Source organism: uncultured Agrobacterium sp. (genome assembly GCF_913777885.1).
Lineage (GTDB): Bacteria > Pseudomonadota > Alphaproteobacteria > Rhizobiales > Rhizobiaceae > Agrobacterium.
In genome coordinates this window covers 395,163-451,923 of record NZ_CAJYTV010000011.1, presented here as the reverse complement: position 1 = coordinate 451,923, position 56,761 = coordinate 395,163, and the positions used below count along the sequence as shown (strand labels likewise).

56 protein-coding genes, 1 tRNA gene and 1 riboswitch (2 of these 58 only partly in view) are annotated in these 56,761 nt (G+C 56.8%); of the genes, 26 read left to right on the top strand and 31 right to left on the bottom strand.

All coding sequences use genetic code 11. The features are described 5' to 3' along the window. The 3 genes in view from fghA to QZ869_RS10720 are tightly spaced (at most 26 nt apart) and all read right to left on the bottom strand, a layout consistent with a single transcriptional unit that may run on beyond the window. Positions 1-582 carry the 5' portion of an S-formylglutathione hydrolase gene (gene fghA / locus QZ869_RS10730; protein WP_296104480.1) on the bottom strand. 252 nt of this gene lie to the left of the window's left edge, so 582 of the gene's 834 nt are visible here — the first part of the coding sequence; the start codon lies at positions 580-582; the stop codon falls past the left edge of the window. Between the two features lie 26 nt (positions 583-608). Further along, positions 609-1,283: a DUF1345 domain-containing protein gene (locus QZ869_RS10725; RefSeq protein ID WP_296074052.1), complete on the bottom strand. Its 675-nt coding sequence runs from the start codon at positions 1,281-1,283 to the stop codon at positions 609-611. 6 nt (positions 1,284-1,289) lie between these two features. Next, the gene (locus QZ869_RS10720; RefSeq protein ID WP_296016322.1) at positions 1,290-1,736 is read right to left on the bottom strand and encodes a YaiI/YqxD family protein; all 447 of its coding nucleotides are present in this window, start codon (positions 1,734-1,736) and stop codon (positions 1,290-1,292) included. A 148-nt stretch (positions 1,737-1,884) separates the two neighbouring features. Between QZ869_RS10720 and QZ869_RS10715 the strand changes: the two genes are divergently transcribed. The 4 genes from QZ869_RS10715 to QZ869_RS10700 all read left to right on the top strand — a co-directional run bounded on the left by QZ869_RS10715 (position 1,885) and on the right by QZ869_RS10700 (position 4,546). Continuing rightward, the gene (locus QZ869_RS10715) at positions 1,885-3,369 is read left to right on the top strand and encodes a helix-turn-helix transcriptional regulator (RefSeq protein ID WP_296100242.1); all 1,485 of its coding nucleotides are present in this window, start codon (positions 1,885-1,887) and stop codon (positions 3,367-3,369) included. Positions 3,370-3,517: 148 nt separating this feature from the next. Next, positions 3,518-3,697, top strand: a complete 180-nt coding sequence (locus QZ869_RS10710) for a CsbD family protein (RefSeq protein ID WP_296016326.1) — start codon at positions 3,518-3,520, stop codon at positions 3,695-3,697. Positions 3,698-3,722: 25 nt separating this feature from the next. Then, positions 3,723-4,046 (top strand): BON domain-containing protein, encoded by a 324-nt coding sequence (locus QZ869_RS10705; RefSeq protein WP_296104477.1) that lies wholly within the window; start codon positions 3,723-3,725, stop codon positions 4,044-4,046. Then, a complete protein-coding gene (locus tag QZ869_RS10700) occupies positions 4,043-4,546 on the top strand; it encodes a DUF992 domain-containing protein (RefSeq protein ID WP_296104475.1) in 504 nt (167 codons plus the stop codon). Before QZ869_RS10705 ends, QZ869_RS10700 begins: the two co-directional genes overlap by 4 nt. Positions 4,547-4,642: 96 nt before the next feature. Here QZ869_RS10700 and QZ869_RS10695 read toward each other — a convergent pair whose 3' ends face one another. From QZ869_RS10695 to poxB, 3 genes are all read right to left on the bottom strand, one after another. Beyond that, complete coding sequence (locus QZ869_RS10695; protein WP_296104473.1) at positions 4,643-6,226, bottom strand: FUSC family protein; 1,584 nt, start codon at positions 6,224-6,226, stop codon at positions 4,643-4,645. Between the two features lie 262 nt (positions 6,227-6,488). Further along, positions 6,489-6,968, bottom strand: a complete 480-nt coding sequence (locus tag QZ869_RS10690) for an FUSC family protein (protein WP_296104470.1) — start codon at positions 6,966-6,968, stop codon at positions 6,489-6,491. Between the two features lie 12 nt (positions 6,969-6,980). Continuing rightward, positions 6,981-8,705, bottom strand: coding sequence for a ubiquinone-dependent pyruvate dehydrogenase (gene poxB, locus QZ869_RS10685; RefSeq protein ID WP_296104467.1), 1,725 nt, complete (start codon positions 8,703-8,705; stop codon positions 6,981-6,983). Positions 8,706-8,797: 92 nt separating this feature from the next. On the opposite strand from poxB, the gene QZ869_RS10680 reads away from it, so the two are divergent. Then, a complete protein-coding gene (locus tag QZ869_RS10680) occupies positions 8,798-9,157 on the top strand; it encodes a LysR family transcriptional regulator (protein ID WP_296104465.1) in 360 nt (119 codons plus the stop codon). 155 nt (positions 9,158-9,312) lie between these two features. Next, positions 9,313-10,416, top strand: a complete 1,104-nt coding sequence (locus QZ869_RS10675) for a hypothetical protein (RefSeq protein ID WP_296104463.1) — start codon at positions 9,313-9,315, stop codon at positions 10,414-10,416. Positions 10,417-10,559: 143 nt separating this feature from the next. Here QZ869_RS10675 and QZ869_RS10670 read toward each other — a convergent pair whose 3' ends face one another. After that, positions 10,560-10,799: a hypothetical protein gene (locus tag QZ869_RS10670; RefSeq protein WP_296016336.1), complete on the bottom strand. Its 240-nt coding sequence runs from the start codon at positions 10,797-10,799 to the stop codon at positions 10,560-10,562. Positions 10,800-11,104: 305 nt separating this feature from the next. Next, positions 11,105-11,194, bottom strand: a tRNA-Ser gene (locus tag QZ869_RS10665). 267 nt (positions 11,195-11,461) lie between these two features. Here QZ869_RS10665 and QZ869_RS10660 point away from each other — a divergent pair. The 8 genes from QZ869_RS10660 (at position 11,462) to QZ869_RS10625 (ending at position 20,637) form a co-directional block, all read left to right on the top strand. After that, the gene (locus QZ869_RS10660; RefSeq protein WP_296104461.1) at positions 11,462-12,517 is read left to right on the top strand and encodes a septal ring lytic transglycosylase RlpA family protein; all 1,056 of its coding nucleotides are present in this window, start codon (positions 11,462-11,464) and stop codon (positions 12,515-12,517) included. A gap of 111 nt (positions 12,518-12,628) precedes the next feature. Continuing rightward, complete coding sequence (locus QZ869_RS10655) at positions 12,629-13,801, top strand: D-alanyl-D-alanine carboxypeptidase family protein (protein ID WP_296104458.1); 1,173 nt, start codon at positions 12,629-12,631, stop codon at positions 13,799-13,801. Positions 13,802-13,874: 73 nt separating this feature from the next. Beyond that, entirely contained in the window at positions 13,875-14,543 is a 669-nt protein-coding gene (gene tmk / locus QZ869_RS10650; protein WP_296104456.1) for a dTMP kinase, read from the top strand. Continuing rightward, positions 14,540-15,565, top strand: coding sequence for a DNA polymerase III subunit delta' (locus QZ869_RS10645; protein WP_296104452.1), 1,026 nt, complete (start codon positions 14,540-14,542; stop codon positions 15,563-15,565). Before tmk ends, QZ869_RS10645 begins: the two co-directional genes overlap by 4 nt. Before the next feature lie 95 nt (positions 15,566-15,660). Next, entirely contained in the window at positions 15,661-17,211 is a 1,551-nt protein-coding gene (gene metG, locus QZ869_RS10640) for a methionine--tRNA ligase (protein WP_296073689.1), read from the top strand. An 8-nt stretch (positions 17,212-17,219) separates the two neighbouring features. After that, positions 17,220-18,002, top strand: a complete 783-nt coding sequence (locus tag QZ869_RS10635; RefSeq protein ID WP_296085975.1) for a TatD family hydrolase — start codon at positions 17,220-17,222, stop codon at positions 18,000-18,002. A 4-nt stretch (positions 18,003-18,006) separates the two neighbouring features. Next, positions 18,007-18,837: an MBL fold metallo-hydrolase gene (locus QZ869_RS10630; RefSeq protein ID WP_296104450.1), complete on the top strand. Its 831-nt coding sequence runs from the start codon at positions 18,007-18,009 to the stop codon at positions 18,835-18,837. Positions 18,838-18,855: 18 nt separating this feature from the next. Next, positions 18,856-20,637: a chloride channel protein gene (locus tag QZ869_RS10625; protein WP_296016349.1), complete on the top strand. Its 1,782-nt coding sequence runs from the start codon at positions 18,856-18,858 to the stop codon at positions 20,635-20,637. A gap of 389 nt (positions 20,638-21,026) precedes the next feature. Here the strand turns inward: QZ869_RS10625 and QZ869_RS10620 are convergent, their stop codons facing one another. After that, positions 21,027-22,043, bottom strand: coding sequence for an NADP-dependent oxidoreductase (locus tag QZ869_RS10620; RefSeq protein WP_296104448.1), 1,017 nt, complete (start codon positions 22,041-22,043; stop codon positions 21,027-21,029). A gap of 169 nt (positions 22,044-22,212) precedes the next feature. Between QZ869_RS10620 and QZ869_RS10615 the strand changes: the two genes are divergently transcribed. After that, on the top strand, positions 22,213-23,418 hold the full coding sequence (locus QZ869_RS10615) for an MFS transporter (protein ID WP_296104445.1): 1,206 nt from the start codon (positions 22,213-22,215) through the stop codon (positions 23,416-23,418). 19 nt (positions 23,419-23,437) lie between these two features. On the opposite strand, the gene QZ869_RS10610 is transcribed toward QZ869_RS10615, so the two are convergent. From QZ869_RS10610 to crcB, 5 genes are all read right to left on the bottom strand, one after another. Continuing rightward, complete coding sequence (locus QZ869_RS10610) at positions 23,438-23,902, bottom strand: hypothetical protein (RefSeq protein WP_296104443.1); 465 nt, start codon at positions 23,900-23,902, stop codon at positions 23,438-23,440. A gap of 116 nt (positions 23,903-24,018) precedes the next feature. Next, a complete protein-coding gene (locus QZ869_RS10605) occupies positions 24,019-24,804 on the bottom strand; it encodes an ATP12 family chaperone protein (RefSeq protein ID WP_296075795.1) in 786 nt (261 codons plus the stop codon). Positions 24,805-24,816: 12 nt separating this feature from the next. Further along, on the bottom strand, positions 24,817-25,473 hold the full coding sequence (locus QZ869_RS10600) for an HAD-IA family hydrolase (RefSeq protein ID WP_296036563.1): 657 nt from the start codon (positions 25,471-25,473) through the stop codon (positions 24,817-24,819). Then, positions 25,470-26,462, bottom strand: coding sequence for an RluA family pseudouridine synthase (locus QZ869_RS10595; RefSeq protein ID WP_296075801.1), 993 nt, complete (start codon positions 26,460-26,462; stop codon positions 25,470-25,472). Before QZ869_RS10595 ends, QZ869_RS10600 begins: the two co-directional genes overlap by 4 nt. Before the next feature lie 62 nt (positions 26,463-26,524). Beyond that, complete coding sequence (crcB, locus tag QZ869_RS10590) at positions 26,525-26,902, bottom strand: fluoride efflux transporter CrcB (protein ID WP_296075804.1); 378 nt, start codon at positions 26,900-26,902, stop codon at positions 26,525-26,527. 183 nt (positions 26,903-27,085) lie between these two features. On the opposite strand from crcB, the gene QZ869_RS10585 reads away from it, so the two are divergent. Then, on the top strand, positions 27,086-27,358 hold the full coding sequence (locus QZ869_RS10585; RefSeq protein WP_296075806.1) for a hypothetical protein: 273 nt from the start codon (positions 27,086-27,088) through the stop codon (positions 27,356-27,358). Between the two features lie 86 nt (positions 27,359-27,444). After that, positions 27,445-27,873 (top strand): plastocyanin/azurin family copper-binding protein, encoded by a 429-nt coding sequence (locus QZ869_RS10580; protein WP_296104440.1) that lies wholly within the window; start codon positions 27,445-27,447, stop codon positions 27,871-27,873. A gap of 63 nt (positions 27,874-27,936) precedes the next feature. On the opposite strand, the gene QZ869_RS10575 is transcribed toward QZ869_RS10580, so the two are convergent. Beyond that, on the bottom strand, positions 27,937-28,941 hold the full coding sequence (locus QZ869_RS10575; RefSeq protein ID WP_296104438.1) for a copper chaperone PCu(A)C: 1,005 nt from the start codon (positions 28,939-28,941) through the stop codon (positions 27,937-27,939). A 78-nt stretch (positions 28,942-29,019) separates the two neighbouring features. After that, a complete protein-coding gene (locus QZ869_RS10570) occupies positions 29,020-29,433 on the bottom strand; it encodes a hypothetical protein (protein ID WP_296104436.1) in 414 nt (137 codons plus the stop codon). Positions 29,434-29,546: 113 nt separating this feature from the next. Here QZ869_RS10570 and QZ869_RS10565 point away from each other — a divergent pair, with 113 nt between their 5' ends. The 5 genes from QZ869_RS10565 to QZ869_RS21780 all read left to right on the top strand — a co-directional run bounded on the left by QZ869_RS10565 (position 29,547) and on the right by QZ869_RS21780 (position 35,068). Then, positions 29,547-29,732, top strand: coding sequence for a DUF3008 family protein (locus tag QZ869_RS10565; protein WP_296016482.1), 186 nt, complete (start codon positions 29,547-29,549; stop codon positions 29,730-29,732). A 126-nt stretch (positions 29,733-29,858) separates the two neighbouring features. Further along, positions 29,859-29,946, top strand: a riboswitch (glycine riboswitch). Positions 29,947-30,100: 154 nt separating this feature from the next. Next, entirely contained in the window at positions 30,101-31,240 is a 1,140-nt protein-coding gene (gene gcvT, locus QZ869_RS10560; RefSeq protein WP_296104433.1) for a glycine cleavage system aminomethyltransferase GcvT, read from the top strand. Positions 31,241-31,255: 15 nt separating this feature from the next. Then, entirely contained in the window at positions 31,256-31,618 is a 363-nt protein-coding gene (gene gcvH, locus QZ869_RS10555; RefSeq protein ID WP_296016373.1) for a glycine cleavage system protein GcvH, read from the top strand. Continuing rightward, positions 31,618-34,482 carry an aminomethyl-transferring glycine dehydrogenase gene (gene gcvP, locus QZ869_RS10550; protein ID WP_296104430.1) on the top strand — a complete coding sequence of 955 codons (2,865 nt, stop codon included), beginning with the start codon at positions 31,618-31,620 and terminating at the stop codon, positions 34,480-34,482. Before gcvH ends, gcvP begins: the two co-directional genes overlap by 1 nt. Positions 34,483-34,771: 289 nt before the next feature. Further along, positions 34,772-35,068, top strand: a complete 297-nt coding sequence (locus tag QZ869_RS21780; RefSeq protein WP_367115326.1) for a diguanylate cyclase — start codon at positions 34,772-34,774, stop codon at positions 35,066-35,068. Between the two features lie 293 nt (positions 35,069-35,361). Here QZ869_RS21780 and QZ869_RS10545 read toward each other — a convergent pair whose 3' ends face one another. Further along, on the bottom strand, positions 35,362-35,862 hold the full coding sequence (locus QZ869_RS10545) for a hypothetical protein (RefSeq protein ID WP_296104429.1): 501 nt from the start codon (positions 35,860-35,862) through the stop codon (positions 35,362-35,364). Between the two features lie 136 nt (positions 35,863-35,998). On the opposite strand from QZ869_RS10545, the gene QZ869_RS10540 reads away from it, so the two are divergent. Next, positions 35,999-37,258 carry an MFS transporter gene (locus QZ869_RS10540; protein WP_296104426.1) on the top strand — a complete coding sequence of 420 codons (1,260 nt, stop codon included), beginning with the start codon at positions 35,999-36,001 and terminating at the stop codon, positions 37,256-37,258. Between the two features lie 66 nt (positions 37,259-37,324). Here the strand turns inward: QZ869_RS10540 and QZ869_RS10535 are convergent, their stop codons facing one another. From QZ869_RS10535 to cysG, 5 genes are all read right to left on the bottom strand, one after another. After that, positions 37,325-38,137 (bottom strand): ferredoxin--NADP reductase, encoded by an 813-nt coding sequence (locus QZ869_RS10535; RefSeq protein WP_296104424.1) that lies wholly within the window; start codon positions 38,135-38,137, stop codon positions 37,325-37,327. A gap of 145 nt (positions 38,138-38,282) precedes the next feature. After that, positions 38,283-38,789 carry a DUF934 domain-containing protein gene (locus QZ869_RS10530; protein ID WP_296104421.1) on the bottom strand — a complete coding sequence of 169 codons (507 nt, stop codon included), beginning with the start codon at positions 38,787-38,789 and terminating at the stop codon, positions 38,283-38,285. A 10-nt stretch (positions 38,790-38,799) separates the two neighbouring features. Beyond that, a complete protein-coding gene (locus QZ869_RS10525) occupies positions 38,800-40,470 on the bottom strand; it encodes a nitrite/sulfite reductase (protein WP_296036590.1) in 1,671 nt (556 codons plus the stop codon). 8 nt (positions 40,471-40,478) lie between these two features. Continuing rightward, entirely contained in the window at positions 40,479-40,793 is a 315-nt protein-coding gene (locus QZ869_RS10520) for a DUF2849 domain-containing protein (RefSeq protein ID WP_296104418.1), read from the bottom strand. Beyond that, positions 40,786-42,246: a siroheme synthase CysG gene (cysG, locus tag QZ869_RS10515; RefSeq protein ID WP_296104416.1), complete on the bottom strand. Its 1,461-nt coding sequence runs from the start codon at positions 42,244-42,246 to the stop codon at positions 40,786-40,788. The genes QZ869_RS10520 and cysG overlap by 8 nt, the downstream gene beginning before the upstream one ends. A gap of 228 nt (positions 42,247-42,474) precedes the next feature. Between cysG and QZ869_RS10510 the strand changes: the two genes are divergently transcribed. After that, positions 42,475-43,062 (top strand): nucleoside deaminase, encoded by a 588-nt coding sequence (locus QZ869_RS10510; RefSeq protein WP_296016394.1) that lies wholly within the window; start codon positions 42,475-42,477, stop codon positions 43,060-43,062. A 19-nt stretch (positions 43,063-43,081) separates the two neighbouring features. Further along, on the top strand, positions 43,082-43,918 hold the full coding sequence (gene mazG / locus QZ869_RS10505; RefSeq protein WP_296016396.1) for a nucleoside triphosphate pyrophosphohydrolase: 837 nt from the start codon (positions 43,082-43,084) through the stop codon (positions 43,916-43,918). Between the two features lie 35 nt (positions 43,919-43,953). Here mazG and QZ869_RS10500 read toward each other — a convergent pair whose 3' ends face one another. The 9 genes from QZ869_RS10500 to dusB all read right to left on the bottom strand — a co-directional run bounded on the left by QZ869_RS10500 (position 43,954) and on the right by dusB (position 56,027). Further along, positions 43,954-44,829 (bottom strand): GGDEF domain-containing protein, encoded by an 876-nt coding sequence (locus tag QZ869_RS10500; RefSeq protein ID WP_296104413.1) that lies wholly within the window; start codon positions 44,827-44,829, stop codon positions 43,954-43,956. A gap of 442 nt (positions 44,830-45,271) precedes the next feature. Beyond that, positions 45,272-46,600: a GTPase HflX gene (gene hflX, locus QZ869_RS10495; protein ID WP_296016399.1), complete on the bottom strand. Its 1,329-nt coding sequence runs from the start codon at positions 46,598-46,600 to the stop codon at positions 45,272-45,274. 197 nt (positions 46,601-46,797) lie between these two features. Then, on the bottom strand, positions 46,798-47,040 hold the full coding sequence (gene hfq, locus QZ869_RS10490; RefSeq protein ID WP_027673217.1) for an RNA chaperone Hfq: 243 nt from the start codon (positions 47,038-47,040) through the stop codon (positions 46,798-46,800). A gap of 188 nt (positions 47,041-47,228) precedes the next feature. Further along, the gene (gene trkA, locus QZ869_RS10485; RefSeq protein ID WP_296016408.1) at positions 47,229-48,605 is read right to left on the bottom strand and encodes a Trk system potassium transporter TrkA; all 1,377 of its coding nucleotides are present in this window, start codon (positions 48,603-48,605) and stop codon (positions 47,229-47,231) included. A gap of 46 nt (positions 48,606-48,651) precedes the next feature. Further along, positions 48,652-50,016: a sigma-54 dependent transcriptional regulator gene (locus QZ869_RS10480; RefSeq protein WP_296016409.1), complete on the bottom strand. Its 1,365-nt coding sequence runs from the start codon at positions 50,014-50,016 to the stop codon at positions 48,652-48,654. Then, positions 50,006-52,270: a PAS domain-containing sensor histidine kinase gene (locus QZ869_RS10475; RefSeq protein WP_296104410.1), complete on the bottom strand. Its 2,265-nt coding sequence runs from the start codon at positions 52,268-52,270 to the stop codon at positions 50,006-50,008. Before QZ869_RS10475 ends, QZ869_RS10480 begins: the two co-directional genes overlap by 11 nt. A 147-nt stretch (positions 52,271-52,417) precedes the next feature. After that, complete coding sequence (gene ntrC, locus QZ869_RS10470) at positions 52,418-53,869, bottom strand: nitrogen regulation protein NR(I) (RefSeq protein WP_296016414.1); 1,452 nt, start codon at positions 53,867-53,869, stop codon at positions 52,418-52,420. Next, a complete protein-coding gene (locus QZ869_RS10465; RefSeq protein WP_296016415.1) occupies positions 53,866-55,014 on the bottom strand; it encodes a nitrogen regulation protein NR(II) in 1,149 nt (382 codons plus the stop codon). Before QZ869_RS10465 ends, ntrC begins: the two co-directional genes overlap by 4 nt. Then, positions 55,011-56,027 (bottom strand): tRNA dihydrouridine synthase DusB, encoded by a 1,017-nt coding sequence (gene dusB / locus QZ869_RS10460; protein ID WP_296104407.1) that lies wholly within the window; start codon positions 56,025-56,027, stop codon positions 55,011-55,013. Before dusB ends, QZ869_RS10465 begins: the two co-directional genes overlap by 4 nt. Positions 56,028-56,282: 255 nt before the next feature. Between dusB and QZ869_RS10455 the strand changes: the two genes are divergently transcribed. Next, positions 56,283-56,761, top strand: partial view of a bifunctional 2-C-methyl-D-erythritol 4-phosphate cytidylyltransferase/2-C-methyl-D-erythritol 2,4-cyclodiphosphate synthase gene (locus QZ869_RS10455; RefSeq protein ID WP_296104406.1) — the start only. 709 nt of this gene lie beyond the right edge of the window; the window shows 479 of its 1,188 coding nt (coding positions 1-479); it begins with the start codon at positions 56,283-56,285; the stop codon falls past the right edge of the window.

The window sequence follows — 56,761 nt, the reverse complement described above, 5'->3', positions numbered from 1 at the left end:
CGTATCTTCTCCAAGATATTTTTCAAGCGCGGGGCGTGACCAGTCGGCAGATGAGGGCGAGACGATTGGTGCGAAGGCGGAGCAACTCTTGAAGCGCTCCGGATTTTTCAGCGCGATTGTCATGGCGCCATGACCACCCATGGAGTGGCCGAAAATGCCTTGCCTGCTCATATCGGCACGAAAATGCTGAGCGATCAGGTTGGGAAGTTCTTCCGTGATGTAGCTATACATCTGGTAGTGTTCAGCCCACGGCGCCTCTGTCGCATCGAGGTAGAATCCGGCGCCCTTGCCCATCTGCCAGTTGGTCAGCTCATCGGCCACATCATTGCCTCGCGGGCTGGTATCAGGACATACGATGATGAGGCCGAGTTCGGAAGCAAGCCGGCGGTACTCGCCTTTTTCCATCACATTGGCATGGCTGCACGTCAGGCCAGAGAGATACCAGAGAACGGGGCAGGGCTCGTTGATCGCTTGTGGCGGCACGAAGACGGCGAAGGTCATTTCGCATTTGCATGTCTCGGATTGATGAGCGTAGACGCCTTGCATGCCTCCGAAAGCGGTGTTCTGGGAAATAACCTTCATATGCTCCATCCTTGATAAGTCGAGTATCAACCTGCCAGAGAAACCGCGGCATTGACCGCGGCTGCCACAAGCACCGTATTAAAGAAAAACGAGACGATCGAATGCACAAGCGTGACCTTGCGCATAGCCGTTGTGGTGACGGAAACGTCGGAGGTTTGAGCCGTCATGCCGATGACAACGGAGAAATAGAGAAATTCGTAAATGCCCGGCGCTTCCGTCTGTGGGAAGTCCATCCCGCCTTTGGGGGCCTTCTTGCCACCCTCTGCAGAGGGACGCCAAAACAGATGCGCATAATGGACTGCTGCCATGGCATGGATCGTCAACCAGCCAAGAATGACGGAGGAAAAAGACAGTGCCAGTGATAGTGCGGTCTCACCGGAATGATTGAGCGCCATGAACAGCGACACGATAGCAACGACGACCGCAAACAGGGTGATGCAAATGATAGCGATTGCAGGTAGGTCATCGCTATCGGCATGCGCCTTGAGATGGGCCGCCGTCAGATAGGGAAGCCGGATCGCGAGCAACGACAGGTAGGTGAGGAAAAACGCTACGCCAGAAGATTCGACCGCAAGCTTTGGGATGGTCGCTAGCGTCGCCGCAAGCACGATGCCTCCCAGCACCGCCGCAATCAAAAAAGGTCGATGCCGCGTGTAGAAGGTTATTTTTACCTGTTCTTTCGTCTTCCGCCCTATCGCCATTCTCGATTACTTTTTCGTTCGACGGCACAGCCGATCAAGGGTCTCAAGAAACTGCGAGCGATCGCGTGCGGAGAAGGCGGCGTTGTAGCCCTTGCTTTCGCCCGTTTCGCGCAGATGCGCGCCGAGATCTCGCATTGCCGTTGCCATGCCGATGTTGGTCTGATCAAACACACGACCGGTCGGACCGGTTACCATCGCACCTGCGGCCACACAGCGGCCAGCCAGTGGAACGTCTGCCGTGATGACGATATCGCCCTCACCGGCGCGCTCCGCGATCCAGTCGTCGGCAGCGTCGAAACCGTTAGAGACGATGACATTCTTCACCTTGGGATCCCGAGAAGGCCGCAAGCCGGAATTGGCGACGAAAGTGACATCCAGATCGTGCCGTTCTGCAACCTTCAAAATTTCCGGCTTAACCGGGCAGGCATCGGCGTCGACATAAATCTGCGGCATTAAACGTATTCGTCCTTTGTCGGTCTCCAGAACGCCCATTTGAGCTTTTTTACAGTCTCGCGCAACATGTTTGCACTTGCCTTCGTTTCAAGACGCCTGTCGTCTTCGACAAGTTTCAAGCGATTCCCACCAGAGAGATACGGCAGCTATGACGGATATCGAGCAGTCACCCAAGATCAACCGGCTTGTCTTGCAACAGGTCATTGCGGGCTTGAGCGACGGCCTGATCCTTGTGGAACCGGATGGCAGTATCTCCTGGGCCAATAGATCCGCGCTTGAAATGCATAGGGTGCAGACGCTCGAGGATCTAGGGCAAACAGTGGCTGCGTATCGCCAAAACTTCACATTGCGCTATCGCAACAATCATCTGCTGGATGAGGGCCAATACCCGCTGGAGAGGCTCCTGTCCGGCGAGGAAGTCGACGACGTTACCGTTGAGATATCGCCGGCTTCCGATCTCGACCAGACCTGGGTCCACACCGTGCGCGGTTTGGTAATCGAGGATGCTGGCGCAAAGCCCGATGTGACAATGCTGATTGTTCGCGACGAGACCCCGCTTTACGAGGCGGAGGAGCGCTTCGAACGAGCTTTCAACGCCAATCCCGCACCTGGCCTCATTTGCCGTCTGGAGGACAAGCGCTTCATTCGCGTCAACCAGGGCTTCATGGAAATGACCGGTTTCACCCGCGATGAGATCATCGGTCGAAGTGTCGACGAACTCGGGCTTTTCTCAAACTGCGAGACGGGACAGGATGCGCTCGATCGCCTCGACGACGGGCGCATCATTCGCCACCGGGAGGCTTTGATACCTATTCCCGACGGCGATCGCCTGGTCATCGTTGCCGGTGAAGTGATTGCAGTCGGTGAGGAACCCTGCATGCTCTTTACCTTCGCCGATCTCGATGGACGCAGGAAAGCGCAGAATGCATTGCGCCAGAGCGAAGAAAGGTTTTTCAAGTCCTTCCGGCTCTCACCGGCACCGACCGCCATTTCCAGGCTTGAGGATTTCGTCTTTACCGAAGTCAATGACGCATTCCTGGAACTATGTGGTCGCAAAGAACAGGAAGTTGTCGGCAAGACAGCAGGCGAAATCAAGTTGTGGGACGATGTGAACGCTCGAAAGGACGTTGAGCGACGCCTGAAAAGCAATGTACCGATCCGTGAGGAATCGCTCAGGATGAACCTCAAGGACGGTGGCAGCGCCGAGTGCGTGGTTTCCGCCGAGCGTGTGGAGATCAACGACCAGCAATGTATCATCTGGGCGCTGCAAGACGTGACGGAGCGACGCCGTTCGGAGGACGAGTTGATAGAGGCCATTGAAACCGTCATGGCAGATACTTCCTGGTTCAGCCGCACAGTGGTGGAGCGGCTTGCCGGACTGCGCCAGACCTCCAAGGGGACAGCCCCGACGGCTTCGCTCAGCGACCTGACAGAGCGCGAGGAAGATATTCTGACCCTCATCTGCGAGGGATGCAGCGACAAGGACATGAGCGACAGGTTAAACCTTTCTAAGCACACGATCCGCAACCACATCGCCTCGCTTTACGGAAAGATCGGCGTCAATCGTCGGGCGGCAGCCGTCATCTGGGCGCGCGAGCGTGGGTTCAGCGGACGCAAATTGCGTAAAGGCTGAAATTTTTGCTGATTTCATTGAAGAAAGGCCAGTTTGTACCAGTTCGATTAGTAGTTTTCTCTCTGCAATAGGCGCTTTCCAGGCTCTATCTTTTCATCATGCCGCCAATGACGGCGACATAAACGATGAGAAGGAAGGAGTTCTAGAAATGGATAACAACCGCATCGAAGGCGCAGTTCGCCAAGCAAAGGGCTCGATCAAGGAAGCTGTTGGCAAGATCACCGGCAATGTCGGAATGCAGGCTGAAGGCCGCGCCGAAAAGGTCGCTGGAGAGGTCCAAAGCAAGTACGGCCAGTCCAAGGACGCCGTCAAGAAATCGTTCAAGTAAAGCCGTCGGACAGGAGTTGATCGAGATGATGATTTCATCCGACGAGGCGTTGGCGCCGGCCGCAAACCCCCAGGAGTGCAGCCTTTGCGCAGCACTGCAGGCCATCATCGCCTATGCGGACGGCCAGGAAGGCAGCCGCATCTCGGTGTCCATGGAAAATGGCCGGCTGATGCTGACGGGTGAGGTGGAAACGGTCGCCTCGCTCGAATGCGCGGTCTTCATCGCGGAGTGCTTTGCCTCGCGACCAATCATCGCCGATCTAGCTATCCGACCCCAAATTCATTCGATTGCGCCGCGCCACACGGCCAGACGCAACCTATATCTCAATGACAACAGGAGTTCACTATGAAGAAGTTCATCCTCGCTACCGCTATCGCTGCCCTTGCCGTTGCGCCTATGGCATCCGCAGAGACAAAGCGCCCCCACAAGCAGATGGAGACAGCTCAGAAACAGCGTGTCGGCACTCTCTCTTGTGAAATCGACGGTGGCATCGGCCTCGTCATCGGCTCCAGCAAGGCAGTTTCCTGCGAGTTTCGTCAGCGCTCGGGCCAGGTAGAACGCTACACCGGCAAGATCGGTAAGATCGGCCTCGATGTCGGCGTTACAGGCAAGCAGTATCTGAGCTGGATCGTTTTCAACACTGCGCAGTCTCGAGTTGGTGACGGCGCGTTGAGCGGAACCTATGTCGGCGCATCGGCGTCTGCCGCGGTTGGCGTCGGTCTTGGTGCCAATGCACTGGTCGGCGGTAACGCCAAGAATTTCGCGCTGCAGCCGCTGAGCGCCCAGGCCGGCACAGGTGTAAACCTCGCTGCAGGTATCGCCAGCCTTCAGTTGAAGTCTGCCGGTTAATCCTTCGCGTCGATGAGCTAAGAACAGCATAAAGCGCACAATATCCGTACGGGGTGGTGGGATATGCACCACCCCGTTTCTGTTGCAGTCGGCTCATCATCGCCCGCAGTGCTCCGCAAGCCGTCTGTGCCAAGCTGTAGCTGCCTCGCCAGCCAAGTTGCGCATCTCCCGTAAAGCCGAAAGATCGGCTTCGTTGAGGCGATGGCGACGGTAACGCAGCCCGCCAAGGTCATGCAGCGCAACTTCGACGTCAATGCTCGCCAAACCTGCCGCACGTTGCGCCGAACGGACCTCCAGGACCGGCCTTCCGGCTGTTACGCGTTCCAGATAAATAAGATTCGCCTCCCGGCCTTTGGCAATCAGTCGATGAAGCGGTGGGCCGAAATCGGGCCACAGAACGAGGACAGCAAGCAGCGCTGCGACACTGCCAAGGAGGTTGTCGATTACTCTCGTAACGGCAGTGCTGGCTCCAGGATGAATGATATCGGTCACGATGATGAAGAGCATTGTCAGGAAGACGACAAAGACCGAATAATTCACAGCTCTCAGAGAGATCGTCACGCTCGCGAGCAGGATCGCCAGCAGGCACAAAATCACAGGGCTCTGCGTGAAGGCGAGAACGGCCAGAGCGAGAATGCCGCCTAGCAGGGAGCCGAGTATGCGTTCAAACGATCTTGCCCATGTCACCCGCGCGCCGCCCTGTAGGCACACAATCAGCGCCATCGTTGCCCAGTAGGGATAGCCCAGTTTGAAAATGACGGCGGTGTAGTACACGCCGATGACGCCCGCAGCCTGGACTAGACCCAGTCGTAGAGCACCCTTCACGCGGCCTTCCCAGCTCGGGAAGACCTGATCCGTCGGTGTTGCCAAAGCCTCGTCGGATTGCTCGGTTTTTTCAAGCATATTCAATGCGTTCTGTAGAGCCAATATGCAGCCGAGCATGACCTCATCTGTCAGATTTTTACTCGTCCTTTCCAGCCTCCCAATGCCCCGGCGCAAAAGAGCGGTATTTCGCTTATCGGGATGCAACGTCAGACGGACGCCAAGCAGGGCGGTGGCGAATGCGCGCGCGGTCGCCGCTCGCTCGGCTGCGGGAGCCAGCTTGTGGATATAGGAATGATCCAGAGCCACCAGAGCGCCGAAGATGATCTCCATCGCGTTGAGTGCGTTGTGATATTGAGGCGCGTCCGCAGTGTGGCGTGCCAACACCGCTCTCAGCCGCTCCATCGACATACGTACCGAACGCCTGTGTTCGGCGTGATCGTTGTGCCATTGGATATCCCGATGATCTCTATCGCCGGTCCGAAGCAGATCTGTCGCCATGTCCGATAGGCGCGCAATGACAGCGCCCGTGTTTCGGTTGAGCGCCGCCGACGGATCGATCCGCCAAAACAGATTGATGAGCAGAAACGCCCAGCTTCCGCCAGCCAGGAAGTTTAACGCCTGCGCTGCCGCGGTAGACGGAGGGTGCGGAAAGCCGACAGCAACGACGGCGACGACAGCAAGTAGGGTTCCGAGCAGTCGATCCAGAGAAAAAGCCGCCCCTGCCATGACGGAGAAGAAGACGAGCGCAGGGCCGATGGCAAGTGCTGCTTCCAATCCTGCCGAAGCACCCCATGAACCGATAAAGGCGATGGCGGTGCCGATCAGAACGAAAAGGCCAAGTGTTCGGCGGCGCATCGCGTGCGGGCCTGACCCATCGCAAAGGCACGTCCAAAACGCCGAAAAAACTGCCCAGCCGAATGAGGGCTGGCCTGTCATCAGCGCAAGACACAATGGCGCTCCGACAGCGAGTGCTGCACGCGCTCCTTCATCGCCGCGGAATTGCTCGGGAAGGAGCCCGACAGCTCGCAGCTCCAATCGACGGCCTGCTCGTCGAAGGGAATAGACAGCGCTTCTGTTTTTCACCCGGATCTTGGCACGACGCCTTTGCAGGTCATGTTTAGCCATAGCGCACCCGAACAATCCGTTCTGAGAACGCGTGCAGCGCTGCACCGACAACGCTGCCAAACAGAACCTCCGTACCTCGATACATCCCAACTTCCCACAAAGGCGGTTGTGCTGTGCTCGTCAGGAATACGATGGGGCATGTCCACATGCAGACCTTCAGCGACGGATAGCGCCGGACAATCGTTGCCGCCAGGCCTACCGCAACGGCCATTTCGGCGACCGGTCCTGCGGCACAGTATTGTAATGCCGTGCCTACGATGACGGCAATAATGACGCCCAGCAGGGTACCGACAAACCGGCCAATGGTGGTCTTACGCGTATCGCCAAGTTTTTCCTGCCCCACAATGATACCGGACATCGCCGCCCACACGGGATGTGGAAGCCCGGAGGCTTGCGCAAGCACAAAAGACAGCGTCGCAGCCCCTGAGCACCGCAAAACGAAAGCCAGATCGCGGAAGCGAGGCTCTTTCACCGTTTTCTTCCTTTACCGCAGCAGGTTCGTGCGCGCGAGCTCGACCACCTCATCGCCTCGGCCAGTGATGATGGCTTTCAGCATATAGAGGCTAAAGCCCTTGGCTTGTTCCGCCTTGATCTTCGGTGGCATGACGAGTTCCTGTTTTGCGGTGACGACATCGACCAGCGCCGGTCGTGGATGATCGAAGGCTGAACGCAGCGCCTCGTCGACATCGGCGGAGTTTTCCACGCGTATCCCTTTGATGCCCATCGCGTTCGCCATGGCGGCAAAATTTGGATTCTCGAGATCTGTGCCGGTATCGAGATAACCGCCGGCTTTCATTTCCATCGCTACGAAGCCGAGCGAGCCGTTGTTGAAAACGACGATCTTGACCGGCAGATTCAGTTGCGAAGGCGTAATGAAATCGCCCATCATCATGGTGAAGCCGCCGTCGCCAGAAAGAGACACGACTTGCCGGTGCGGTTCTGCCGCCTGGGCGCCGATCGCTTGAAGCATGGCATTCGCCATCGAACCGTGGTTGAAGGAGCCAAGCAGGCGCCGCTTGCCATTCATACCAAGATAACGTGCCGCCCAGACGGTTGGAGTACCGACATCCGCTGTAAAGATTGCATCTTCCGCAGCAAGTTTGCTGATCTGCTGTGCCAGATACTGCGGATGGATCGGCCTGCCAGCGGCGGAAGGTTTCGCCAGATCGTCCAGTCCTTCGCGCGCTTTGACATAGTTGGCGCGGGCGGCGTCGAGAAAATCCGTGTCAGAGCGTGGTTTCAGGAGAGGGAGCAGGGCAGCAATCGTTTCCCCAACATCGCCAACCAGCCCTTGTGTCAGCGATGCCCGCTTTCCCAGCGCGCCCGGATCACGGTCGATCTGGATAAACCGTGCCTTAGCAGGATAGAATGCACGATAGGGGAAATCAGTGCCAAGCATCACCAGCGTGTCGGCATTCTCCATCGCATGGTAGCCTGATGAAAAGCCGATAAGCCCCGTCATGCCCACATCGAAGGGATTATCCCACTCAACATGTTCCTTGCCGCGAAGTGCATGCACCACCGGCGCCTTCAACGCATCCGCCAGCGCTACGACCGAATCGTGCTGGCCAGCGCAGCCGCTGCCCGCCAGGATCGTGATAGCTTTGCTCTCGTTCAAGAGCGCCGCAAGGCGGTTGATTTCGCTTTCGTGAGGAAGGATGCGGGGAAGGGAGGCAATAGCTTGATGGGGTGCGGAAGACATCGGCGCGTCAGCAAGGGCGACATCGCCTGGAATGACAAGCACAGAAACACCATTCTGACCGATCGCCGTGTTCAACGCGCGATTGAGGACGCCGGGCATCTGTGCAGGGTTGGACACCAGCTCGACAAAGTCCGAGCATTCGCGAAACAGCTCCTGCGGATGGGTTTCCTGGAAATAGCCAAGACCGATTTCGGAAGAAGGGATATGGGCTGCAATCGCCAAAACCGGGACGTGATTGCGCTTGCAATCGAACAGCCCGTTGATCAAATGCAGATTGCCCGGGCCGCAGCTGCCAGCGCAGACGCCAAGTCGACCTGTTACAGCGGCTTCAGCACCCGCGGCGAAAGCGGCTGTTTCCTCATGGCGGACATGCATCCACTCTATTTTTCCAAGCCGTCTCAAGCTGTCGTTCACCCCGTTCAGGCTATCGCCTGTGACGCCCCAAATGCGCTCCACACCTATATTGGCAAGACTTTCTGCCAGCAGATCAGCGACGGTCTTTGTCATGGGATGTCTCCTTGGTTACGTCGTTGTTCTGCCTTGAAAGCTAAAGACATTCCGTCTTAGTTTCCAATATATGAAAAGAGGCTTTTTCATATATGATGGTGGATGACATCGATATTCGTAGGCTTCGCTACTTTCTCACGATTGCAGAGGAGAAGCACTTCACGCGCGCGGCAGACAAGATCGGTATTCGGCAGCCGCCCCTCAGCATCCAGATTCGCCAGCTTGAGGAAACAGTCGGTGCGCGGCTCTTCACCCGACATGCAAAAGGCGTTGAACTGCCGGCTGCCGGAATTGTTTTTCAGGAGACGGTACGAGACATCGTTGCACGCTTCGAGGACGCTGTCACTCAGGTCAGACGGTCTACCGACCAATTGCCGGAAAATCGCCTCGTGCGCCTATCGCGATCGCAACCCGGAACGAGGATCATGCCAAACTTGTCACATCCTTCGTGATGAGTGCCATTCAAACCGCGCGCCGATAAATCAACAGCTTCACCTTAGGTGTGGGGACAGGCTAACGCTTTCACGAGGCTTGCAAGGTTGTTTAGCAAAGGCGGTTCAACTATTGATGCCGGGCTTGTGATTAAAAAAAACACGCGAAGGCCATCATGACTCTTCCCGACATAAAGCTTCCCGGACGCCCGTTGAGACTGAAGCGCGGCGTTCTGTCCGTTCCTTTCGCTTACTACTTCTCGCCGCCGATCCTGCTTGCAATCGCGATCTTCATGTTTGTCGCGGAAGGGCCAGGGATTATACGGGATTACAAAATCAGCCAGAACGCGGTCGAAATCGAAAACGGCGATCTCAATGGCAGTTGCAAAACCCGCAAAGGTATCTTCACCACCTGCACGGCCAAGCTCGCTTATGACTATGAAGGCAAGCATTATATCAGCGACGTGGAGGTGATGTTCATCGACATTCACTCAGGTGATTATGAGGCTGGCCTTGTCATTTCCGGCTCCGACCCAGCCCTTGCGACGATCTCGCTCGGTCTCGATATGTTGTGGAACAGGATCATCACGCTCGCGGTCCTCACCGTACTTCTCGGCTTCGGCGGTCTCGCGCTACTGATGGCACTCGTTCGATATTTCCGCGCAAGAGCCAAGCTCGTTGAAGCTCAGCCGCTCATACTGTTGCCGGTTGCCCTGACCAACGCCACCAAAAAGCGCGGCGGCGTTCTCCTCACTTATTCCGACACGATCCGGGAGGATAAAACGAAGCGTCAGTCCTTCTCGCTTATGCGCAAGGATGAGGTCCCGCTGATTATCGCTCAGTCTGAAAAACACGATATCGCGCTTGCCACCTGGCAAAAAGACAGCCCTCTGCCCGTACTTCTGGACGACCGCCTGGAGCGGATCGAGATGACAGAAGCAGAAAGGGCGCAGGCGTTGTCTGCCTTCACGTCCGACGAAGTGTCGCCGGGTGCCCCACAGACCGACCGAGCACAGGCAAACAAAACCGTTGGCGCCTCTGCGCTGCAGGGCATTAAGGCATTCGGAATCATCATCCTGCTGATGATTGTTGGAATTGGAGGGTACTGGTTGTGGTATGTCACCGCCGCTCCATCACAGTTCACATCCCCTGCCATGGACATCAATAACCTAATGCCAGGTCCGATCAACAAATGGGGCTGTGCTCAGTTGCAGAAAAGGTTCGGAGAGCAAAATGCGCCATTCGGTTGCGCGTCGAGTGATTACACAAGCTGGAAGTAGTCGGCGCGTCTGCTAGCAATGCCGAACCCGGTTTTAGTTGCAGACTTCAAGCAAATGCAGGTTGCCATCGCGGCGACCTGCATTTGTGTAGCGGAGCTGTCACCCAAAACCTGGCTGTCTTAGGCTGCGAATGTATATGCAGTCTATCGGACGATCACGCCGTACTGTTGAACGCCACCGTAGACAGGAGGCCTATGGCGGTGGTGGTAACGGCGGTCTCGCCAATCCCGCCGGTCATAGTTGCGGTAATAACGATCTCTCTCATAGGTCCGGTAGTAGACGCCCGTCGAATAGTACCCGCCACTTCGGTAGCCACGATCGTCAACGCATCCACTCAAGATACCAACGGAAATCAGGCAAATTGCTGCACTAAAAAGCTTCATGATCTCTCTCCAATGACGCATCTTAACGTCCGCTCGTGCACAAGGTTCCAACCGGCGTGAAGCAAGCGACCAGACATGATGAAGAAGCGATGATGGGTGTTACATCTCTGAGCCATTTCGCGGGCGACGAAGGGTTGAGTCGAAGGGCTGAATGCGCTCAAAAAGAACACTCGCGACGTCGAAACGGGCGGATTTCGGCGACCGATTTTCTATTTCTTGTAGGTGCTCATGTTAAAAGAGATCGAAGACACCGATAGTCTCGCCGCTCCGATAAACCACGATAGCTCAATGATTTTTAAGAGACATGGCGGATGGGGTGGGATTCGAACCCACGGTACGGTCTCCCGCACGCCGGTTTTCAAGACCGGTTCCTTAAACCACTCGGACACCCATCCATGCCTGTCGCGGGTTTATAAACGTTTGCGCCAGCGCGTCAATTGCCTCAAAAGCCTTATTTTCCAGTCGCCTGCACAAGCACAAAATTAACCAGTGCTTAACCATAATCATTACAATTTTACGTTCTTGGGCCGCATCGTTCGCATTTTCGCCATGTTGCGGGCAAGATTAGGCATCCGTTAAGTGCTTCGATGTCAGGGGCGTGATTATCGAGGTGTGAGAGGGGTCGTCCAGACGTTCGGCCTGAAGCAGCACGGGGCAGAGATTTGAAGTCTACCGTTACGAAGATTGGCGTCAGCGTCAAATGGGTCGGCATTGCCGTTCTCTGCGCCGCGACAGCATCATGTTCGACGACGTCGGAAACAAAAACAAAGCCGAAGCGCAGCAAGGAATATTTCGCTGAGTCGGAATACGGCGTGAAGGCGAGTCCGCGTATCGCAGAAGGTGCCAACGTCCCCAAGGGCGGCGGCAGGTTCCTCGTGGGCAATGCTTACACGGTCAAAGGTCGTCGTTACTTCCCCAAGGAAGATCCGAACTACGACAAGAGCGGTCTTGCCTCGTGGTACGGTTCGGCCTTTCACGGTCGGATGACGGCCAATGGTGAGGCTTACGACAAGGAACATCTTTCCGCGGCTCACCCGACATTCCCGCTTCCAAGCTACGCCCGCGTCACTAATCTCGAGAATGGGTCCTCCGTTGTCGTGCGCGTCAATGATCGCGGACCGTTCCATGAAGGTCGCTTGATCGACGTTTCCAGCAAGACTGCCGATCTCCTCGACATGAAGGGAACCGGCACTGCCAATGTGCGCGTTCAATATGTCGGGCGCGCGCCTCTGGATGGCCACGATATGCCATTTCTCATGGCGTCCTACATTCCAAAGGGATCTCGTGCTCCGGGCGTCAATCCTGAAGGACAGATCGCAAGCGGCGTGATGGTCGCATCCGCCTCTCAACGCAACATTCCCGTTCCATCGAATCCTGCTTATGGCGGCTCGGCACAAATGGCATTGGTCGGCGCGAAGAAGAACAACGCGCTTCAGGCCATGCCGCTGGTCGAAGGTGCAGCGCCAGCGAGCTTTAGCGGGCAGGGTAACGCTCAGTTTATAGCGCTTCCGGAAGTTGGCCCGTTCATCAACGAGCGTCCTGAAGGCAACTTCCTGCGTGTCCCCGGTCCATCGCCACGATACGCTTCGGCCTATTCAGAAGCCGCGCCAGCATCCAAGGCTGCGCATGTGTTCGATGCGGTGCTCGTGGAGCGAGGCGAACTGACAGAACAGTCCATTTTGAACTATGTGAAGAACAAGCAGAACAGAGACCGTTGAGCTTTGCCTCGACGGTCCATTGGCCCATAATCGCTTCTCTTGAGACGATTCCTTGCTAGAGGAATATCAAGGCGGCGGTAAGCAATAAGATAGGCGGCGGGCCGGCGTTCCATGGTGAAGATCATACCCAAATTTTTCCGGTGTTTTAGCCTTATCGCCCTGGCAATGACTTGTGGCGTCGCGGCTGCGGAGGCGCAGTCTGGCGGCCTCGCAGTAAAGGCGCAGCAGGCCTACATGATCGATGCCGAAACCGGCACTGTTTTACTGTCTCTGAACGAAAACACGCCATTTCCACCTGCCTCGCTTGCAAAGCTGATGACGGTAGAGACGGTGCTTGACGCACTGACGGGCGGACGTGTGACGCCTGAGACGTCCTATCCCGTCTCGGAATATGCGTGGCGAACGGGGGGAGCACCTTCTAGAACCTCAACCATGTTTGCGGCACTTAAATCTTCCGTCAGCGTCAACGACCTTTTGACGGGCATCATCGTGCAAAACGCCAATGACGGCTGCATCATTGTCGCAGAAGGCATGTCAGGATCAGACGCAGCCTTTGCCAAGACAATGACAGAGCGCGCCAAGATGCTGGGTTTGACGGGAAGCACCTTCGCCAACTCAACCGGCTTGCCGGACCCTGCGAACAAAACCACCGCGAAGGACATGGTGATGCTGGCCAAGCATATCCGTGACACCTACACAGATCGCTACAGCCTGTTCACCAAGCCGGATTTTGAGTGGAACCGGATCTTTCAACGCAACAAGAATACACTTTTGGCCCAGGATCTCGGTATTGACGGACTCGGGCTCGGCTTTGCGGAAGGCCATGGATATTCTGCCATCATCTCAGCCGAGCGTGACGGTCGTCGCATCTATCTGACGCTCGCCGGTATGGAGGACGACAAGACTCGCCAAGAAGAGGCGCGTCGTGTGGTCGATTGGGGCCTGACGGCCTTTCAGAAGCGAGAGTTGTTTCAAAAGGACGAAACGGTCGGGAGCGTGAGCGTCTATGGGGGCGCCGCATCCACCATAGACCTTGCCGTACATGAAACGGTAGGCATCCTTGTGCCGCTCAACAATCCCGACAGGCTGTCTGGCCGTATCGTGTATAAGTGGCCGCTCAACGCGCCGCTGGAGGCGGGCTACAACGCCGCGACTCTGAGGATTTTCTCCGGCGAACGGTTGCTGCGTGAAGTCCCGCTCTATACCACTGCCCCGGTTGCCGAGGGTACATTAAGCCAGAATGCGGCGGGCGCCTTGAAGGAATTATTGTTTTTCTGGCTGTGAGATATGGCGCGGTTTCGCCCACGATCGATATCGTCTAATAAGAAGCAACAGCCGAGATTATCAGGAAGAGACATTGCCCCAAAAAGGACTGTTTATAAGCTTTGAAGGCGGCGAGGGCGCTGGTAAGTCCACGCAGATCCGTATCCTGGCGGAAACGCTGCGCAGCCGCGGCTTTGAAGTCGTCGTGACGCGCGAACCCGGCGGTTCTGCGGGGGCGGAAGCGATCCGCCACGTGCTTCTGTCCGGTGCGGCAGAGTCTTTTGGCGTGCGTATGGAGGCCATGCTGTTTGCCGCCGCGCGCAACGACCATGTCGAGGAAGTCATCCGCCCGGCGCTGGAAAGTGGCGCTGTCGTTCTGTGCGATCGATTTCTCGATTCCTCTCGTGTCTACCAGGGAACGACGGGAAATCTGGAGCCGGATTTCATCGAGACGCTACAGCGCATTGCCGTGGATGGCACCATGCCCGACCTGACGCTGATCTTCGATATTCCAGCGGTGGACGGTCTTGCGCGGGCGCGCAAGCGTGCCGATAGCGGGGAGGCGCCTGACCGCTTCGAAAAGGAAGAGTTGGAGACGCATGAGAAACGCCGCGAAGCCTATCTCGACATCGCGCTGAACGAGCCGCGTCGTTGCCGCATCGTGGATGCAAAGCAGCCGCAGGACAAAGTGACGGAAGACGTTCTGTCCATGGTTGAGCCTCTGCTCGAGCGCTTCAAGAGCCTCGCGGATGTGACGCCATGAGCGAAACGCCGGGCGTTCTCGATGGGGCGATCGCGCCGCCGGACAATACACGTCTGTTCGGCCATGACGAGGCGGAAGCGTTTCTGGCGCAGTCCTATCGGTCCGGCAAAGGCCATCACGCCATTCTAATCGAAGGACCAGAAGGGATAGGCAAGGCAACGCTGGCGTTTCGTTTTGCCAATCATGTTCTATCCCATCCCGATCCAGTCGAGGCGCCCGACCACATAGCCGATCCGGATCCGTCATCGGTCGTCAGCCGCCAGATTTCCTCCGGTGCATCACATAATCTCCTGCACCTGACGCGGCCAGTCGATGACAAGACGGGACGCGTGAAGTCGGCGATTACCGTGGATGAGGTGAGGCGGGCAGGGCACTTCTTCTCGCAAACGTCCGGAACCGGGAATTGGCGTATCGTCATCATCGATCCGGCGGACGATCTTAATCGCAATGCCGCCAACGCCATACTCAAAATTCTCGAGGAACCGCCGAAGCGGGCTATGTTCCTGGTCCTATCACATGCGCCGGGTAAGCTCTTGCCGACTATCCGTTCGCGCTGCATGCCGTTGCGGCTTTTGCCGCTGGACGATAGTGCCATGGGAAATGCGCTTAATCATCTTGGGCTCAATATCTCCGGTGAGAAGCGGGAAGCGCTGCTGCAAGCTTCCAAGGGCAGCGTGGCGCAGGCGCTGAAGCTCATCAATTATGGCGGCTCCGATATCGTTGACGTCTTCACTGCGGCAATCAGTGCGGAAGGGCCTTCGGCGCGCAAGCAAATGCACAAGCTGGCGGATGTTCTTGCGCAGAAAGATGGCGATATCATCCTCGGCTTTTTTATGGAGCACGCTACCGAAGAGCTGATGCAACGCGCCAAGGCAGCCGCCCTTGCGGGAGACCTGAAAGGCGCGGAGCGTCGCGCGCGACTGTCGTCTTCCCTCTCCGAGCGTATCGCTATTGCTCAAGCTTACAATCTCGACAAGAAGCAGATGGTCCTGTCCATTCTGGAAGACATGCGCTCGGTCTGATCCGCATAAAATCCACGGCTTTTGCTTTCGCTTGTGCGAACAATAGGCTAAAGCGGTCTATCTCAAAAATCAGACCGTAAAGCCGATCGAGCGTCATGACAGACAAGACCCCATTTTACATCACCACAGCGATCTCCTATCCGAACGGCAAGCCGCATATCGGCCATGCCTACGAGCTGATCGCGACGGATGCCATGGCGCGTTTTCAGCGTCTGGATGGACGGGATGTGTTCTTTCTGACCGGCACTGACGAGCACGGCCAGAAGATGCAGCAGACGGCGCGTGCGGAAGGTATTTCGCCGGAAGAATTGGCGCAGCGCAACTCCGACCAGTTCCGCGAGATGGGCAAGCTGTTGAATGCCTCGAATGACGATTTCATCCGCACGACGGAAGAGCGCCATCACGAGACATCGCGCAACATCTGGAACCTGATGTCGAAGGCTGGTGACATCTATAAGGACAGCTATGCCGGATGGTACTCCGTCCGCGACGAGGCCTATTACGCCGAAGACGAGACCGAACTGCGTGCAGATGGCGTACGTTACGGACCGCAGGGTACACCGGTGGAATGGGTGGAGGAAGAGAGCTACTTCTTCAAGCTATCTGAATATCAGGACAGGCTGCTCAAACATTACGAAGATAACCCCGATTTCATCGGTCCAGCCGAACGGCGAAACGAGATCATCTCCTTCGTCAAATCAGGCCTGAAGGATCTTTCCGTTTCGCGCACGACTTTCGACTGGGGCATCAAGGTTCCGGACGATCCGAAGCATGTGATGTATGTATGGGTGGACGCGCTCACTAACTACATCACCGCGACCGGCTATATCGAAGACAAACAAGGCCCACGGGCCAAATACTGGCCGGCTGACGTCCATATTATTGGCAAGGACATCATTCGCTTCCACGCCGTATATTGGCCCGCCTTTTTGATGAGCGCCGGCTTGCCGCTGCCAAAGCGCGTCTACGCCCACGGCTTCCTGCTCAACAAGGGCGAGAAGATGTCGAAGTCGCTTGGTAACGTGGTCGATCCGGTCAATCTGGTGAATCATTTCGGCCTCGATCAAGTCCGCTATTTCTTCCTTCGCGAAGTCTCCTTCGGCCAGGATGGAAGCTACAGCGAGGAGGGGATTGCGACACGCATCAACGCGGACCTTGCAAATGGTATCGGCAATCTCGCCAGCCGTTCGCTCTCCATGATTGTGAAGAATTGCGATGGTCAGATCCCGACACCCGGCATCTTCTCAGATGAAGACAAGGCGATGCTGGCAGCGGCTGACGCGCTTCTCGCAACCTGCCGCGATGAGATGAGCAAGCAGATGATTCACAAGGCGCTCGCCTCGATCATCGCTGTGGTATCAGAAACGGACCGCTATTTCGCCGGTCAGGAGCCGTGGGCGCTGAAGAAGACCGATCCGCAGCGCATGGGGACCGTCCTTTATGTCACGGCGGAAGTCGTGCGCCAGATCGGTATCCTGCTTCAGCCGTTCATGCCGGCATCGTGCGAAAAGCTTCTCGATCTGGTCGCCGCTCCTTTAGACAAGCGGGATTTTGCGGCACTCGGAGAGGCTGGTCGTCTCGTGCCCGGCACACCGCTTGAAGCGCCAAAGCCGGTCTTCCCGCGTTACGTAGCGCCGGAGGCGTGAAGACCAGCATGCTGATCGATACCCATTGCCATCTGGATTTTGCCGATTTCGACGCTGAGCGCGACGATATCATCAAACGCGCACACTCATCCGGCGTCGCCCAGATGGTGACGATCTCGACCCGCGTCCGGCGTCTGCCAGAGCTGTTGAAGATCGTCGATGCATACCCATCCGTCTTCTGCTCTGTCGGCACGCATCCGAACAACGCCGATGAGGAATTGGATATCTCCGCTGACGAGCTCGTACGGCTTGCCAACGGCCATGACAAGATCGTGGCGATCGGCGAGGCGGGGCTGGATTATTTCTACGACACGCAAAAGCCGGAAGACCAGAAAACGGGGCTTCGGCGTCACATCGAAGCAGCACGCATCACCCAGCTTCCGCTCGTCATTCACAGCCGCAGCGCCGATGACGATATGATTGCTATCCTGCGCGAAGAAAGCGGGAAGGGCGCGTTCCCGTTTATTCTGCACTGTTTCTCTGCGGGACCGGATCTTGCGAAGGCAGGTGTCGAACTTGGCGGTTATGTTTCGTTCTCGGGCATTCTCACCTTTCCGAAATCGCAAGATATCCGCGACATCGCCGCGGCCATTCCGCTCGACCGCCTGTTGGTGGAAACGGACGCGCCCTATCTTGCACCAAAACGCTGGCGCGGAAAGCGCAACGAACCGTCCTATGTCGTCAATACGGCTGAAGTTCTGGCGGACGTTCACGGTCTGCCCTACGAGACGATGGCGGAGATCACTACGGACAATGCGTTCCGCTGCTTTTCGAAAATGACGAGAGTCTGATCCTTTGGCACTCTATCGGCGTCGCTTCACCATACTCGGCTGCTCCTCGTCTCCTGGCGTTCCCCGAATCAATGGAGACTGGGGGGCGTGCGACCCGACCAATCCAAAAAACAGACGCACCCGCGCGGCATTTCTCATCGAGCAGATTTCCCCGGATGGCGGTGTTACCACCGTCGTTGTCGATACCGGTCCGGATTTTCGCGAGCAAATGATTGCGGCGGGCGTCAAAGCGATCGATGCCGTCATCTATACTCACCACCACGCCGATCACCTGCATGGAATCGATGATCTGCGCGGCTACTTCATCACCTCTGGCAGCCGGATACCGATCTATGCCGAGCCGGATACGATGCAGCGCATCCGCGATGGTTTTCCATACTGCCTGGAAACGCCGGCCGGGAGCAATTATCCGCCGATCGTCAAACCCAATCTGATCGAAGACCTGGATCAGGACATCGTTATTAAAGGCGAGGGCGGCCCGCTGCGTATCAGGCCGCATTTGCAGCAACATGGCGATATCGTTTCGCTCGGCTTTCGCGTCGGTGACGTTGCCTACTGCACCGATGTCAGTGATTTTCCACCAGAATCCGTCGAAAAGCTCCAAAATCTGGACATGATCGTCATCGATACGTTGCAGTATCGCTATCACCCAAGCCACCTGTCGCTCGAGCAGTCGCTCGGCTGGATTGAGACGTTTGGCGCCAAACACGCGATATTGACGCATATGCACACGCCATTGGACTATGAGACCGTCTTGCGGGAAACGCCGGACCATGTCGAACCCGGCTACGATCAGATGCGTTTCGAGGTCGAACTGACGCAAGAGCGCCTGTAGCTGCAATAGAGGAATGCAATGTCGATCAAGCCCTTCCGCGCCCCCAGCATGGCGAGCTTTTTCGACAATATACGCAGCGGACGTCTGCGCGCGCTCTTTCGTCGTGGCGAGCTCGCCCTCGTGGTTCTTGCAATCCTTGTTGGTGCAGTGGCCGGCGTTCTTGTTTCTCTGATCGGGGCGCTCAGCACGGCACTGCATGTGCTTGTCTTCGGCGTCGAAAGGCTTAGCAGCAGCGATCTCTCTGGCTGGATCGTCATGGCTGGACCTGTCATTGGAGGCGCGGTACTTGGCCTCATACTCTTCATCCTATCCCGAACCCGCAAGAAACCGATGGTCGACCCGATTGAGGCCAACGCACTCCATGGCGGGCGACTGTCATTGACGGACAGCATCATCGTCTGCGTGCAAAACATCGTATCAAATGGCTTTGGCGCTTCGGTTGGACTTGAAGCGGGCTACACCCAGGTTGCCAGCGGCGTCGCATCCAAGCTTGGCCTGAACCTGAAACTGAGGCGAGGGGACATGCGTATCCTCGTTGGATGCGGGGCCGCTGGCGCGATTGCCGCCGCTTTCAACGCGCCTTTGACGGGAGCGTTCTATGCCATCGAACTGATCATCGGTACCTACACGATCGTCACACTTGCGCCGCTGATCGTGTCGGCGCTGGTTGCAAACATTGTGGCAGGCCTAATATCTCATCACGGCATCAACATCGATGTTGTCGGCTCAAGTTCAGTGACGCCTCCCGATTATGTGCCGGCGATCTTCCTGGGTGTCGTTTGCGCTGGCATCGGCATCGTTCTCATGCAGGCGGTATCCTTTATCGAGGAAACAGCGCGCAAAAGCGCAATACCGCTATGGCTTCGCCCCACACTTGGAGGGCTCGTGGTCGGGGCGTTGGCGCTGATCTCGCCACAGGTGCTTTCCAGTGGTCACGGCGCTCTGCATCTCAATCTCGACGCGAATATCACCCTTATGGGACTTGTTGGACTTTTCCTGCTGAAAGCCACGGCCAGTGCCGTCTCTATCGGCTCCAGTTTCCGCGGCGGCCTGTTCTTCGCGTCTCTTTTTATGGGCTCGCTGCTTGGCAAAATCTTTGCCGTTTGTGCGCCCTTCATCGGCTATGGCGCCACGCAGCCGGTCGTCTACGCTGTCATCGGCATGAGCGCCTTTGCCGCTGCGATTATCGGTGGCCCCTTGACCATGACGTTTCTGGCGCTCGAACTGACAGGCGACTTTCAGATCACGGCACTGGTTCTTGCCGCAGTCATCACCACATCGCTCGTGGTTCGCACCACCTTCGGCTACTCCTTCGCCACATGGCGTTTTCATCTGCGCGGTGAAAGCATCCGCAGCGCCCATGACATAGGCTGGATTCGCGATTTGACCGTCGGAAAAATGATGCGTGCGGATATCCGCAAAGCCAATCTCAGCATGGGACTTGAAGCTTTCAAGGAGAATTTTCCGCTTGGGTCCACGCAGCGTGTCATCATGACAGATGATGATGGGCGTTACGTCGGGATCGTGCTGGTACCGGAACTCTACGCCGACCCGATGGAACGCGACGCTTCAGAGATCGGCCTCGAATCCTATCTGCACTACAAGAACAATGTACTGCTGCCGACGATGAACGCGCGCCAAGCTGCAGCGGCTTTCGACGATACCGAAAGCGAAGCGCTGGCTGTCGTCAACGACAAGGTAGAAAACCGGCCGGTAGGCCTGCTGACTGAAAGCCATACGCTGAGGCGCTACAGCGAAGAATTGGAGATGCGACGCCGTGAGGCATCTGGCGAGATTTGAGTGGTTGAGGCAGCGCAACGCCTAAACGCACAGGCTTCCCATCTCCATAAGTTCCATAATCTATATTATGCGATCTTGTGTATTGGGCGGATCTGACAGGCAGCGTCTCTCAGCACCTCGCCCCTGGCTCTAACACTTATGGCGTTTCGCCCAAATCCACTTCGACTGACTCGGTAAAACGCAAGGCATTGACGTAACCGAAGTCAAAAGCACCCTTGGTGGTTTCGCCATCCGTATTCATCAATAGCTCAAAAGCTCGCTCACGTGCAGTCGGAGCTAAGTTGCCGCTGGCGGCATGCTGATCATTGCGTCGTCGGGAGAATACGATTGCCTCGAAACGAAAGTGTTCTGGCGCCGCAACTTTATGCGCGGCGCCAGAAAGGGAAATATCACTCGGCGACCTTGACCAACAGCTTGCCGAAATTGCCGCCGGACAGCATAGAGGTAAAGGCTTCGGGTGCTTTTTCCAGACCGTCCACGATGTCTTCGCGATAATGGATTTCTCCGGCGGCTATACGAGGACCGACCTCGGCCAGAAACTCATCGAAATGGTCCTTCGCGAATTCGATCTGAATAAATCCACGGACTAGGATGCTCTGGCGGAGGATCGTCGACATCGTGGCCGGGAGACGATCCTCCTGGCCAGCGCCGGCACCATTGTAATGGGCGACGAGCCCGCAAACCGGCACGCGTGCGAATTGGTTGAGGAGCGGCAATACGCCATCCCAAACACGGCCGCCCACATTTTCGAAATAGACGTCGATCCCATCTGGGCAAACAGCTCCAAGGTCTGATGCGAAGTTACCCGATCGGTGATCGACAACGGCGTCAAACCCAAGCTCGTTCTTCACGAACGCGCATTTTTCCTTGCCGCCTGCAATGCCAACGGCACGAGCACCGGCAAGTTTTGCAAGCTGGCCAACCATGGAGCCAACTGGCCCCGAAGCTGCTGCAACGACGACCGTTTCACCCGCTTTCGGCTGGCCGATAAATTTCAGTCCTGCCCATGCGGTAAATCCCGGCATACCGAGCGCTCCCAGGGACGTGGTGATCGGCGCACCGTGGGTTTCGACGTGGCGGAGCTGATCGCCGTTTATAGTAGCGTGGCTGCTCCAGCCCGTCCTGCCTCGGACGATATCGCCGGGTGAAAAGTCGTTATGTCTAGACTTCACGACCTCGGAGATTGCCTCTCCTTCCATGACACCGCCCACGGGCACAGGTGCCGCATAGGATTTTGCGTCGCTCATGCGTCCGCGCATGTAAGGGTCAAGAGAAAGATAAAGGGCCTTGACGGTAACGTCCCCCTCGCCTGCCTCTTGAAGCTCGAACTCCTCCAGGCGGAAATTGTCAGGTCCAGGTTCTCCTGTGGGCCTGCTTGCGAGAACGATACGGCGTGCAGACGTCATTTGATGCTCCTCTTTTCAGCATCGGACTTATCTAGGAAGACTTGAAGAGTTTCCAAGGCGGATCACCGCTCGTGGCACCATTTTAGCCGGAGTACGAAAGAGACGTTGCCTCGCTCGCCAAGCAGGATAGGGTGTTATCTCCATTCCCAAAGACATTCGAATCCCTTGAATGACATTCCGCAGCCGACTGATCCTCTACGCCCTATTGACATCCCTCACCTCGCTGAGCATTGACGCTCTGCTACCTGGGCTCAGGCAGATAGGACTGGAGCTTGGCGCGGCGCCACCGCTCTCCACCCATCACGTGATATCACTGTTCATTTTCGGCATGGCCTTCGGTGAACTGGTCATAGGCCCTCTTTCGGATGCATTCGGGCGCAAACGGGCGCTACTCGGGGGGATTTGCGTCTATCTCCTCGGAACGGCCATAGGGCTCTTTGCTCAGTCTTTGGAGATGGTGCTCATCGGCCGTTTTCTACAAGGCGTTGGCGTCTCCGGCCCGAAGATCGCAACCCGAGCCATGATCCGAGATCAGTTCGAGGGCGATGCAATGGCGCGCGTCATGTCCTTCATGTTCACACTCTTTATCCTCATTCCGATGCTGGCTCCTGCTCTTGCGCAAGGGCTTATCGCCGTCGCAGGTTGGCGCAGTATTTTTGCAGCCTATCTCGTGATCGCTGTTTGCCTTTGCATCTGGTTCACTGGAAGACATCCTGAGACATTACCTGTCAACCGGCGCATCCCATTTCGGCCGCGTCTGCTTTTCCTCAACGCTTTGCGGATTCTCTCCAGCCCCCGGGTGACGCTGCTGATTATCGCGACTGGCCTCGTGTTTGGCGCGCAGCTCCTCTATCTCAGCACCGCCGCGGACTTATTCTTTGAGGCCTATGGCGTGGCGGAAACCTTTCCACTCTACTTTGCTGCGCTGGCTCTTGCAATGGGACTTGCCTCCTTTATCAATGCCAGGCTCGTTCATCGTCTCGGCACGGTCACAATGGCGCGCATCGGGTTCATCTGCCTGACCACGGTGTCTCTACTCATGCTGGTGGCAACTTTTGTTGAAGGTGGCGCCCTTCCCTTCGTGGCGTTCCTGTCGCTGCTTTTCCTCGCTTTTTTCGCAATCGGCATCCTGTTCGGAAACCTCAATGCCATGGCAATGCAGACGCTTGGAAACGTCGCAGGGTTTGGGGCATCCTTGATCGCGTCGGGGTCAAGCCTCGTCGCCACCGCGTTTGCCGTTGGCTTCGGAAGCTTTTACAGCGCCAACACCATTTATTTAGGCGTTGGATTCTTTGCGGCAGGATTGTCGTCACTCACACTTGCCGAAGTCGCTATCAGAAGAAACGAGCCGTCGGTTATCGGCGTCAGCCGATGACCTGCGTTGGCGGGCGGTATCACCGGCTCCCGGGAAACAGAGCGGTCGCAAGTGTCGACGGCGCTGTTCTGCTCAGCTTGAACTCTGAGATCACGCGTTCGGCCACGCCGAAGGCCAGATCCCGTTCGATTGCGGACGCGTCGAGGCTCACCGCCGTGACCGTGAATTTCGCTTCCGCAATCACCTCGCCCGTCTGCACGGCGGCCGCACGCACTACGGCCCTGACAGAGGCACGCTGGCCTAGAAGCAACGATCCCCTTGCATAGGCTTCGAGCCGGATCGTCAGCACCACGCGCGGACGCGCACGTACTCTCACCGTATCGTTGATGGCATTGGAAACCCGATAATGGATCGACTGCATAAGCTCCGGCGAAATATCCGCGCGCGCCGCAACAAAGGCGCCTCGCACGTCATAGATCAGCCGATCGCCTTCGCGCGTCTCGGGCCCAAGCCTGAAAGACATGAGTGCGAGAGACGTCAGCATAACCACGCCTATCCGCTTGAGTTGCCGATACAAGAAAGATGCCTCCCCTAAGGTAACCTTCAGGGTTCATCTTCGTGCATCGTGGTTAAAAATGCTCTAAGTCGCTCGTGTGATCTTCACCGCGCTGCAGCAAGAACTCGGGCCGCGGCACGCATGTCGGTGAAGCGCACAGCACGACGCTGTTGGGCTTCCTCGTCTTCTCCCCACTGCTCCGCAGTCCAGTCTTCATCGAGATGCGCCAGGGCCCAAACTTCCTCAAGGCTTTTCTCGCCTTCGGCAAGCGCCAATGCGAGTATTGCAGATCCCGTGAGTGTCGTCATCGTGTGGAGAGCTGCAAGCTCGATCGGGGTATCATATTTGCGCAGTGTGACGGCAAAAGCGGCCACCGCTTCTCGGGGCTGCTCTTGGTGCATGACGCCTTCTATCAGGATAAAGCGCGCACCAAGCGAATTTGCTGCCCAGTCGATCACGGGGTCCCATTGCTCCGTCTGGCGCTCGACAAGCGCTTCCGGTTCGCCTGCCCGGTAGCAGAGCAGATCGCTGGAGGAAAAGCGCAGAATATCTTCAAATACCGCCTGGGGGTCGTTCGCTACGCCATCGATCGCCGTATTCACATGGCGGGAAATCGGCATAGTGGAGGGGTCGATCACCTCCGCCTGCGCGTCCCACTCATCGCGCATCAAGACCGCAAGCGCTCTGGTTGGAACATAGAGCGGATGTTTTGCAGGCGTACGCAGCACCTTGCCATCGAGACGGATCGTGAAGGCGCCCTCTTCTGCTTCCTCCACAGTCACCTCCTTATAAAAACGCTTGGGAAGCGGCTTCTGCATCTGGATTTGCGCCCGGCGGATCGGGTCTGGATGGCTCAAGCCCTCCGAAAGATCGTTCAGCAAGTCACGCATATTTGGTCCTCGTCAGCTCGGTATGTGACCGGGAATTTCGCTTGGATGGTTGACGATCGCATCAGCGCCAGCAGCCCAGAGCGCATCGACGGAGGCATACCCCCAAGCGACACCTATTGCCTTGGCACCGGCGGCCTTTGCCATCTGCATATCGTAGATCGCATCGCCTATGACAATCGTATCGGTCGGAACCATGCCGGTTTCGTGGCAGCATTCGCTCACCATGGCCGGATGCGGTTTCGAGGGGCAATCATCCGCTGTGCGGGAAACAATGAAGTGCTCACGAAAGCCGTGTGTGTCCATTATCAGGTTGAGGCCACGGCGAGATTTACCTGTCACGGCCCCCATCAACAGTTCTTCGCGCTCGGCAAGCTTTGCGATCATCTGCGCAATGCCGTCGAACAAGGGCTCCTGAAAACCAGGCTCTGCGCGTGTTTCGGCAAAAATCGCCTTATAATGAGCGGTCATCGCCGTTGCCTCATCATCCACATGCATCTTTCCCTGCATTCGGGCGATGGCGATATCGAGCGTCAGCCCAATAATCGATTTCGTCAGAGACACCTCAGGACGCGGATAACCGAAATGCAAGAAGGTGCGCGCCATAACCTCATGGATGAGGCCGACGCTATCGACCAGCGTCCCGTCGCAATCGAAAAGAACAAGCTTCATTGATCGTCCCTGTCACCATCGGCAACATCGAGGCCGAGGAGATTCCACGTCTGCACCATATGCGGCGGAAGAGGTGCGCTGACGCGGAGACGACCGCCGGACGGATGGGGAATATCGATGTGGCGTGCGTGCAGGTGCAGGCGCTTCTGGATGCCGCCGGGAAAATCCCAGTTCGGGTCGTCGATGTAGTATTTCGGATCGCCAATGATGGGATGGCCCATGTGTAGCGCGTGTACGCGCAGCTGATGGGTGCGGCCGGTATAAGGCTCCATTTCCAGCCAGGCCAAATTTTGCGCCGCGGTATCGATTACCCTGTAATAAGAGATCGCGTGGTCGGCACCTTCCTCGCCGTGCTTGGCAATGCGCATACGATCTCCATCCGGTGTCTGCTCCTTGACCAGCCAGCTCGAAATCTTGTCCTGGTGTTTGCGCGGAACGCCTTTGACCAGCGACCAGTAGGTCTTCTTCGTATCGCGTTCGCGAAATGCTGCAGTCAGCTTCTGTGCCGCGCCACGGGTACGGGCGACGACGAGAACGCCGGATGTATCGCGGTCCAGACGATGGACAAGACGGGGCTTTTCGCCTTTCTGGTTCGTCCAGGCTTCGAGAAGGCCGTCGATATGGCGGTTTACACCCGACCCGCCCTGCACGGCAATGCCGGCAGGCTTGTTGAAGACGAAGACCTTGTCGTCCTCGTGAAGCAACATGCGCTTGAGAAGATCGCCGTCCTCCGAATGCTTCAAGTCCTTGGAGCCGATCGGGCCGCTCTTGACCTTGGCATCGACATCAAGTGGTGGCACGCGGACCATTTGGCCGGGTTGAACGCGGGCATCGGTTTTGACGCGGCCACCATCGACGCGAACCTGGCCCGATCTCATCAGCTTTTGCAGCTGACCGAATCCGAGGCCCGGGTAATGGATCTTGAACCAGCGGTCGAGACGCATTCCGGCCTCGTCGGCCTCAACCTTGATGTGCTCGATACCTGCCATGGCAATTCCAGTCTTTCTTTTCTGATCTGCCGCCTCGTTGGTGTGCGGCCTTTGCCTTGCCTTTAAAACAAAGCGCGGCCCAAGGCCAGCCCGGCAAAGACCGCAGCAAACGAAACCAGTAGACTTGCCAGAAGATATAGGGCCGAAAGGCCTATTTCGCCCCGCTCGAACAGCACCATCGTATCCAGGGTAAACGATGACCAGGTGGTAAAGCCACCAAGGATGCCGGTGACGATGAAGACCCGCATCTCTGCGGAGGCATCGAAACGGCGGGCGATCATTTCCACGAGAAGACCGATCGCAAATGCGCCTGCGATATTGACGGTCAATGTGCCAAAGGGAAAGTTCGGTCCCGCAAGACGCGTCGCACCCAGGCCGACAAGATAGCGTGCGACTGAACCAATTGCGCCGCCGACTGCCACGAGTAGAATGTTTAACATGAGAGCCGTTTCAATTCTATGGATGTGTATTTTGACCCTAAGACAAGTTGATGGATTTAGAAATACGCTGCGATGCCTGATGTCGCCAATGATTAAAATACGCAGCAAATTCAACTATTAGATTTAGGGCCGAGTAAATTTCGCGCTGCTAGTTTTGTCTCTTCTTATTATTGAGGGCAGACAATGTCTCAGCTTTGGTCGGTTTCCGCGAATATAGCGGCGTATGCGTCTGAAAGCGTCCGCTTGGCGCAACGTCCGCCGAGAAAAAAGGAAATTGAAAAGGCTGCCGAAGAGTTACGCCGCCAGTCGGAGCCTGATGCTTCACCGCATCCGCTGATCAATCTCGCTGCCGCTGCCCCTTCCCTTTCTCTCTTTACATCCACCCGTCAAAATCCACAGACGACGTTCGAGCAGGCCCTGCACGCCTATGAAGAGAATCAGGATCCACCGGATTAATCTCTGTGCTACCGCCGCCATGTTCAGTTTAGTGTCAGCTGAAATGTCCAGGCTGTTTTTCGCAAAGACCGAAACAGAGGTACATCATGAAGACTCTTGCTAAACTGACGCTGGCCGCGCTTGCGACGTTCACCCTTTCCGTCCCGGCATTTGCCGCAACCACGATCATGGTCCATGAAGGCGGAGAAGGCGGGCAGCCGATGACGCTCACCCTCGACAAGCCGACGGTCAAAGCTGGTGAGGCGGTGTTCATGGTGCATAATGACGCCGTCTCAGAAGAGCATGAGATGGTTCTTGTGAAGCTGAAGTCTCCAGACGAAGCGATCCCGCTCAACACGGCCAAACATCGCGTCGATGAAAAGAAGCTGAATAGCCTCGGAGAAGTCGCAGATTTGAAGCCGGGCGCGGATGGTCAGTTGAAGGCCAAACTGGTCCCTGGAACCTACCTGCTCTTCTGCAATATCAAAGGACACTACGAAGCGGGAATGCAGGCGAAGCTCACTGTCACGAAGTAAGTGAGAAAATACGCCGACGGCCGTCGAGGTGCAGACGCATCCCGACGGCATTTTTTTTCAAGTTCAGTTATGATTGTGCTTCGCCTCGCCCGGATTGGCCGGGCCGACTAGAAGCTCGATCGTCACCTCTCCGGCCTTTTCGAAAGCAAGCGTAACCGGGACCTTGTCACCTTCTGCAAACGGCTTCGAGACGTTAAAGAACATGAAATGCAACCCTCCCGGCTTCAACTCCACGGTCTGACCTGCCGGAATAGCGATCCCATCATTCAGCTTGCGCATTTTCATCACGTCATTGACCATTGCCATTTCGTGGATTTCAGCGCGGCCAGCCAAGGGCGATGAAACCGAAACGAGCTTGTCGTCTGAGGCGCCATTGTTCTTGATGGTGACGAAGCCACCGCCGACCGGCTGACCCGGCAGCATTGCCTTGGTGGAGGCTGCCGACAGCTCGAGATCACCCGCCTTGATGACAGCGTCTGCCGCACCGGTCGCTGCCATAGCGGCGGCTTGATCGTGGTGTGCATGAGACTCACCCTCCGCCTTCTGCTTTGCGGTGATGCGGATCACCGGGGCCGGGTTATCGAGCGAGTGTGGGTCTTGGCCTTTTACGGCAATCTGATCCCAGTTGGCTGTGCCCTTGTCACCGCAAAGTTGCTTGACCTTGAAAGGCAGCGCCGTGCCCGGCTCAACATCTGCGATCTTGCCCTGAATGTTGAAGGTGTCATAGAAATCGTCCGGCAAGCTGCCGCCCTTCCAGCGAATTTCCACCGGACCACTTTTCACATCATTGCCGTGATTCTTGTAGGTCTTCTGGTAATCGCCCTTGATCACTTCCAGTTCCCAGCCCGCCTTGGGCTGCGGCTTGGCCGAAATAAAGCCTTCAGGCAGAACGATTTGAACTTCGGTGGTGGCAAGGCCGCCGGCGCAGCCATGTGGCACCTGAAGTGCTGCGACAATGGTGCTATCCTGTTCTGCGGTTCCATTGACGAAGCTTGTATGGGCGAGAGCGGAAGTGGACGAGAGGGCCGCGGCAATAACGATATATGTGGCGCGTTTGAAGACTGTCATCTTTTGATCCTTAAGGCTACTGCATTACAGGCAGTCAGTCAGAAAAGTGCCGCTACGCGGCTTTGGTGGTGAGCGGGATCAAACAAAAGACGTTGGGGGATCGCGGGCGCGATTGGTCCGCGGCGCCGAGGGTTTTATGATGGTGTTGTACTGCCGAAGCGTATTTTCTATCGATGCCAGGTCAGTACCCATCCCTTGTTCCGCCACAGGTGTCGGCAGAAGAATCGAGGATGCGAGCAGGCATGCTTCGCAGAAAAGGATGGCATCACGGCTGTGCTTGCCATGCGGCAATTGAGTTTGAGCAAGATGCTCGGAGCAAATTTCGGCAAAGCTGCCGTCAGGGAGCCTGTAGGCCTCATCGAAGGCAGCAACCGGGGCGGCAAGGATTGGTTTATGTCCAAAGCCAAGCGATAGCATCAGCACGGCGCACAAGATGCGCGCTGTCCGCTCTATCCCGATTGAACCGTCTTTTCCGAAAATCACCATGACCATTTCGATAGCCCGGTTTCGTGGAAAAACAAAGTGCGACCGTTCGTATCAGGGAACGCCTGAACAGGCGTGACGTTGACCTTCAATCATCAACTGGTCAAGGAGGAGACGAAACAGTGCCCGCAAAGTCAAAAGCCCAACAGAAAGCTGCAGGGGCAGCGCTTGCTGCAAAGCGTGGCGACATGCCGAAATCGCGTTTACAAGGCGCTTCAAAAGACATGGCTAAGTCCATGACGCAGAAAGAACTTGAAGATATGGCATCTACAAAACGCAAGAAGCTTCCCGAGAAGAAAGATAGCTAGAATTTGGCCGCGCGCCGCGCCAGTCCATTCCCTCTGCTTGCAACGACATGACGCAGGTTGAACAAAAAACTGTTCACTTGCGTCATTTGGTTCTTGCCAATCCGAAAGCTTCACAGATAATGAGCGTCCATACCGTTGGGAGAAACCGCTTCGATGCGGAGCCGAAGGAGCAACCGCCCCGGAAACTCTCAGGCAAAAGGACCAACGGTCGAACGGAACTCTGGAGAGAAGCCTCCTTGTAACTGAAGGGCAGGCTCGCCGAAGGGATAACAATCTCAGGCGACAAGGACAGAGGGGGCTCTTGAACCCGACGCTCGCAGAGTGTCACGAACATGAGCCCGCGCGAATGCGCTACCCTGGAGGCGTCCTTGGCCGATACAGCCGAGTTAAAAGTCACCCCGCTTCATTCCCTGCATCTGTCACTTGGCGCCCGCATGGTGCCTTTCGCGGGCTATGACATGCCCGTGCAATATCCTGCAGGCGTGTTGAAGGAGCATCTTCACACCCGCGCCTCGGCCGGTCTTTTCGATGTCTCCCATATGGGCCAGGTCATCGTGAAGGCGAAGTCCGGCAAGGTCGAAGACGCTGCACTCGCTTTGGAAAAGCTGGTGCCGGTTGATATTCTAAGCCTCAAGCCTGGTCGCCAGCGCTACGGCTTTTTCACCGATCAGAATGGCTGCATCCTTGACGACCTGATGATTACCAACCTCGGCGATCATCTTTTCGTCGTCGTCAATGCTGCCTGCAAAGATGCAGACCTTGCGCATATGAAGGCGCATCTCTCCGACAGTTGCGACGTGACACCGCTTGAGGACCGCGCCTTGATCGCGCTGCAGGGGCCTCGTGCGGAAGCGGTTCTTGCCGAGCTTTGGGCTGGCGTTTCGGACATGAAATTCATGGACGTGCGCGAGATCCCTCTGCAAGATGTGCCCTGCATCGTCTCGCGCTCCGGTTACTCAGGCGAGGACGGTTTTGAAATTTCAATTCCTGACGACAAGGCCGAAGAGATCGCCAAGTCCCTGCTGGAGCATCCCGATTGCGAAGCCATTGGTCTTGGCGCACGCGACAGCCTGCGGCTGGAAGCCGGTCTCTGCCTCTATGGTAACGACATCGACACCACGACATCTGCGATCGAAGCATCGCTGGAATGGGCGATCCAGAAAGCGCGCCGTACAGGCGGCGACCGCGAAGGCGGCTTTCCGGGTGCGGATCGTATTCTTGGCGAACTCGGTAACGGCACCAGCCGGCGCCGCGTCGGCCTGAAGCCCGAAGGTAAAGCGCCGGTGCGCGGTCATTCCAAGCTTTTTGCCGATGCCGAAGGCAGAAACGAAATCGGCGAGGTTACCTCCGGCGGCTTCGGACCGACCGTGGAAGGTCCGGTTGCCATGGGCTATGTGCCCACCGACTACACAACACCCGGCACGGCGATCTTCGCCGAGGTTCGCGGCAAGTACCTGCCCGTTACTGTTGCCGCCCTGCCCTTCATCACGCCCACCTACAAGCGCTAATCTGCGGAGAAACCCATGCTGAAATTTACCCAGGAACACGAGTGGCTGAAGATCGAAGGCGATGTCGCCACCGTCGGCATCACCACCCACGCCGCAGAACAACTCGGCGATCTGGTCTTCGTTGAATTGCCGGAAGTCGGCGCCACCTTTTCCAAGAATGGCGAAGCCGCCACCGTCGAAAGCGTCAAGGCTGCCTCGGATGTCTATTGTCCGCTGGATGGCGAGATCGTCGAGATCAATCAGGCCATCGTCGATGATCCGTCGCTGGTCAATTCCGACCCGCAGGGCGCCGGTTGGTTCTTCAAGCTGAAGCTTGCCAACACCGCCGACGCCGATGCGCTGCTGGATGAAGCCGCCTATAAGGAGCTGGTAGCGTAATGAACACGCCCACCGAATTTCATTTCACCGACTACCAGCCCTATGACTTCGCCAATCGTCGTCATATCGGCCCGTCGCCGGCGGAAATGGAGGAGATGCTGAAGGTCATCGGCTATAAGAGCCTCGATGCCCTGATCGATGCGACAGTACCCTCCTCAATCCGCCAGAAGGACCCGCTTGCCTGGGGTGCAGCACTGACCGAACGCGAGGCGCTCGACCGCCTTCGCGAGACGGCCAACAAGAACAAGGTGCTGACATCACTGATCGGCCAGGGCTATTACGGCACCATCACGCCGCCGGTCATCCAGCGCAATATTCTGGAAAATCCGGCCTGGTACACCGCCTACACGCCCTACCAGCCGGAAATCTCGCAAGGCCGTCTTGAAGCGCTGCTGAACTTCCAGACGATGATCTGCGACCTCACCGGCCTCGATGTTGCCAATGCTTCGCTTCTCGATGAGGCGACCGCTGCTGCCGAAGCCATGTCCATGTGCCAGCGCGTGGCGAAGTCCAAGGCGAACGCCTTCTTCGTGGACGCAAACTGCCACCCGCAGACCATCGCGCTGATCGAGACACGCGCAGCACCGCTTGGCTGGAAAGTCGTCATCGGCAACCCCTTCACCGATCTCGATCCGGTCGATGTCTTCGGCGCGATCTTTCAATACCCCGGCACGCATGGCCATGTCAGCGATTTCTCCGGCCTCATTTCGCGTCTGCATCAGACCGGCGCGATCGCGGCAGTCGCCTGCGATCTCCTGGCACTGACGCTCCTCAAGTCTCCCGGTGAAATGGGTGCGGATATCGCTATCGGCTCCTCTCAGCGCTTCGGTGTTCCTGTTGGTTACGGCGGTCCGCACGCGGCCTTCATGTCGGTCAAGGATGCGCATAAGCGCTCTATGCCGGGCCGTCTCGTCGGCGTGTCTGTCGATGCACGTGGCAATCGTGCGTATCGTCTGTCTCTGCAGACCCGCGAGCAGCATATTCGCCGCGAGAAGGCTACCTCCAACATCTGCACCGCGCAGGTGCTGCTGGCGGTCATGGCGTCCATGTATGGCGTCTTCCATGGCCCACAGGGCATCAAGGCTATCGCTCAGCAAACCCACCAGAAGGCGGTGCTGATGGCGAAGGGTCTGGAGAAGCTTGGCTACAAGGTCGAGCCGGAAACCTTCTTCGATACGATCACCGTCGATGTCGGCCACATGCAGGCGCTCATCCTGCGTGCAGCTGTTGCCGAAGGCGTCAACCTTCGCAAGGTCGGCTCCACCAAGATTGGCATGAGCCTTGACGAGCGCACACGCCCGGCAACGCTTGAGGCCGTCTGGCGCGCCTTTGGCGGCAGCTTCTCGATTTCCGACTTCGATCCGGATTATCGACTGCCGAAAGATCTATTGCGTACAAGCGCTTATATGACGCACCCGATCTTCCATATGAACCGCGCCGAAAGCGAAATGACGCGCTATATCCGCCGTCTTTCGGACCGCGATCTGGCTCTGGACCGCGCGATGATTCCGCTAGGTTCTTGCACCATGAAGCTCAATGCGACAGCGGAAATGCTGCCGATCACATGGCCGGAATTTTCCGATATCCATCCTTTCGTTCCCGCCGATCAAGCGTTGGGCTACAAGGAGATGATCGACGATCTGTCTGCCAAGCTTTGCGCTGTGACTGGTTATGACGCTTTTTCCATGCAGCCTAATTCGGGAGCGCAGGGTGAATATGCAGGCCTGCTGACGATCCGGAACTATCACCTTGCTCGTGGCGATGCGCATCGCGATGTCTGCATTATCCCGACATCCGCGCATGGCACCAACCCTGCCTCCGCGCAGATGGTCGGCATGAAGGTGGTCCCGGTCAAGGTAAAGGAAAACGGTGACATCGATATCGATGATTTCCGAGCAAAAGCAGAGCAGTACGCGGAAAACCTCTCCTGCTGCATGATCACCTATCCTTCGACCCACGGTGTTTTTGAAGAGACGGTCCGCGAGATATGCGACATCGTTCATACCCATGGTGGACAGGTCTATCTGGACGGCGCCAATATGAACGCGATGGTCGGTCTTTCGCGTCCAGGCGATATTGGCTCGGACGTCAGCCATCTCAATCTTCACAAGACCTTCTGCATTCCGCATGGCGGCGGTGGTCCCGGCATGGGTCCGATCGGCGTCAAGGCGCATCTGGCTCCCTACCTGCCGGGACATCCGGCAAGCGATGGCCGCTCAGGCGCTGTTTCAGCAGCACCCTTCGGCTCGCCATCGATCCTGCCGATCTCGTGGAGCTACTGCCTGATGATGGGCGGCGAAGGGCTGACACAGGCGACCAAGGTCGCGATCCTCAACGCCAACTACATCGCGGCACGCCTGAAGGGCGCTTACGACGTCCTTTACAAGTCGGAGGCTGGACGCGTGGCGCATGAATGCATCATCGACACGCGCCCGCTCAACGACAGCTGCGGCGTGACCGTTGATGACGTGGCAAAGCGCTTGATCGATTGCGGCTTCCATGCGCCAACCATGAGCTGGCCAGTCGCTGGCACACTTATGATCGAGCCGACCGAGTCCGAGACTAAGGCCGAGATCGACCGCTTCTGCGACGCGATGCTCACCATCCGCCAGGAGGCTCGCGACATAGAAGAAGGCCGTGCCGACAAGCTCAATAACCCGTTGAAGAATGCGCCGCATACGGTGGAGGACCTCGTCGGGGAATGGGATCGTCCCTACAGCCGCGAGAAGGGTTGCTTCCCGCCCGGCTCGTTCCGCGTGGACAAATACTGGTCGCCGGTCAACCGCATCGACAACGTCTATGGCGACCGCAATCTCATATGCACCTGCCCGCCCATGAGCGAGTATCAGGAAGCAGCAGAGTAAGACTGATCATGAAGCCCGGAACGATCCGGGCTTCATTCGTTTTAGCCAAACCGAATTCATGATGTGATAGCCGTGGTGGCAAAATGTGCGCTCGAGCCACTCTGCGGCCGAGACTTGGAGCCGTCTAGAAGCAGTCGATATTTGTTACTTAAAAAACTCGGCTATATTCTCACCTATCGCCACAGCGCTTAGCATAGTCTGCGTCAGCCTGTTTTTCGGCCAAGACCGAATGGCGAAATAGCCGAGGCGTCCTCCATCATCCTCCTGTCGCTCGGCACGTCCGACCGGTATGATGGCAACCGCGATACTGACGCTCTTCATCTTGGCGGGGGATCTTGCCGGAGAGTTGTTCAGACAGGCGCAAAACGACTACGTGTCGAACCTGTTAAATCACTTGGGTTTTGGAGGGCGGCTTGCGGCACAACGGACTGCAACTGACAGCGCTGGCTTCATCGTTGCGACCGGTCTCGATCGATTTAAGACCATCTATGACAGACTGGGACATGCGATAGGCGATGAGGTCTCCGCCGTTTTGCTCGCCGTCTCGAGGATGCGGCCAGTCCAGATGGCCTGGTTGGCAGAATAGGTGCCAAGGAGTTGGTATTATTTATGGCGTCCAGCGACGGGCGAAATATGCTAGAGCGCGTTGAACGCCTGCGGGTAGGATTATCAGCCCTTTACCCAGACGTTGTTCCAGAGACGCCTGTGACGGCGAGCTTCGAGGTTGTCCGGTTTGAACCTGACGAAAGTTTCCGGCAGGCCTATGAGCGCCCGCTGCGCTGCTCTATCCGCCTCGAAGGATGTGAGCAGAACGAACACCGTGGCGGATCTCGGCGAGGCAGCGTAAAGCTCTCTTTCCAGCCAGTGACCCAGATACCTTTAGCGGGTGAGCCGGATATCCGCGGTGACCACGGTCGGTCCATTGGCGCCGTCCTTGTCTGTCGTTCTCAATCGCAAGCCATTACGTCCAAGCTTGCTGATGGTCATACCCGCCACGCGATCGCCGTTGATGTCACGGTTCCAGCGAACCGTCAGGTTGATGTTGTCGCCTCTTCGGCTGCCGCTGAGTGCGGAGGGGCGACCGGAAGGACCGACATAATTTCCGCTATATCGGGTGCCCCGCGCGGTTAGGTCCGCCGAGATTGATCGGCGCACGACAACAAAACCTCGGCATGTGCCGTTCATCTGCAATGATGGTCCAGACGCAGTGGCCTGAAATGTGCAGTTGACATTGACCGGACGAGAGCCGATCCGAGTGGTCACAGTGCCGCTGCCTTTCCAGTTCCCACCGAGCGAGGACAGAAAGGTGGTTTCATCTGCCACTGCGGGCGTGGAGATAAGTGCCGCCAAGGCGAAAAGGCACGCTGTGTTTAGTTTCATGATGATCGCTCCCTATTGAGGAACGCCAACGGTGGGACTTGAATAGAGTTCCTAAATTAGATCGTTATGGACTATAGCAACCAATAACGTTTTCGTGCGTTTGTCGCTCGCTTCACTCCTATTCGGAAATACGCAGATGACATCCATCACCTCTCCTGCCCCCGGCCGAGGCTCTGTTCAACGGCCGAGTGGCATCAGCGATCGCACTCTATTTGCTCTCGCGGTGCTAAACTTTTTTCTAGCGGATGCACGCGATGGGCTCGGTCCTTTTCTTGATGCGTTTCTGGCCACGAATGGCTGGTCCCCCATGCAGTTGGGGATCATTGCGACGGTCGGCGGTCTGGTTGGCCTTGCCGCCACACCGCTTTGCGGCGCTCTCGTTGATGGCACGACATTGAAGCGCACGCTAATTGCAGTGCCAGTCATTCTCGTTACCGCGGGTGCGCTTCTTACCTTGATCTTCCCGACGGAGACCGTTGTCTGGGGCGGTCAGATCATGACGGCCGTCGTTGGCGCAACGGTTGGCCCGGCGCTTGCCGGACTGACGCTGGGTCTTGTCGGCGAAAAGTTGTTCTCGAAGCAAATCTCGCGCAACGAGTTTTGGAACCACGGTGGCAATTTTGCTTCTTTGTTTGCCACCTATGTTGCCGTCTCTTACTTCGGCATTTCTGGTGTCATCGGCCTGATGGTCATCACCGCAATCGGAACGTTGATAGCGATCACGGCGATCGATCCCAACCGTATTGATCATAAAGTGGCGCGCGGTCTCGGTCATGATGAGGGCGAACCCGGGCCTTCAGGTTTCGGCGTATTGTGGCATGAGCGCGGGCTCATCCTGCTTGCCATCATTCTGCTGATCTTCCATTTCGGCAATGCGCCGATGGGCCGACTGATTGCTCAGGATTTCGCAGTCGAACTCAACTCGCCCTTCAAAACAACGGCAATCATCACCGGTGTCGCACAGTTCGCCATGATCTTCGTGGCAGCTCTCGCTCCCTGGCTTATTCGCCGCTTCGGACTCTCTGCGGTTTTCCTGATTGCGCTGGCGGCCTTGCCTTTGCGCGGATTGTTGGCGGCATCCTTTGAGCAGTTCTGGGTGGTCTATCCCGTTCAGCTTCTGGATGGCATCGGTGCCGGCCTTCTTGGTATCGCGACGCCGGTTGCAGTCGAGCGCATCTTGAAAGGTACCGGGCGCTTCAATGTCGGCCTTGCAAGCGTGATGACCGTTCAAGGTATCGGCGCGTCGCTCAGCAACGGTGTTGCAGGATGGCTTACCACGGAAGGCGGCTTCGCGCTATCGCATCTGGTCGGCGGTGGTGTCGCGGCGATTGCAATATTGCTCTTCATTTTCTTCCGGCGGGATATCGTTCCGAAGGATGAGCCTGAGACAACGTAAGCCACACATCACGGAAAACAAAAAAGGAGGCACCTAGCCTCCTTTTTCTTGAGATATCAAAATGCGTCAGCCGACGAAGGCGCGCTCGATGACGAATTCCGCCGGCTTGTTGTTGGCACCTTCGCTCAGCCCCGCCTTCTCCAGCAGCTCTTTAGTGTCCCTGAGCATAGCAGATGAGCCACAGATCATGCCGCGATCAATGGCTGGATTCAGCGGCGGGACGCCGAGGTCGGCGAACATTTTGCCGTTTGCGATCAGGTCGGTGATGCGGCCCTTGAAGGGATATTCCTCACGTGTCACCGTCGCATAGTGCTTCAGCTTGTTGCCGACAATCTCGCTCAGGAACTCGTGGTTCTTGATTTCCTCCACAAGATCGAAGCCGTATTTCAGTTCGGCGACATCCCGGCAGGTATGGGTGAGAATAACTTCCTCGAACTTTTCATAGGTTTCCGGGTCGCGAATAAGGCTTGCGAATGGAGCGATACCCGTTCCGGTCGAAAACATGTAAAGACGTTTGCCAGGCGTGAGCGCGTCGAGCACAAGCGTTCCCGTCGGCTTCTTGCGCATTAGGACCGTATCACCTGGCTTGATTGCCTGCAGGTGAGAGGTCAGCGGACCGTTCGGCACTTTGATGGAAAAGAACTCGAGCTCTTCGTCCCAGGATGGGCTGGCGATGGAGTAGGCGCGGTAGATCGGCTTGTCGCCGACCATGAGGCCGATCATGGCAAATTCACCGGAGCGGAAGCGGAACCCAGCCGGGCGCGTCATGCGGAAGCGAAAAAGGTGATCGGTGTAATGCTCCACCGAAAGAACGGTCTCGGCATAGACGCCGTCCGGGATCTTGATCGCAAATTCTTCCGTTTTGGCTGGAGCGTTCATTCTCTTTCCGTCCATTTCACAAAAAACCAGACATTCTCGATACGGGGAAATATACCATCCGCCTCCCCATTTGAAGGTATGAGAATGTCATTGGAGCTATGCAGGTGGAAATATGTATCAATACCTCATATTTCCTCGCAATGGTTCATACTGCCGCACGCCTTCGCCAGCTATAGGTTTCACCCTCTACGGAGGATCTTGCCGTCGGCTGGTAGTAGACATCGATGCCGGGTAACCGGTTTTCGGACAAACGACGGAGTGCAGTTTCGTTGGAGACGCTGAAACTGGTGAAGCCCGTTCTCAGCATCAGCGGTACCTGGTCGATGAGCACATCGCCAACGGCGCGCAGATCACCCTGGTAATTCAGACGTGTGCGCAGAAGGGATGCGTGGCTGAAGCCGCGGCCGTCATTGAAGGCCGGGAAGCTCACCGCGATAAGCGCGATCCGATCAATGAAGGGTGCAAGCTTCGTTACATCATCCGCAGGTGTTATGAGAACGCCGAGACCTACATCATTGCTCTCTGCCGCCCGCGTCAGAAAGGTCGCCAGTGGCAAGACCGCGTTCTGCCCCTCGCCTGCTTCGACGCCCTCGCCCTCGGTGATCCAAGGGTCATTTTCGACGAAGCCTTTTTCGGTCCAGATTTTCGTCATTTCAAATTCCTCAAGCGGCTTCTGCGGTGGCAGGATAAAGGGCGTCCTTGAAAGGTTGCGGTCCAACGCGACGGTAGGCCTCCAGGAAAGTTTCCTCCTTGGACAGGCGCAGGCCGAGATACGTGTCTACGATCGTCTCGACCGCATCCGTTACCTTTTCCGGTTCAAATCCGCGCCCGATGATTTCGCCGATCGAGGAATTCTCATCGCCGGATCCACCAAGGGTTATCTGATAAAGTTCAGCACCCTTCTTCTCGACGCCCAGCAGGCCGATATGGCCAACATGGTGGTGACCACAGGCGTTGATACAGCCGGAAATCTTGATCTTCAATTCACCGATTTCCGCCTGACGCTCAGCTGCGCCGAAACGTCTGGAAATTTCCTGCGAGACCGGAATGGAGCGCGCATTGGCGAGCGCGCAGTAGTCCAGACCGGGACAGGCAATGATATCCGTAATGAGGCCTGCATTCGCCGTTGCAAGACCCGCACCCTGTAGCGCGCGGTATACCGGCTCCAAATCTGCAAGGGCAACGTGTGGGAGAATAATGTTCTGCTCGTGGCTGATGCGGATTTCGTCGAAGGCATATTCCGCAGCAATATCAGCGACCACGTCCATCTGTTCGTCCGACGCATCTCCCGGAATGCCGCCAATAGGCTTCAGCGAGACCGTCACCATCCCATAATCCGGATGCTTGTGCGGCTGAACGTTTTGGTCGACCCAGCGGGCGAAATCCGCGTCCGTCTTCTTCCAGCGGGCGAGGCTCTCCCAGCTCTCCGGGCGGTCCCTTAGCTGAGGCGGCGCGAAATAGGTGGTGATCGCTGCGATATCGCCATCGGGAAGTTTCAGTTCGCCATTTTTCAGGTGAACAAACTCCGCCTCCACCTGGCGCGCGAGTTCTTCCGCGCCGGTCTCATGCACGAGGATCTTGATACGGGCCTTATATTTGTTGTCGCGACGACCATGCAGATTGTACACGCGCATGATTGCGGTTGTGTATGACAGCAAATCCTCTTCGGGCAGGAAATCGCGGATTTTTTTGGCGATCATCGGGGTTCTGCCCTGCCCGCCGCCGACATAAACGGCAAAGCCGATTTCGCCCTTGTCGTTCTTCTTCAGGTGCAGGCCGATATCGTGAACCTGAATGGCGGCGCGATCGCGCTCCGCACCGGTCACGGCGATTTTGAACTTGCGCGGCAGGAACGAGAATTCCGGATGCACGGAAGACCACTGGCGCAGGATTTCCGCGTAAGGGCGTGGATCGGCGACCTCGTCGGCCGCAGCGCCTGCGAAATGATCGGCGGTGACGTTGCGAATGCAGTTGCCGGACGTTTGAAGAGCGTGCATTTCAACGCTCGCCAGCTCATCCAGAATGGCGGGCGTATCCGCCAGACGCGGCCAGTTGTACTGGATGTTCTGACGAGTGGTGAAGTGACCATAGCCACGGTCGTATTTGCGCGCGATATGCGCCAGCATACGCATCTGTCTGGAGTTCAGCGTTCCGTAGGGAATCGCGACGCGTAGCATATAGGCATGTAGCTGGAGATAGACGCCATTCATCAGACGCAAGGGCTTGAACGCATCTTCGGCCAGCTCACCCGACAGGCGACGCTCCACTTGATCACGAAACTGTTCCACGCGACCCTTTACGAAGGCGTGGTCGAACTCGTCATAACGATACATGATATTCCTCAGACTGCGATAAAGGCTGCGTCGGCAGGCTTGTAACCTGTAGCATATTCGATTGTGGGGCCCGCTGCGCGAATGCGCTCACGCAGACGCGTCGGCCAAAGACGACCGTTTTCCTCCGCTACGTCGATAATGTTGACGTCCACAACCTTGTTGGCGGAGAAATCGCGCTTTCCGATCTCCTCCAGCGAAGCGACGGCTTCCGCATGACGCGCAACGAGAGAGGATTGCAGGTCCTCGTTCCATTCGCCATTTGCATCCAGCCAGACGGCGATGCCATCGCTCAGACGATTGGCCGTCAGTACCTTATCAACCATTTGCATACTCCTGTCCGACATGCGCATTGAGCGGTGACTTCGCCAAGGCTTCGGACCTTTCGAAATTCGCACCGGCGACCGCGTCGCCAATGATGACCATGACCGGACCCGTCAACTCGTCGCGATGCTCGAGGTCCGGCAAATCTTTGAGCGTGCCATGCATCAGGCGACGATAGCTGCGGCTCGCATTCTCTATCACCGCGACCGTCGTTTCTTCACTCAGCCCCGCGCTCATCAGCCTTTTGGCGACCGAGGCCGCAACGCTTCGACCCATGTAGACGGCAATTGTGGCACCCGACACGGCAAGACGTGCCCAGTCCGGCAAAATATCCCCAGCCAGATCATGACCAGTCGTGAAGATCAGCGAGGACGCAACGCCACGCAGCGTCAATGGCAATTCGAAATCTGCCGCAGCAGCGAAGGCAGATGTGATGCCAGGAACGACCTCGTAGCCGATACCGGCTTCGCGCAACGCCGCCATCTCCTCCGCCGCGCGACCATAGACGAGCGGATCGCCCGACTTCAGCCGGACCACACGCTTCCCCTCAAGCCCAAGGGAAACGAGAAGACGATTGATGTCCGACTGGGACTTGGAATGACAGCCCTTGCGCTTACCGACTGACAGACGCTCCGCGTCGCGACGGCCCATATTGACGATTTCCTGAGGGACAAGAGCGTCATACACGATGACATCCGCCTGCATCAGCACGCGCTGCGCCCGAAGCGTCAGCAGGTCTTCTGCGCCGGGACCTGCACCCACCAGCCACACGTAACCTTCCGGGCTTTCCGGCGAGAGAAGAAGTTTCTCGGCAGCTTGATGCGCCGCATCGACGTCGTTCTGGGCGACGGCATCCGCCACGCTACCGGAAAAAAAGCGGCGCCAGAAATTTCGGCGCAGAGCGCCCTTTGGAATGCTGCGTTCTGCCGCGTCACGATATTCGACCGCCAGACGAGCCAGACGACCAAGGGACGGCGCCAACATCTGATCGATGCGCGCACGGACGATCTGGCCGAGTACGGGACCTGCACCCTCGGTGCAAATGGCCACAGCGAGTGGCGCGCGCGAGACGAGGCCGGGCGTATAGAAATCGCAGTAGCCGGGCTGGTCGACGGCGTTAGCGGGGATGGACTTCGCCCTCGCCGCATCCACGATCTGCCGGTCCAACACGTCGTCACCTGTCGCGGCAAAAACCAGCGTCATACCTTCGACCTGGCAGGCGTCGAACGGTTTGGCCACAATCCTGATCTTCTCTTTATCGAGGAATATAGCGTAATCGGTCTGCGGCTGGTCCGAGAAAGCAACGATCTGCGCATTCGTATTCGAGAGAAGACGTGCTTTCGCATAGGCCTCATCGCCATTGCCGAACACGGCGACGTGTTTCCCCTCTACCTTGAAAAAGGTCGGAAATGTCGTCAGGCGTTCGTCGCTACGAGAGGCTGGTGTTTCAAGCATGGGCGCAATATCGCTTATTGATTAAAAAGGTTGAAGGCACGAAAATTCCTTCATTATAATGCCGTAGATTATTATTCTCCGACAAGCCGTGTTTTTGAGGAAAAGCAACCGCGCGACCGAGCGGCAACACCATCCAAAGATTTGTATTTTCTATAAAAATTCTATATTTCTCGCGTTTGCCGACTCTCGCCGATCGAACACCTCAGACAAACGAACAAGGGAATTATCTTGACAGAGCAAACTCTAGCCTCTCGCCTCCTCGACGTTATAGAGCACGATATCCTGCCTTTGACGACCCGTGGTGTATCCTTGGGCAACAAGGTCTTCGGAGCCGCAATCCTGCGTAAATCGGATTTCTCGCTGGTGATTGCCGAAACCAATAACGAGCTCGAAAATCCGCTCTGGCACGGAGAGGTGCATACGCTCAAACGCTTCTACGAACTCGGTCAGAAGCCTGCCACAAAGGACCTGATTTTCCTCTCCACCCATGAACCCTGTACGATGTGCATGTCGGCGATAACCTGGGCGGGGTTCGACAATTTCTATTCTTTCTTCAGCCATGAAGATTCCCGCGATGCATTCGCCATCCCGCACGATCTAAAAATACTGAAGGAGGTCTTCGGTTTGGAGCCTGGAGGCTATAGGCGCAGTAATGCGTTCTGGAATTCGTACTTTATCGCAGATCTGGTAGAAGCAGCGGACGAACCGTCAAAAACAAAGCTGCGGGAGCAGACGTCGCGGATCAAAGCCGTATATAATCGTCTTTCCAACAGCTATCAGTCGGGCAAATCCGACAACAACATCCCTTTGAATTGACAGTCCGGAAAGCAACGCCATGGAAGCCTCGAAAGATATCGCCCGTCTCATCGAAATCATGGAGGCGTTGCGACATCCTGAAACAGGTTGCCCGTGGGATATTGTCCAGACATTCGAGACGATCAAACCCTATACGATCGAGGAAGCGTATGAGGTGGCGGACGCGATCGAACGCGACGATATGGACGATCTTTGCGAGGAGTTGGGCGACCTGCTGCTACAGGTGGTCTTTCACTCCCGCATTGCGCAGGAAATGGGGGCATTTTCGTTCGAAGATGTGGTTCATGCCGTTACTTCCAAAATGATCCGCCGGCACCCGCATGTCTTCGCGGTATCGGATGCGGACACGCCTGAATCCGTCAAACTACAATGGGATCAGATCAAAAGCGCTGAGAAGCGCGAGCGTTTGGAACGGCGCGCACGACGCGGCATCAGCGAAGATCCCAAAGCGGGTTTCCTCGGCTCCATACAGCGCAGCCAGCCTGCCCTGACCGAGGCTTTAAAGCTTCAGGAGCAGGCGGCGCGCGTTGGCTTCGACTGGTCTGCCGCCGAACCGATCCTGGACAAAATCGAAGAGGAAATCGGAGAGCTGAGGCAGGCTCTTGCAGAAGGCGATACGAGCCGTATCAGCGACGAACTCGGTGATCTTATCTTTGCTGTCGTCAATATTGGCCGTCATGTCAAAACCGATTCCGAAAACGCGCTGCGTGGCACCAATACAAAGTTTAGACGGCGTTTCAGGCACATCGAAACCTCGCTGACCGAATCTGGTGAGACATTGGAGGCGGCTAGCCTGGAGAGAATGGAAGCGCTATGGCAAGCCGCCAAAGAGATCGAGCGAAAGCTCGACGTTTAGCAAGGCCTACTTGCCTGATGCCGACCTAAGGGACGCTACGAATAACCAATCCGCTCCTGGAACTGCTTGTCTGTGAAATGATCGGGTTGATATAGCGTCACGCGGTTACGGCCGGATGACTTCGATGCATAGAGCGCGATATCGGCTTTCTTGATCAGTGACATGGCGGTACTCGCCTTGTCGTCGCAGACTGCTACCCCGATACTCAATGTTGCCGTTACCATTTGATCGTCGATCTCATGTTGTAAGGAGCTCACGATCTTTTGGAGCGAACCCGCCAGCGCAACCGCGTCATCCTTACCCATGCCGGGCTGAAAGAGAATGAATTCCTCTCCACCAAAGCGGGCGAAACTGTCTACCGGACGAATTCGGGTGAAAAGCTCCCTGGCAACACGGGCCAGTATCTCATCGCCGGCCAGATGACCGAAGTTATCGTTGATATGCTTGAAGTGGTCGATATCGATCATAGCGATCGCATCGCCGTATCGTACCGTCTGTGGAAGACGCGAACTGAAGGAGTGTCTGTTTGGCACGCCAGTCAAAACATCGAGCCCGACCAGCCTTTGAAGGCGCTCTTCCGCGCGTTCCTTGACGAGAGCCATGACGAAAAAAGCAATAGCGAAATGACAGACGATGGAGGCAAAAAACGCATTTCGCGGGATGCTTACGGCAGAGCGCGGCAGCGAAACGCCGACCGCCACCAGGATCATCAGAGCAGCGACAATGAATATCGATATTGCCAGTGGCTTCCTGACAGGCAGTGGTTCAGCGACATTATCGGCATAGACGATCCATGCGCAGGCGAGCAGCATCGCTGCAGCGGTAGCCTGAAATGCGATCGTCCTGGACTGCGCAAACTGATAGAGACCGGAAACCAGAAGCAGTAGACAGACGACGACGGGTAGAAACAAAACGAGCCACTCTCGGTTTGTTTTGCGCTGCCGGCTGATACGGCACATCCCAAGCCAAAACACGGCGTATCCGATAAGACCGACCAATGTCCCCGCAGAGGCGCAGAGGGCTTCGTGTTGTGGAACGAAAGCCTGAACACTGACGAGGATTGATGCGGTCGCGACAAGGGAAAAACCTATAGCAAGGAGCCCTAGGCCAACACTTTCTCTGGATCGAGACCGCACATAGATGAAACAGAGCGCGGCAACCACAAAGGAAAGCTTGTGCAAAATAAGAACAGTCGGAAGGTCCAGCTCGGGTAACATCAATACTCGCTCACGTCATAAATGCTGGCCGACCGGCACTCTATTCCTATCGCATTGCTGAAAATTGCGTAGAATTATCAATATCTCTAGCATAAGGCTTATGAAGTAGCACGAGACTATGTCTTCTCAAGCCGGCTTAGCGCTCCCACTCCTCTGCCTGCGACTTGACGGTCAGTCCCAGCTTCCGTTCAAGTGCAGCGCCCTGCTCTTCAGACAATCTTATATCGAGCACGACCGAACCATCCTCACGGTCCTCGCGCCCATCCACGATAGCATTGTCATACACCCAGGACAGAAGCGGAAGTTGATCGATACTCAGAACGATCGTCGTTTCAGTCAACACACCGGATAGCCGAACCGATATGTCGTCCATCAGCGCGTCGACGCCCTCACCGCTCAGTGCAGATACCGCGCGAACATTGGCCCGGCCGTCCGCCTTCTGCAGGATCGCATCATGCGCTTCCGGCTCAAGACGGTCTACCTTGTTCCACACCTCTATGATGCGCTCCTCAGCGACTTTCTCATCAATGCCGAGATCTGCGAGAATGCGCATGACGTCTCCCGCCTGTGCGGCGTTGTCGGGATCCGACATGTCTCGCACATGCAGAACGAGGTCGGCTTCCAGCACCTCTTCCAGCGTCGCGCGGAAAGCGGCGACCAAGTGGGTTGGCAGATCGGAGATGAAGCCAACTGTGTCTGAAAGAATGACGGTGCGCCCATGCGGAAGTTTCATGCGGCGAAGCGTGGGGTCCAGCGTGGCGAAAAGCATGTCCTCGGCAAGGACCCCAGCGCCTGTGATACGATTGAAGAGCGTCGATTTCCCGGCATTGGTATAACCGACAAGGGCCACGATTGGATGCGGAACCTTGCGACGCTTGGCGCGGTGAAGCTGGCGGGTTCGCACGACCTGCTCCAGTTCACGCTCAAGGCGCACGATACGCTCCTGAAGAAGACGCCTGTCCGCCTCAATCTGCGTCTCACCCGGACCGCCCATGAAGCCCGCACCGCCGCGCTGACGTTCGAGGTGGGTCCAGCTTCTGACGAGGCGTCCTTTCTGGTAATTGAGATGGGCTAGGTCGACCTGAAGCGTCCCTTCTTTCGTCGACGCTCTGCGCCCGAAGATTTCCAGGATGAGACCGGTCCTGTCGATAACCTTCGAGTTCCACTGCTTTTCCAGATTTCGCTGTTGAACAGGCGTTAAAGGATGGTCGATGATGACGAGACCAGCATCCGTCTCGTCCAGAAGATGGCCAATTTCCTCAATCTTGCCTGTGCCGAAGAGCGTGGCGGGACGAGGTTGGTTGACGGGAACGATCAATCCCTGCGTGACCGTAAGATCGATGGCGAGCGCCAGACCTTTGGCCTCTTCGAGCTTTGCTTCCATTGATCGCATCGGCGTGGTCGCAGTCGCCTCGCGGTTATCGCGCTGCTGCTTCAACTGCGGCACAAGAACGACCGCGCGCATGTCGTCGCGGCGCTTTTCAAGCTCGGGAATTATGGATTCGTTCGACGTATCACGCGTAGAAATGTGCTGGCCTTTCAATTTTGGGGTGCCAGTCTGACATATAGGCAGATGCACAACAAAAACAACGGAGCTCGATCAAGAGTTCCGTTGTCGATTGTCGCAGGTCCGAATGCCGGGAACTTCTTAGTAACGGTGAATCAGGCGGCGCCTTCTTCTGTTTCGAACATCTGCATCGGCTGGCCCGGCATGATGGTGGAAATCGCATGCTTGTAGACCAACTGCGAATGTCCATCGCGGCGCAAAAGCACGCAGAAATTGTCAAAAGACGTCACAACACCCGTCAGCTTGACGCCGTTGATCAGGAAAATAGTCAACGAAATCTTCTGCTTACGAACAGTGTTGAGAAAAAGATCTTGCAGGTTTTGAGAACGTTCCGCCATAGCGCCGCTTCTTTCTTTTTTGCCCGGATGGGAGACCGGGAATTCAAATAATCAATAATGCTATTCCTCTGGCCAAGCCCCCTGCCAGTGGGTGAAACTCTGGTACCAAATCGCGATGTCTTCCGCAATGTCGAAAAACTTACTCTATTTTCTGATATGACGCAGATGCAGGGCGTTCTCCTACCGAGCTAGAAGTACTGCAGCGACACTCTAAATAGTTGTTCGACATCGCGCACGGAGTCTGCCGAGGCGAACAGGATGACCCGGTCCTTGGCCTTGATTTTCATATTCCCATCCGGCCGCAAAACCACCTTGTCGCGATAGACAGCACCTATTCGAATGCCCTCAGGAAGATCGATCTCACGCAAAGCCTGTCCAACAAGCGGAGAGGTTTCGAGTGCCTCGGCCTCGATGATTTCGCCATTGCCACGCTGCACCGCGTAGACAGAGCGAATGCGGCCCTTGCGAACATGCTGCAGGACCCGGGAAATCGTTACCGCTCGAGGATTGATATACGCATCCAGGGCCAGTGATTTTGCCGCATCATGAAAAGAGCTCGCGTTCAACAGCGCCAGGTTCGACTTGCAGCCCATCTGCTTGGCCATGACGGCGCCGAGAATATTGGTCTGGTCGTTGTTGGTCAGCGTCACGATCAGGTCGGCATCCTGGATATCGGCCTGATGAAGGATTTTCTGATCCAAGACTGAGCCGTGCAGAACGATCGTCGAGTTAAGATTTTCAGAGGCGGCAATGGCCTTGTCGCGATTGAACTCGATGATCTTGACGCGCGTCTTTGGCTGCAATTGCTCGATGGAGCGCGCTACGTATTGTCCGATATTGCCGCCGCCGGCGATGACGATCTTGTGCGCTTCCTGCTCTACGTGTCCGAAAAGACCAAGCGTGCGACGCGCATGTTGGCGTTGGCAGATGACATAGGCGAGATCGCCCGTGCGCAATTGCTCGGATGAATCGACCGACTTCAGGTGCCCGTTACGAAATACACCGACGACGGTTGCCACAAGGTCTGGAAAGAGCTGGCTCAACTGCTGCAATGGCGTATTGACGACGGGACAATCCTCCATGCATTCGATTGCCAGCATGGATACATTGTCATCGGCAAAACGCACCACGTCCGTCGCCCCTGGAAACGCGATCCGCCGCAGGACCATCTTGCCGACTTCAATTTCGGGCGAGATCGTCACATCGATGGACATGTTCTCGCGACTGAAGAGGTCGCCATATTCGGGTGCGAGATAACTCTGATCTCGAATACGAGCGATCTTTGTCGGGACACTGAAAAGTGCGTGCGCGACCTCGCACGCAACGATATTGATTTCGTCATAAAGCGTGACGGCAATGATCATATCGGCCTGATCAGCACCGGCCTTCGCCAGAACATCCGGATGGGAGCCGTGACCGACATAGCCACGAACGTCAAGCGTTTCGGTGATTGCTGAAATAAGTTCGGCAGAAGTGTCGATGACCGAGACTTCATTGTCTTCTCGGGACAGCTGCTCGGCAATGCCGTAACCCACCTGCCCCGCTCCGCAAATGATGACCCTCATGCGCCCTCTCCCGGACTATATAGAGAACGCGTAGAGCATGCGCTCATCACACGCCAAGCGATTTGAGTTTGCGATGCAGGGCGGACCGCTCCATGCCGACGAACTCCGCGGTGCGAGAGATGTTGCCACCGAAGCGGTTGATCTGCGCCACAAGATAGTCGCGCTCGAACATTTCACGGGCTTCTCTAAGGGGAAGCGTCATAATGTGCTGGTCGCCCTGTGCGGCGATCTTCGGCAGCATATCGCCGATATCGGATGGTAGCATGTCAGCAGTGATCGACGTGTCTCCGCCTTCCGGACGCGCAAGAATCATCAAGCGCTCGATATTGTTGCGGAGCTGGCGGATGTTGCCCGGCCAATCATGCGTTTGCAAAACAGCCATGGCGTCATCACCGATCTTGCGAGGGCGAATACCGGCCTGTTCGGAAATCTGGCGAATGAACATATCCACCAGAAACGGGATGTCCTCACGACGCTCGGACAGCGCTGGCACCTTGACCGGAACGACAGCCAGGCGATGATACAAATCTTCGCGGAATAGACCCTCGGCGATCAGATTTTCGAGATTGAGGGCGGTCGACGAGATGATGCGGACATCGACCTTGACACGCTTGCCACCGCCGACGCGTTCGAACTGCTGATCGACGAGAACGCGCAAAATCTTGTTCTGCGTCTCGCGCGGCATTTCGCCGATTTCATCAAGGTAAAGAACGCCGCGATGGGCTTCTTCCAACGCGCCGACCTTACGCGGCTGACCGGGCAAACCTTCGGTGCCAAAAAGCGCAATCTCCATGCGCTCCGGCGTGATGGTTGCTGCATTGAGAGCCACAAAGGGGCCCGTTGCGCGCGATGACTTCTTATGGATCATGCGCGCCACCAGCTCTTTGCCAGAGCCGGAAGGACCAAGGATCATTATGCGGCTATTGGTCGGCGCCACACGATCGATGGTCTGGCGCAATTGAGAAACAGCAAGCGATGCACCGATCAACTCGACAGCATCGCCGGTGCGCTTCTTCAGTTCCTGAACTTCACGCTTCAGCTTTGAGTTTTCGAGCGCACGCTCGGCGATCAGGATCAGGCGATCCGCTTTGAAGGGTTTCTCGATGAAGTCAAAGGCACCACGCTTGATGGCGTTGACCGCAGTTTCGATATTTCCGTGACCTGAAATCATAACCACGGGCAGATCGGGATGCCTGTTCTTGATTTCATCGAGGAGCGCCAGACCGTCCAGCTTGCTTCCCTGCATCCAGATGTCGAGGAAGATCAGACGTGGAACGCGCTCGGAAATCGCAGCCAGCGCGCTGTCGCTGTCATGCGCCATGCGTGTTTCATGCCCCTCATCCGACAGAATGCCCGCAACGATCTCACGGATGTCGGCCTCGTCGTCGACGACCAGAATATCAGATGCCATATGCCATTTCCTTGTCCGTTTGGCCGCCAACCGCGTCTACACGCGGCAACAGCACCCTGATCATGGCACCATGGCCGTGATCGAAATCGGCGGGCGCGTCGTGCAATTCGAGATGACCGCCGTGTTCTTCAATGATTTTCTTGACGATGGCGAGGCCCAGACCGGTGCCCTTATCCCGCATCGTCATATAAGGTTCGAGAATGCGGTGGCGGTTCTCGACAGGCAGGCCCCTGCCATTGTCGATGACGTCCACTACGAACCGGTTGTTCGCCTCGTCGAAATCCGCGCGGACCAGAATGCGGCCCTCGCGTCCTTCTGCGGCATCGATGGCTTCGATAGCCTCAGTCGCATTCTTGATGAGATTGCCGAATGCTTGTCCAAGCATGCGCGAATCGAACATGCCCTCCAGAGGGGCGTCGCCAAGCTGTGTCGCGAAGGTCACGTGGCTTGCGCCCATTTCTCTGAGAAAGGTTGCGTCCTTCAGCACGTCACGCAGATCGGAGCGCTCCTTTGTGGGCTTCGGCATGCGGGCGAAGGCGGAGAATTCATCCACCATGCGACCTATGTCACCGACCTGACGTACGATGGTGTCGGTACACTGGTCGAAAATTGCCCGATCACTGTCGTCGATCTGCTTGCCAAAGCGGCGCTTGATCCGCTCTGCCGAAAGCTGGATCGGCGTTAGCGGGTTCTTGATTTCGTGGGCAATGCGGCGTGCAACGTCCGACCATGCGGTAGAGCGTTGCGCGATAACGAGATCTGTAATGTCGTCCAGCGTGATCACATGGGATTCGCGTCCATCACGAGCGTCTTCCCGCGTGACCTGAACGCTGAGCGTTCGTTCCTTGCCGCGCCGCATGATGTTGATCTGCTGACGGAAATCGACCCGCCCGGATGCGGACGCCTCTGCCAGGACGTTTTCGATTTCGGGGGCGGCGACGGAAAGCGGTGAGCCGACGAGTTCGGAGGATGGCAGAGCCAGAAACTCTTCCGCGGACGGATTGACGATGGTGATGGTGCGGTTCTCGTCCACACCGATGACTGCCGCCGTCACACCAGACAGCACCGCCTCGATAAAGCGCCGGCGGTCGTCTATGTCGTCTTTCGCCTCGATGATTTCTTCCTGCTGGCTGCGAATTTCCGAAATCATCTTGTTGAAGGTGCGGGACAGGCGACCGACGTCGCCATCGATGGCACGGACCGGCACAAGCACATGCAGGTTGCCAGTCGCAACGCTGTCGGCTGCGCTGATGAGCAGACGGATAGGCCGAACGATACGGTCAGCCACCGCGATCGCCGTCCAGATCGCGGCGAGAAGTACGATCAGCGCGAAACCGAGATAGAGAATGGCGAAGGCGATCTGTAACGGCGCACGACCGGATTCCATTGCCTTGTACTCGGCACGGTTTTCCTCCATCAGCCGCATGGCCGACATGACCTTCGGATCGACGGCTCGGACGGTGTAGAGGAATGTCCCGTTGATGCCCTCGAGCTTGATGATTGCGCCTACCAGATTGGTAACACCGGGCGGAATGAGCGTCGGTTGGCCGGCAGCCGCCTTCTGGAGAGCATCGGACGGGATCGCGGGCAGAGGCCGTTCCGTCTTTATATCGGCCTGGACGACCGCGTCACCATCGGCCTGCACCAGGAACGCTCCAAGCATGCCGCGTCCTTTCGCCTGGCGCGTCATCAGATCGACGAACCCCGTCCGGTCGAGATAGAAAAGTGCGCGATTACGATCGAGATCGGTCGCCATCGAGAGGGTTTGCCCCTGAAGATAACCGGCATTTTCCAGCATATAGGCCTGAGCGATGTTGCTGGAGGAATCGATGATTGCCTGCGTGCGCAACGCAAACCAGCGGTCTAGACCGACATTAAGCGTCAGACTGGCGAAGATCGCAACCAAAACGGCGGGCGTGATGGCGACTATGGAAAATAGCACCACGATGCGAACGTGCAGGCGGGCAGCAGCTCTACCCTTGCGGCGTGCCTTCAAGAGGCGGCTGATTTCGCGGCCGATAAGATACATCAGCCCGATGACGAAAATCGAATTAATGACGACGGACGCGATCACCACGTTGGAGGTAGGCGCAATCGGCGTCAGGCCCAGCAGCACGATCAGTGTCACAATGGCACAGATCAACGCTACGCCTGCGAGAACGAGACCGGGCAGCGCGAACGACATCCGGCGGTCGGCTATCACCATCCCCGCCGCTTGCTCGTCGGCTCTTCCTTCGGCGACAGGTTTACGCATCGATCATCATTCCTAAGCCGCCGTGATTGGCAGCAACGCCACAGACCGCATCATTCTTCGCCATTTGCGAATCTATGATGTCGCAGTGTTTTTCAAGCAACAGTTTGTGGCGAAAATGCAACGACGGTGAGTGTATTGTCAATACGCTCAGGTAGTACGGGAGCTGCGATACACGGAAACGCCGAGTTCACGGATTTTTTTCCTCAACGTATTGCGGTTGAGGCCAAGCAAATCCGCGGCCTTGATCTGGTTGCCGCGCGTTGCGGTCAGGGCTGCCAGGATCAACGGGTACTCCATTTCGTGTAGGACGCGGTCGTAAAGACCGGGCGGCGGCAGATTCTCGCCGAAGCTGGAGAAATACTCCCGCATATTCTCCTCCACGGCCTGAGAGATCGTCAGATTGCCGTTGCGGACAGTCGTCCTGTCGATCGGGCTGTCTGGAACATCCGACTGCAGTTCCTGCTCGATGATTTCCCGGGTAATGACTTCCTGCGGGTAAAGCGCCATCAGACGACGGATCAGGTTCTCAAGCTCACGGACGTTGCCTGGCCATGCATAGGCCTTCATCAGTTCCAGCGCCTCACCCTCGAAGCGTTTGCCCTCAAGACCTTCCTTCTCGCCGGTCTGAATGAAATGACGAACAAGATCGGGAATATCCTCTGCGCGGTCACGAAGAGGCGGCAGGCGTAGCGGCACGACATTCAACCGGTAATACAGATCCTCACGGAAGAGACCCTGATTGATCGACTGTTTCAGATCCTTATTGGTGGCTGCCACGATACGCACATCTGTGCGAATTGGTGTGCGTCCACCAACGGTGGTGTACTCGCCCTGTTGAAGCACGCGCAGCAGACGGGTCTGTGCGTCCATCGGCATATCGCCGATTTCATCGAGAAACAGCGTGCCGCCCTCGGCCTGCTCGAACCGACCGGTCGAGCGGTTCTGCGCGCCAGTAAAGGCGCCCTTCTCGTGGCCGAACAGTTCCGATTCAATCAGATCGCGCGGGATGGCCGCCATGTTGATGGCGACGAAGGGGCCGTTGCGGCGCTTGCCGTAATCGTGCAGCGCACGCGCCACCAGTTCCTTGCCGGTACCCGACTCGCCGGTGATCATCAGCGTCAGGTCCGTCTGCATCAGGCGGGCCAGGACGCGATAAATTTCCTGCATTGCAGCAGAGCGTCCGACGAGAGGCATGCCATCCTGCATATCGTCATCGAGTTTGGCAGGCTTGCGCTTCGGTTCGGAGAGGGCCCTGCCGATGATGGCGATCAATTCTGTCAGGTCGAACGGCTTCGGCAGGTAATCATACGCGCCCTTTTCAGACGCCTTGATGGCGGTCATGAAGGTGTTCTGCGCACTCATGACCAACACGGGAAGCTCAGGCCGCGCTTTCTTGATGCGTGGCAGAAGATCGAAGGCGTTCTCGTCGGGCATCACCACATCCGTAATGACAAGATCGCCCTCGCCCGCCGAAACCCAGCGCCACAGTGTCGCGGCATTGGAGGTTATGCGCACATCGTAACCGGCGCGGCTCAGCGCCTGGTTCAGAACGGTGCGGATAGCCGCATCATCATCGGCCACGAGAATCGTTGCTGTCATGGATTGGATCCTGTCGTGTTCGGTATAATGCTGTCGTCCGGCGCGACCTCGGGAGAGACGGGCATCAGGACGCGGAATGTCGTGCGATGATTTTGGCTGTCGCACTCGATGATGCCGCCATGAGCGCCGATCAACTTTGCCACCAGAGCCAGGCCCAGGCCGGAACCGTTGGTCTTGGTGGTGATGAAGGGGTCGAAGAGATGCGGCAGAAGATCGGACGGTACGCCCGGACCATTGTCATGCACACAGAATTCGAGCGGCAGAGAAATGCGCTCTCGGCTGCCTGCGACGGACAGGCGAATGCCGGGACGATAGGCTGTCGTAAGAATAATTTCGCCGTCCTGCTGGTTGCCCACCGCCTCGGCCGCATTTTTCACGAGATTGAGGAAGACCTGCACCAGCTGATCGCGGTTTGCATAGACCGGAGGAAGCGAAGGGTCATAATTCTCGGTGATCTTGATGTTGCGCGCAAAGCCCGCCTTGGCAACGGCTTTAACATGATCGAGCACCGAATGGATATTGACCGGAACACGATCCACCGGCCGCTCGTCCGAGAAAATTTCCATGCGGTCAACCAGCGAGACAATACGATCGGTTTCGTCGCAGATCAAACGGGTTAGAGCTCTGTCTTCGTCCGGAACGGAGGTTTCGAGTAGTTGCGCAGCACCTCTGATCCCGGAGAGCGGGTTCTTGATTTCGTGGGCGAGCATTGATGCAAGACCAGTAACGGAGCGTGCGGCAGCACGATGCGTCAGTTGGCGGTCTATCTTGTCGGCCATAGACCTTTCCTGGAACACCACGACGACCGAGCCCGGCTCGCTGACGACGGGCGCGACGTAAAGATCCACAAGCTTGTCCTGGCCTAAGCGCGGCGACGACAGATCGACGCGATATTCATTCACAGGAGCACGCCTTTCGCGAACCTGATCGATCAATGCCAGAAGTGGACTGCCGAACGGGATAAGGGTGGAGATGCGATAGCGAGCCAGGTGAGCTGCACTTGCCCCGAAAAACGCCTCGGCCTCCCAGTTGGCGAAGGCGACAAATCCTTCGGCATTCACCAGAATGACTGGGTTTTGAACGGCGTTCAGAACCGCCATGGCCAGGAGATTGGTGCCTGGCTCATATGAGTTTCCACCACTCATGCGGCCTTCCTTGCGGCATCGTCGTCGGCGCCGCGCCGAAGTGCGCCGCCGAGCACGGCGATGACCTCGCGCGTGTTTTTCGATGTCATCATAAGCACCTTTTCCTCTGGCGTGGTTGAGGGGGCGAAACGGTCGAGATACCAGCCGAGATGCTTGCGTGCATGACGACGACCGGCTTCGAGTCCGTAAAATTCCAGCATCATCTCGTAGTGCTCTATCGCGATATCGACGATATCCTGCCGTGACGGTGGCTCATTGCCGGCCAGAACGGCGGGCAGCCAGGGCTGGCCTTGCGCCCCCCGTCCCACCATCACCGCATCAGCGCCCGAACGCAGCAAGATCTCGGTCACGTCGCTTTCAGTCTCGACATCGCCATTGGCTATCAGTGGTACGGAAATTGCGTCACGGACAGCGCGAATGGCATCCCAGTCCGCTTTGCCCTCGTAAAACTGCATGCGGGTACGACCGTGGATGGTGATCAGCTTTACGCCTGCGGCTTCCGCGCGCGCTGCAATGTCAGGCGCGTTCAAGGAATTTTCATCCCAGCCCAGACGCATCTTGACTGTGACCGGCACATCGACTGCGTCGACCGTCGCTTCAATAAGCGTCAGCGCGTGGTCCGGATCGCGCATCAACGCAGAGCCGGAATAGCCGCCGGTAACCTTTTTTGCGGGACAGCCCATATTGATGTCGATGATATCGGCGCCGTTGTCGGCAGCAATTTTTGCGGCCTCCGCCATCCAGTGCGCTTCCCGCCCGGCGAGCTGAACCATATGTGGCGTCATGCCGGCATTTCTCAGGCGCGCCCAGGACTCGCCCTTGTTTGCAACCAGCTCTCGGCTGGCGACCATTTCGGTCACGACCAAACCCGCACCAAACCGCCAGGCAAGTTGACGAAAAGGAAGATCCGTCACGCCAGACATGGGCGCAAGCACTGCCCGATTTCGGACAGAGACATGACCAATCTTGAATGAGCCTGACAGCGCCGGGAGATGCACTTGGCGATCTTTCATGCAGTTATAAATTTTGCATTATTTTTAGACAGCGTTTCATCGATTGCCAAGCGCCGTCGCACATTTTTTGCATGTTTTTTAGTGGCTTTAGGCACAGATTACGCCTGCTTTTGTGAGCCGGCTCGCCAACAGAGACATTTCGTCCCATTAGATCGACATATCTTGGCTGGCCATTCGGCTTTTGAAACGTTAGATCACCCATGTCAATCTGCAACGCTTTGCAGAAGCGGCATAGGTGAAATGCGGAAATCCAAGATGAAAATCGGTGTCGTCATTGTCGCAGCGGGCCGTGGTGAACGTGCGGGCTCGCCGGAAGAAGGTCCGAAACAATACCGGCCAATCGGCGGCAAGCCGGTTATCGAACATACGCTGAAGACATTCCTCGACTGGCCACGGTCCGCCACCATTGTTGTTGTCATTCATCAGGATGATGCCGCCCTTTTCGCGCCGGTGGCGGTTCGTCTGGCGGCCTCCGATAGGATCAGTGTCGTCACCGGTGGGGCAACACGACAGCAATCCGTTCTGGCAGGCCTCGAGGCGCTGAAAGAAGCAGACCTCGCGCATGTGATGATCCATGATGCGGTCCGGCCCTTCATCAACGACGCACTTCTGGATCGCATCGCAGAGCGTCTCGACAGCGGTTCAGACGCCGTTCTTCCTGCGATGGCTGTGACTGACACCTTGAAGCGTGGAGATGATGGCCTGGTGCAGGAAACCGTCTCCCGTCAAGGGCT

Excerpts from the sequence above, each read along its gene's own strand:
- QZ869_RS10645 (WP_296104452.1), top strand. The coding sequence starts at position 14,540 with ATGAGCGAAACGCCGGGCGTTCTCGATGGGGCGATCGCGCCGCCGGAC.
- QZ869_RS10725 (WP_296074052.1), bottom strand. The coding sequence starts at position 1,283 with ATGGCGATAGGGCGGAAGACGAAAGAACAGGTAAAAATAACCTTCTAC.
- QZ869_RS10710 (WP_296016326.1), top strand. The coding sequence starts at position 3,518 with ATGGATAACAACCGCATCGAAGGCGCAGTTCGCCAAGCAAAGGGCTCG.
- QZ869_RS10600 (WP_296036563.1), bottom strand. The coding sequence starts at position 25,473 with ATGAAGCTTGTTCTTTTCGATTGCGACGGGACGCTGGTCGATAGCGTC.
- QZ869_RS10595 (WP_296075801.1), bottom strand. The coding sequence starts at position 26,462 with ATGGCAGGTATCGAGCACATCAAGGTTGAGGCCGACGAGGCCGGAATG.
- crcB (WP_296075804.1), bottom strand. The coding sequence starts at position 26,902 with ATGTTAAACATTCTACTCGTGGCAGTCGGCGGCGCAATTGGTTCAGTC.
- QZ869_RS10525 (WP_296036590.1), bottom strand. The coding sequence starts at position 40,470 with ATGTATCGTTATGACGAGTTCGACCACGCCTTCGTAAAGGGTCGCGTG.
- QZ869_RS10480 (WP_296016409.1), bottom strand. The coding sequence starts at position 50,016 with ATGGCATCTGATATTCTGGTCGTCGACGACGAGGCCGACATCCGTGAG.
- QZ869_RS10635 (WP_296085975.1), top strand. The coding sequence starts at position 17,220 with ATGCTGATCGATACCCATTGCCATCTGGATTTTGCCGATTTCGACGCT.
- QZ869_RS10670 (WP_296016336.1), bottom strand. The coding sequence starts at position 10,799 with ATGAAGCTTTTTAGTGCAGCAATTTGCCTGATTTCCGTTGGTATCTTG.
- QZ869_RS10695 (WP_296104473.1), bottom strand. The coding sequence starts at position 6,226 with ATGCGCCGCCGAACACTTGGCCTTTTCGTTCTGATCGGCACCGCCATC.
- QZ869_RS10700 (WP_296104475.1), top strand. The coding sequence starts at position 4,043 with ATGAAGAAGTTCATCCTCGCTACCGCTATCGCTGCCCTTGCCGTTGCG.
- QZ869_RS10715 (WP_296100242.1), top strand. The coding sequence starts at position 1,885 with ATGACGGATATCGAGCAGTCACCCAAGATCAACCGGCTTGTCTTGCAA.
- QZ869_RS10720 (WP_296016322.1), bottom strand. The coding sequence starts at position 1,736 with ATGCCGCAGATTTATGTCGACGCCGATGCCTGCCCGGTTAAGCCGGAA.
- QZ869_RS10620 (WP_296104448.1), bottom strand. The coding sequence starts at position 22,043 with ATGACGTCTGCACGCCGTATCGTTCTCGCAAGCAGGCCCACAGGAGAA.
- QZ869_RS10530 (WP_296104421.1), bottom strand. The coding sequence starts at position 38,789 with ATGACGAAAATCTGGACCGAAAAAGGCTTCGTCGAAAATGACCCTTGG.
- QZ869_RS10585 (WP_296075806.1), top strand. The coding sequence starts at position 27,086 with ATGTCTCAGCTTTGGTCGGTTTCCGCGAATATAGCGGCGTATGCGTCT.
- QZ869_RS10675 (WP_296104463.1), top strand. The coding sequence starts at position 9,313 with ATGACTCTTCCCGACATAAAGCTTCCCGGACGCCCGTTGAGACTGAAG.
- QZ869_RS21780 (WP_367115326.1), top strand. The coding sequence starts at position 34,772 with ATGATGGCAACCGCGATACTGACGCTCTTCATCTTGGCGGGGGATCTT.
- QZ869_RS10580 (WP_296104440.1), top strand. The coding sequence starts at position 27,445 with ATGAAGACTCTTGCTAAACTGACGCTGGCCGCGCTTGCGACGTTCACC.
- QZ869_RS10680 (WP_296104465.1), top strand. The coding sequence starts at position 8,798 with ATGATGGTGGATGACATCGATATTCGTAGGCTTCGCTACTTTCTCACG.
- gcvH (WP_296016373.1), top strand. The coding sequence starts at position 31,256 with ATGCTGAAATTTACCCAGGAACACGAGTGGCTGAAGATCGAAGGCGAT.
- mazG (WP_296016396.1), top strand. The coding sequence starts at position 43,082 with ATGGAAGCCTCGAAAGATATCGCCCGTCTCATCGAAATCATGGAGGCG.
- QZ869_RS10610 (WP_296104443.1), bottom strand. The coding sequence starts at position 23,902 with ATGCTGACGTCTCTCGCACTCATGTCTTTCAGGCTTGGGCCCGAGACG.
- QZ869_RS10655 (WP_296104458.1), top strand. The coding sequence starts at position 12,629 with ATGGTGAAGATCATACCCAAATTTTTCCGGTGTTTTAGCCTTATCGCC.
- cysG (WP_296104416.1), bottom strand. The coding sequence starts at position 42,246 with ATGCTTGAAACACCAGCCTCTCGTAGCGACGAACGCCTGACGACATTT.
- QZ869_RS10705 (WP_296104477.1), top strand. The coding sequence starts at position 3,723 with ATGATGATTTCATCCGACGAGGCGTTGGCGCCGGCCGCAAACCCCCAG.
- gcvP (WP_296104430.1), top strand. The coding sequence starts at position 31,618 with ATGAACACGCCCACCGAATTTCATTTCACCGACTACCAGCCCTATGAC.
- dusB (WP_296104407.1), bottom strand. The coding sequence starts at position 56,027 with ATGAAAGATCGCCAAGTGCATCTCCCGGCGCTGTCAGGCTCATTCAAG.
- QZ869_RS10615 (WP_296104445.1), top strand. The coding sequence starts at position 22,213 with ATGACATTCCGCAGCCGACTGATCCTCTACGCCCTATTGACATCCCTC.
- QZ869_RS10540 (WP_296104426.1), top strand. The coding sequence starts at position 35,999 with ATGACATCCATCACCTCTCCTGCCCCCGGCCGAGGCTCTGTTCAACGG.
- hflX (WP_296016399.1), bottom strand. The coding sequence starts at position 46,600 with ATGCGCGCGGTCGTTCTTGTGCCGCAGTTGAAGCAGCAGCGCGATAAC.
- ntrC (WP_296016414.1), bottom strand. The coding sequence starts at position 53,869 with ATGACAGCAACGATTCTCGTGGCCGATGATGATGCGGCTATCCGCACC.
- trkA (WP_296016408.1), bottom strand. The coding sequence starts at position 48,605 with ATGAGGGTCATCATTTGCGGAGCGGGGCAGGTGGGTTACGGCATTGCC.
- QZ869_RS10475 (WP_296104410.1), bottom strand. The coding sequence starts at position 52,270 with ATGCGTAAACCTGTCGCCGAAGGAAGAGCCGACGAGCAAGCGGCGGGG.
- QZ869_RS10465 (WP_296016415.1), bottom strand. The coding sequence starts at position 55,014 with ATGAGTGGTGGAAACTCATATGAGCCAGGCACCAATCTCCTGGCCATG.
- QZ869_RS10625 (WP_296016349.1), top strand. The coding sequence starts at position 18,856 with ATGTCGATCAAGCCCTTCCGCGCCCCCAGCATGGCGAGCTTTTTCGAC.
- QZ869_RS10545 (WP_296104429.1), bottom strand. The coding sequence starts at position 35,862 with ATGAAACTAAACACAGCGTGCCTTTTCGCCTTGGCGGCACTTATCTCC.
- QZ869_RS10520 (WP_296104418.1), bottom strand. The coding sequence starts at position 40,793 with ATGGTTGATAAGGTACTGACGGCCAATCGTCTGAGCGATGGCATCGCC.
- QZ869_RS10575 (WP_296104438.1), bottom strand. The coding sequence starts at position 28,941 with ATGACAGTCTTCAAACGCGCCACATATATCGTTATTGCCGCGGCCCTC.
- metG (WP_296073689.1), top strand. The coding sequence starts at position 15,661 with ATGACAGACAAGACCCCATTTTACATCACCACAGCGATCTCCTATCCG.
- poxB (WP_296104467.1), bottom strand. The coding sequence starts at position 8,705 with ATGACAAAGACCGTCGCTGATCTGCTGGCAGAAAGTCTTGCCAATATA.
- QZ869_RS10570 (WP_296104436.1), bottom strand. The coding sequence starts at position 29,433 with ATGGTCATGGTGATTTTCGGAAAAGACGGTTCAATCGGGATAGAGCGG.
- hfq (WP_027673217.1), bottom strand. The coding sequence starts at position 47,040 with ATGGCGGAACGTTCTCAAAACCTGCAAGATCTTTTTCTCAACACTGTT.
- QZ869_RS10605 (WP_296075795.1), bottom strand. The coding sequence starts at position 24,804 with ATGCGTGACTTGCTGAACGATCTTTCGGAGGGCTTGAGCCATCCAGAC.
- QZ869_RS10535 (WP_296104424.1), bottom strand. The coding sequence starts at position 38,137 with ATGAACGCTCCAGCCAAAACGGAAGAATTTGCGATCAAGATCCCGGAC.